General features: G+C 58.9%; 46 protein-coding genes, 1 tRNA gene and 1 pseudogene (1 of these 48 running past the window's edge). 10 read left to right on the forward strand and 38 right to left on the reverse strand.

Going from position 1 to position 57,671, the window contains the following annotated elements; translation table 11 throughout:
- Positions 1-525: 525 nt before the first annotated feature.
- The 9 genes from I1969_RS02140 to I1969_RS02180 all read right to left on the reverse strand — a co-directional run bounded on the left by I1969_RS02140 (position 526) and on the right by I1969_RS02180 (position 16,614).
- Positions 526-6,771 (reverse strand): Spy0128 family protein, encoded by a 6,246-nt coding sequence (locus I1969_RS02140; protein ID WP_195232481.1) that lies wholly within the window; start codon positions 6,769-6,771, stop codon positions 526-528.
- Between the two features lie 467 nt (positions 6,772-7,238).
- On the reverse strand, positions 7,239-7,580 hold the full coding sequence (locus I1969_RS02145; RefSeq protein ID WP_195232483.1) for a 4Fe-4S dicluster domain-containing protein: 342 nt from the start codon (positions 7,578-7,580) through the stop codon (positions 7,239-7,241).
- A 7-nt stretch (positions 7,581-7,587) separates the two neighbouring features.
- Positions 7,588-8,676, reverse strand: coding sequence for a hydrogenase large subunit (locus tag I1969_RS02150; RefSeq protein ID WP_195232485.1), 1,089 nt, complete (start codon positions 8,674-8,676; stop codon positions 7,588-7,590).
- Positions 8,677-8,681: 5 nt separating this feature from the next.
- A complete protein-coding gene (locus I1969_RS02155; protein WP_195232487.1) occupies positions 8,682-9,395 on the reverse strand; it encodes an NADH-quinone oxidoreductase subunit C in 714 nt (237 codons plus the stop codon).
- The gene (locus tag I1969_RS02160) at positions 9,395-9,949 is read right to left on the reverse strand and encodes an NADH-quinone oxidoreductase subunit B family protein (RefSeq protein ID WP_195232489.1); all 555 of its coding nucleotides are present in this window, start codon (positions 9,947-9,949) and stop codon (positions 9,395-9,397) included. Before I1969_RS02160 ends, I1969_RS02155 begins: the two co-directional genes overlap by 1 nt.
- Positions 9,950-9,961: 12 nt before the next feature.
- Positions 9,962-12,844 (reverse strand): proton-conducting transporter transmembrane domain-containing protein, encoded by a 2,883-nt coding sequence (locus I1969_RS02165; RefSeq protein WP_195232491.1) that lies wholly within the window; start codon positions 12,842-12,844, stop codon positions 9,962-9,964.
- Between the two features lie 284 nt (positions 12,845-13,128).
- The gene (locus I1969_RS02170) at positions 13,129-13,524 is read right to left on the reverse strand and encodes a helix-turn-helix domain-containing protein (RefSeq protein WP_055310268.1); all 396 of its coding nucleotides are present in this window, start codon (positions 13,522-13,524) and stop codon (positions 13,129-13,131) included.
- Between the two features lie 449 nt (positions 13,525-13,973).
- Entirely contained in the window at positions 13,974-16,004 is a 2,031-nt protein-coding gene (gene bilR / locus I1969_RS02175) for a bilirubin reductase, long form (RefSeq protein WP_229028205.1), read from the reverse strand.
- 533 nt (positions 16,005-16,537) lie between these two features.
- A tRNA-Met gene (locus tag I1969_RS02180) sits at positions 16,538-16,614 on the reverse strand.
- A 197-nt stretch (positions 16,615-16,811) separates the two neighbouring features.
- On the opposite strand from I1969_RS02180, the gene I1969_RS02185 reads away from it, so the two are divergent.
- Positions 16,812-17,585, forward strand: a complete 774-nt coding sequence (locus I1969_RS02185; protein ID WP_158554584.1) for a type III pantothenate kinase — start codon at positions 16,812-16,814, stop codon at positions 17,583-17,585.
- A gap of 106 nt (positions 17,586-17,691) precedes the next feature.
- Here the strand turns inward: I1969_RS02185 and I1969_RS02190 are convergent, their stop codons facing one another.
- From I1969_RS02190 to I1969_RS02205, 4 genes are all read right to left on the reverse strand, one after another.
- Positions 17,692-18,888, reverse strand: a complete 1,197-nt coding sequence (locus I1969_RS02190) for an ATP-binding protein (protein WP_195232494.1) — start codon at positions 18,886-18,888, stop codon at positions 17,692-17,694.
- 251 nt (positions 18,889-19,139) lie between these two features.
- Positions 19,140-19,841 carry a hypothetical protein gene (locus I1969_RS02195; protein ID WP_195232496.1) on the reverse strand — a complete coding sequence of 234 codons (702 nt, stop codon included), beginning with the start codon at positions 19,839-19,841 and terminating at the stop codon, positions 19,140-19,142.
- Positions 19,842-21,569: a dihydropteroate synthase gene (folP, locus tag I1969_RS02200; protein WP_195232498.1), complete on the reverse strand. Its 1,728-nt coding sequence runs from the start codon at positions 21,567-21,569 to the stop codon at positions 19,842-19,844. It lies immediately after the preceding gene.
- 94 nt (positions 21,570-21,663) lie between these two features.
- Entirely contained in the window at positions 21,664-22,416 is a 753-nt protein-coding gene (locus I1969_RS02205) for an NAD-dependent protein deacylase (protein WP_195232500.1), read from the reverse strand.
- 135 nt (positions 22,417-22,551) lie between these two features.
- Here I1969_RS02205 and I1969_RS02210 point away from each other — a divergent pair, with 135 nt between their 5' ends.
- Complete coding sequence (locus I1969_RS02210; protein WP_195232502.1) at positions 22,552-23,370, forward strand: exodeoxyribonuclease III; 819 nt, start codon at positions 22,552-22,554, stop codon at positions 23,368-23,370.
- Between the two features lie 148 nt (positions 23,371-23,518).
- Here I1969_RS02210 and I1969_RS02215 read toward each other — a convergent pair whose 3' ends face one another.
- The 3 genes from I1969_RS02215 to I1969_RS02225 form a co-directional block, all read right to left on the reverse strand.
- Positions 23,519-24,160: a DUF6580 family putative transport protein gene (locus I1969_RS02215; RefSeq protein ID WP_229028206.1), complete on the reverse strand. Its 642-nt coding sequence runs from the start codon at positions 24,158-24,160 to the stop codon at positions 23,519-23,521.
- Positions 24,161-24,236: 76 nt separating this feature from the next.
- Positions 24,237-25,880, reverse strand: coding sequence for an ABC transporter ATP-binding protein (locus I1969_RS02220; RefSeq protein ID WP_195232513.1), 1,644 nt, complete (start codon positions 25,878-25,880; stop codon positions 24,237-24,239).
- On the reverse strand, positions 25,880-26,767 hold the full coding sequence (locus I1969_RS02225) for an energy-coupling factor transporter transmembrane component T (RefSeq protein ID WP_271747959.1): 888 nt from the start codon (positions 26,765-26,767) through the stop codon (positions 25,880-25,882). The genes I1969_RS02220 and I1969_RS02225 overlap by 1 nt, the downstream gene beginning before the upstream one ends.
- A 196-nt stretch (positions 26,768-26,963) precedes the next feature.
- Here I1969_RS02225 and glmU point away from each other — a divergent pair, with 196 nt between their 5' ends.
- The 6 genes from glmU to gltA all read left to right on the forward strand — a co-directional run bounded on the left by glmU (position 26,964) and on the right by gltA (position 34,729).
- Positions 26,964-28,376 (forward strand): bifunctional UDP-N-acetylglucosamine diphosphorylase/glucosamine-1-phosphate N-acetyltransferase GlmU, encoded by a 1,413-nt coding sequence (glmU, locus tag I1969_RS02230; RefSeq protein WP_195232517.1) that lies wholly within the window; start codon positions 26,964-26,966, stop codon positions 28,374-28,376.
- A gap of 193 nt (positions 28,377-28,569) precedes the next feature.
- Complete coding sequence (locus tag I1969_RS02235; protein ID WP_022094252.1) at positions 28,570-29,556, forward strand: ribose-phosphate diphosphokinase; 987 nt, start codon at positions 28,570-28,572, stop codon at positions 29,554-29,556.
- Positions 29,557-30,007: 451 nt separating this feature from the next.
- On the forward strand, positions 30,008-31,135 hold the full coding sequence (locus I1969_RS02240) for an endonuclease domain-containing protein (RefSeq protein WP_229028207.1): 1,128 nt from the start codon (positions 30,008-30,010) through the stop codon (positions 31,133-31,135).
- A gap of 350 nt (positions 31,136-31,485) precedes the next feature.
- Positions 31,486-32,115 (forward strand): aminoacyl-tRNA hydrolase, encoded by a 630-nt coding sequence (gene pth, locus I1969_RS02245; RefSeq protein WP_006235792.1) that lies wholly within the window; start codon positions 31,486-31,488, stop codon positions 32,113-32,115.
- A gap of 374 nt (positions 32,116-32,489) precedes the next feature.
- Positions 32,490-33,329, forward strand: a complete 840-nt coding sequence (locus tag I1969_RS02250) for a sulfide/dihydroorotate dehydrogenase-like FAD/NAD-binding protein (RefSeq protein ID WP_006235793.1) — start codon at positions 32,490-32,492, stop codon at positions 33,327-33,329.
- Positions 33,320-34,729 carry an NADPH-dependent glutamate synthase gene (gene gltA / locus I1969_RS02255; protein WP_195232519.1) on the forward strand — a complete coding sequence of 470 codons (1,410 nt, stop codon included), beginning with the start codon at positions 33,320-33,322 and terminating at the stop codon, positions 34,727-34,729. The genes I1969_RS02250 and gltA overlap by 10 nt, the downstream gene beginning before the upstream one ends.
- A 126-nt stretch (positions 34,730-34,855) precedes the next feature.
- On the opposite strand, the gene I1969_RS02260 is transcribed toward gltA, so the two are convergent.
- The 17 genes from I1969_RS02260 to I1969_RS02340 all read right to left on the reverse strand — a co-directional run bounded on the left by I1969_RS02260 (position 34,856) and on the right by I1969_RS02340 (position 49,895).
- Positions 34,856-35,479 (reverse strand): cytidylate kinase-like family protein, encoded by a 624-nt coding sequence (locus I1969_RS02260; RefSeq protein WP_055251542.1) that lies wholly within the window; start codon positions 35,477-35,479, stop codon positions 34,856-34,858.
- A 48-nt stretch (positions 35,480-35,527) separates the two neighbouring features.
- Positions 35,528-36,166 carry an amino acid ABC transporter permease gene (locus tag I1969_RS02265; RefSeq protein WP_055310278.1) on the reverse strand — a complete coding sequence of 213 codons (639 nt, stop codon included), beginning with the start codon at positions 36,164-36,166 and terminating at the stop codon, positions 35,528-35,530.
- A 3-nt stretch (positions 36,167-36,169) separates the two neighbouring features.
- On the reverse strand, positions 36,170-36,916 hold the full coding sequence (locus tag I1969_RS02270; protein ID WP_035136546.1) for an amino acid ABC transporter permease: 747 nt from the start codon (positions 36,914-36,916) through the stop codon (positions 36,170-36,172).
- Between the two features lie 25 nt (positions 36,917-36,941).
- Entirely contained in the window at positions 36,942-37,817 is an 876-nt protein-coding gene (locus I1969_RS02275; protein WP_195232521.1) for a transporter substrate-binding domain-containing protein, read from the reverse strand.
- Between the two features lie 8 nt (positions 37,818-37,825).
- Complete coding sequence (locus tag I1969_RS02280) at positions 37,826-38,557, reverse strand: amino acid ABC transporter ATP-binding protein (protein ID WP_022094215.1); 732 nt, start codon at positions 38,555-38,557, stop codon at positions 37,826-37,828.
- A 243-nt stretch (positions 38,558-38,800) separates the two neighbouring features.
- On the reverse strand, positions 38,801-39,244 hold the full coding sequence (locus I1969_RS02285) for a GatB/YqeY domain-containing protein (RefSeq protein ID WP_195232525.1): 444 nt from the start codon (positions 39,242-39,244) through the stop codon (positions 38,801-38,803).
- 54 nt (positions 39,245-39,298) lie between these two features.
- Positions 39,299-40,522: a peptidylprolyl isomerase gene (locus I1969_RS02290; RefSeq protein WP_195232527.1), complete on the reverse strand. Its 1,224-nt coding sequence runs from the start codon at positions 40,520-40,522 to the stop codon at positions 39,299-39,301.
- Between the two features lie 186 nt (positions 40,523-40,708).
- The gene (locus I1969_RS02295; RefSeq protein WP_195232528.1) at positions 40,709-41,176 is read right to left on the reverse strand and encodes a PTS sugar transporter subunit IIA; all 468 of its coding nucleotides are present in this window, start codon (positions 41,174-41,176) and stop codon (positions 40,709-40,711) included.
- 65 nt (positions 41,177-41,241) lie between these two features.
- Entirely contained in the window at positions 41,242-41,709 is a 468-nt protein-coding gene (locus tag I1969_RS02300; protein ID WP_229028208.1) for a PIN domain-containing protein, read from the reverse strand.
- Positions 41,706-42,050 carry a type II toxin-antitoxin system RelB/DinJ family antitoxin gene (locus I1969_RS02305; protein WP_195232533.1) on the reverse strand — a complete coding sequence of 115 codons (345 nt, stop codon included), beginning with the start codon at positions 42,048-42,050 and terminating at the stop codon, positions 41,706-41,708. Before I1969_RS02305 ends, I1969_RS02300 begins: the two co-directional genes overlap by 4 nt.
- A gap of 284 nt (positions 42,051-42,334) precedes the next feature.
- On the reverse strand, positions 42,335-42,526 hold the full coding sequence (locus I1969_RS02310; RefSeq protein ID WP_156599436.1) for a hypothetical protein: 192 nt from the start codon (positions 42,524-42,526) through the stop codon (positions 42,335-42,337).
- Between the two features lie 43 nt (positions 42,527-42,569).
- On the reverse strand, positions 42,570-44,225 hold the full coding sequence (locus tag I1969_RS02315) for a hypothetical protein (protein ID WP_195232535.1): 1,656 nt from the start codon (positions 44,223-44,225) through the stop codon (positions 42,570-42,572).
- A 72-nt stretch (positions 44,226-44,297) separates the two neighbouring features.
- Positions 44,298-45,104, reverse strand: a complete 807-nt coding sequence (locus I1969_RS02320) for a hypothetical protein (protein ID WP_195232536.1) — start codon at positions 45,102-45,104, stop codon at positions 44,298-44,300.
- Positions 45,105-45,158: 54 nt separating this feature from the next.
- Positions 45,159-45,860: a hypothetical protein gene (locus I1969_RS02325; RefSeq protein WP_156599427.1), complete on the reverse strand. Its 702-nt coding sequence runs from the start codon at positions 45,858-45,860 to the stop codon at positions 45,159-45,161.
- A gap of 12 nt (positions 45,861-45,872) precedes the next feature.
- Complete coding sequence (locus I1969_RS02330) at positions 45,873-47,249, reverse strand: SPFH domain-containing protein (RefSeq protein ID WP_195232538.1); 1,377 nt, start codon at positions 47,247-47,249, stop codon at positions 45,873-45,875.
- A 388-nt stretch (positions 47,250-47,637) separates the two neighbouring features.
- The gene (locus I1969_RS02335; protein WP_195232540.1) at positions 47,638-49,128 is read right to left on the reverse strand and encodes a zinc ribbon domain-containing protein; all 1,491 of its coding nucleotides are present in this window, start codon (positions 49,126-49,128) and stop codon (positions 47,638-47,640) included.
- A 149-nt stretch (positions 49,129-49,277) separates the two neighbouring features.
- Positions 49,278-49,895, reverse strand: a complete 618-nt coding sequence (locus tag I1969_RS02340; protein ID WP_195232542.1) for a zinc ribbon domain-containing protein — start codon at positions 49,893-49,895, stop codon at positions 49,278-49,280.
- Between the two features lie 139 nt (positions 49,896-50,034).
- Between I1969_RS02340 and I1969_RS02345 the strand changes: the two genes are divergently transcribed.
- Entirely contained in the window at positions 50,035-51,393 is a 1,359-nt protein-coding gene (locus I1969_RS02345) for a hypothetical protein (protein WP_195232544.1), read from the forward strand.
- Between the two features lie 102 nt (positions 51,394-51,495).
- Positions 51,496-52,878 (forward strand): ATP-binding protein, encoded by a 1,383-nt coding sequence (locus I1969_RS02350; RefSeq protein WP_195232547.1) that lies wholly within the window; start codon positions 51,496-51,498, stop codon positions 52,876-52,878.
- 41 nt (positions 52,879-52,919) lie between these two features.
- Here I1969_RS02350 and I1969_RS02355 read toward each other — a convergent pair whose 3' ends face one another.
- The 5 genes and pseudogenes from I1969_RS02355 to purM form a co-directional block, all read right to left on the reverse strand.
- The gene (locus I1969_RS02355) at positions 52,920-54,536 is read right to left on the reverse strand and encodes a zinc ribbon domain-containing protein (protein ID WP_195232549.1); all 1,617 of its coding nucleotides are present in this window, start codon (positions 54,534-54,536) and stop codon (positions 52,920-52,922) included.
- A 1-nt stretch (position 54,537) separates the two neighbouring features.
- Complete coding sequence (locus I1969_RS02360) at positions 54,538-55,485, reverse strand: DUF4163 domain-containing protein (RefSeq protein WP_229028209.1); 948 nt, start codon at positions 55,483-55,485, stop codon at positions 54,538-54,540.
- 204 nt (positions 55,486-55,689) lie between these two features.
- Positions 55,690-55,755 (reverse strand): annotated as a pseudogene (locus I1969_RS11285) (zinc-ribbon domain-containing protein); the annotation flags it as partial.
- Between the two features lie 451 nt (positions 55,756-56,206).
- Positions 56,207-56,905 carry a phosphoribosylglycinamide formyltransferase gene (purN, locus tag I1969_RS02365; protein WP_195232553.1) on the reverse strand — a complete coding sequence of 233 codons (699 nt, stop codon included), beginning with the start codon at positions 56,903-56,905 and terminating at the stop codon, positions 56,207-56,209.
- Positions 56,895-57,671 carry the 3' portion of a phosphoribosylformylglycinamidine cyclo-ligase gene (gene purM, locus I1969_RS02370; protein WP_195232555.1) on the reverse strand. Its footprint extends 327 nt past the window's final position, so only the last 777 of its 1,104 coding nucleotides appear in the window; its start codon lies off the right edge, out of view; it ends in the stop codon at positions 56,895-56,897. The genes purN and purM overlap by 11 nt, the downstream gene beginning before the upstream one ends.

Genomic DNA, 57,671 nt, shown 5'->3' on the forward strand with positions numbered 1-57,671 from the left:
GTATTACGAGCTCCTGTGCGAATTGGAGAGAGCGCTCCCGCAAACTGCCTCTTGACAACTTATAGGAGCGTCGGTTTTATTTTCACGAATATCGGCATGGTTGGAGACTCGTAACTCAGCCCCGTAAACCGGCATAGTTTTGTTCGGGCGGCCCTGGACGAGTGCCTCCGCCAGCCTCGCGGGACCAAAATGATCCGTTTTCCTCCGTCCCCAAGGGATCAGCCGGAACCGCTCGCCACGAAATCGGCCCATCTACTACGTTTGACGCGATACCCATGACCATACCTTCGTTTTGAACAAAACCACAGGCGTTCTACCTGCGGTTTTGTTTTCGCGTTTTTTGGCATGGTTGGGGGTAAGGGGCTAAACGTAGTAGATGGGCCGGTTTCGTGGCGCGCCCCCGGCGCATAAAAGCGCCGCCACGGAGGAGGGAGATGCCTCCGTGGCGGCTGGGGGTAGGAGTAGGTCGGAATTTAGCCCTGCCGGCCGCCCGGGGCCTTTTGGCCCCGGGCGCTGCCAGCGTGCCTAGCGCTTACGGATACCCCAGACCAGGGCTCCGACGCCGGCCGTGGCGATGACAAATGCCATAAGCAGAGCGGCAGCCTGCTGGTCGCCTGTGGCGGGCAGGAAACCCTTGACCGTCTTAACGATGTTCGTCACGGTCTTGGGCGTGCCGGGATCGGGCGTCGGCACGGGCGTCTCGGGCTTCTTGTACGTGTTGTTGAACACGATACCCTCGACGCTCTTGTCGCCCTTGGTAAAGGCAACGTTCGCCTTGAGGTTGCCCTCGCCGTCGTCGACCACGTTGACGGTCGCGGTAAAGACGGACTTGTCGTAGGTCATACCGGCCTCGTCGCCCTTGACCTCGCTGATGGTGTAGACGTACGTACCGGGCTCGTCGTACTCGAACTTGTCGAAGTTGATCTTGCCGTCGGCATCGTTGGTAACCGTAGACTCGATGTCCTCGCCAACGAGCTTAAAGCTAAACTCGTCCTTCTTGAGCTCGCGTCCCTCGAGCACCTTGATGGCGCCGATGGAAACCTGCGTGGGCATGGCGTGATACTTGTTGGTAAAGCCAGCCGACTCGGTGGTTCCCTCGAGCTTGTGCGTCGCGGTCAGCGTGCCGTCGCCGTTGTCGGAGACGGTGGTCACGACGGTGTAGGTCGTGCCGTCATAGGTGACGCCCTTGTACAGGCCGAGCGCGTTGGGGCAAGCCTCGCGCAGCGTGTACGTGTGCGTACCGGGCGCCTCGTAGCGGATCGGGCTCAGCGTAACGTTACCGTTGGCGTCGTTGGTGCCACTAGCGACAGTCACGCCGTCCTCGAGCAGCTCAAACGTGAACTCGCCAGCTGCAAGGTCGCGGCCGGTCAGACGCTTAACCGTCTTGACCTGATCGGTCACGGAAGAATCGGTAGGTGCCACGCCGTACGTGTTGGTGAACGTAAAGGCCGCACCGTCGCCGCCGTCGCGCTTGACGATCAGATGTCCGGCACCGTCATCGGTCACGGTGTAGGAAACCTTGCGCGTGGCGTTGGTGTCGTTGGTCACGCCAGGGGCGCTACCGGACTCGGCCACCGTGTAGGTAAAGGTGTGCGAGCGCGGGGCAGCGGGATCTGCGGGCTCGGACTCGTCGCTGGGCTCGTCGGCGTTGGCATCAGCGTCGGCGTCGGCCTCTTCAGCCTCTGCCTCGTCGGCCTCAGCCTCGTCAGCTTCGTCTGCCTCGGCCTTATCGGTCGCATCGTCCGTCACGCCCAGGGCGCGGTTGAGGTCCTCGAGCGTAAAGTGGATCTTGCCAAAGTCCACGTTGCCGGCCGCGTCGTTGGTTGCGGTCGTGCGCTCGGGCATCGGGGCACCCGCCTCGTCAGCGGTCACGGTAAAGGTAAACTTACCCGCGATGTCGGCCGGGGCCAGGCCCTCGGCTGCCTGGAGCTTCTTGGTGCCGATGAGTGCGGCATCCACGGCCTCGGCGCCGTAGACGTTTTCGAACAAGGGCTCGACGCCACCGTAGTCGACCGTTGCCGTCAGGGTACCGTCACCGTTGTCGACAACGATAACCTTAAAGCCAAAGCTCCACGTTGTAGCGGAAACGCCATTCGGCAGCCCGAATAAATCTTCGTAGGCCGTGTAGTTAATGGTCCAAGCGAGCTTACCGTCCTTGTCGGTACGATGGGCAAGCCCAGCCGCCTCAAGATTGGCAAGCATCTCGGTGTCGTAGTGCAGCGCATCAAAGCTCACATGCCCGCCGATATTAGGCTTGAGGTTTTCGTAGCCCACAAGCTCGCCCTGATAGGCAATGCCGAACCAGAACTCGCCGTCGGCCATCGGACGACCGGTCAGGGTCTTGGTGGCGACAACCTGAGCAGCGGTACCACCAGGCGTATTGGTCGTAGCGCTGTAGCTGTTGTGGAACGGAACCAGGGCACTCTCGACCTTGTTCTCACCGCTCTTGTGGACCGTCGTATGCGTACCCTCGGGACCGCCGGAGACGGTCGTCGTGGCGGTAAGCGTACCGGCACCGTCATCGGCGACGGCGATCGTCACGGTACGCGCGGCGTCGTCGTAGGTGTAACCGGGCTTGCCGTCATTCTTCTCGGCTACGGTGTACGTGAAGGTCTTGCCGGCGTCAGCCTGCGTAAACTTGACCTCATGGCCAGCCAGGATGTCGATCAGGCCGACCGTTGCCTCTGCCGTCGCAGGGGACTTGAAGTTGTTGGCTCCGGGCAGCAGGCCAAGCGCGTTGGCCGAGGCCTCGTCGGCAGGCGTCACGGTAAACGTGAACTGACCCTCGGTCATAGGACGTCCGGAGAGGCTCTTGCTGAGCTTGAGGCCGCCGGCCGCGGTGTAGTTAAGCTCAGTGCGGTACGTGTTGGTGAAGCGTCCGTTTTCCTTCTTGGTGACATTGGCGGTCAGCTTGCCCTCGCCGTCCTCAGTCACGGTCACTTCGGCGGTCGCGACATGCCCGTCATACGCCATGCCGGCCGCGTTACCCGCGTTCTCGCGGATCTCGTACGTGTAGGTTCCGGCAGCCGTGTAGCGGATCTTGCCGAACTTGACGGCAGCGATGCCATCCTTCGCATCGTGCTTGTTCACGGTCACGGTTGCAGGATCGGGCAGCGGGGTGCCCTCGGCGGCGGTGATGGTAAAGCTGAACTCGTCGGAGTCCGTCCAGTCGCGACCGTCGATAGCCTTACTCAGATCAAAGTCGAGCTCTGCGTCGAGCGGGGTCACGCTGTAGGTGTTCTTGAAGGTCGCAGCCGTGGCGTCCTTCAGGACATGCTCAGCCTTGAGCGTGCCATCGCCCTTGTCGGTAATGGTGGTCTCGATGGTGTACTTGGCGTCGCCGTACGTGATGCCCTTGCTGGTGGTTCCGCCGTTGACCTCGCGCAGCGTGTAGGTATGCTTGCCGGCCTCGGTGTACTTCACGGCGTTCATCGTGATGTTGCCTTCGGCATTGTTGGTGCCGGTGGCGACGACCTTGGCGTCCTCGCCCTCGCCCTCGACGAGCTCGAAGGAGAACTCGCCGTCCTTGAGGTCGCGCCCGGTCAGGAACTTGGTCGCGGTGACCTGGTCGGTGACACTGAACTCGCCAGGATTCGGCTTGTAGCTGTTGTTGAACTTCGCCTCGTCGGCTCCATTCAGCTCATGCTTTACCACGAGCTCACCCTTGCCGTTGTCGGTGACGGTCGTCTCGATGGTGTAGGTCTTGCCGTCGTAGGTGATGCCGTTGCCGGCGTCGCCCGGGACCTCGCGCAGCGTGTAGGTGTGCTTGCCGGCAGCGGTGTACTCGATGGGGCTCATCGTGATCTTGCCGCGGGCGTCGTTCTTGCCGGTGGCGACGACATCGTTACCCTCGACGAGCTCGAAGGAGAACTCGCCTTCCTTGAGGTCGCGCCCGGTCAGGAACTTGGTCGCGGTGATCTGGTCGGTGACGCTGGAGCTCTTGGGCGTCACGGTGTAGGAGTTCTTGAACTCAATCTTCTTGACGTCCTCGGCGCCCTTCAGCTTATGCGTGGCCACAAGCTGGCCCTTGCCATTGTCGGCGATGGTCGTCACGACGGTATAGACGGTTTTGTCATAGGCGATGCCGCCGGCATTGCCCTTGACCTCGCGCAGCGTATAGATGTGCTGACCGATCTCGGTGTACTTGATGGCGCTGAACGCAACGTTGCCGTTGGCATCATTCTTAACGGTTTCGACAACCGACGCGTCCTCGCCCTCACCCTCAACGAGCTCAAAGGAGAACTCATTGTCCTGGAGCTTATGGCCGGTCAGGACCTTGGTAACTGTAATCTGATCGGTGACGCTCGACTCAGCGGGATTGGCGGTATAGGTGTTCTTGAACTCGACCTCGCCCGAGGTCTTCTTCACAGAAGCCTCGAGCTTTCCCTTTGCGTTGGGTGTCACCGTTACGGTGAACTCTGCAACGTTCTTGCTGTAGGCGATGCCGTCGACCGTGGTCCCGGCATGCTTCTCGCTAACCTTGTAGACATACGTGCCCGGCTTGTCATAGGCAATCTCGCCAAAGCTAATGTCCGCATGGCCCTTGGTTGCAAACGCAGTCGTGGACCTGGGCATCGGGGCGTTGTCCTCGGACGTCAGGCCAAACTCAAACTTGTCCTCATCCGTCCAGTCGCGGCCCTCGAGCACCTTGGTCAGGCCAAAGTCGGCAGTTGTCAACGTTGTCGGCGTGGTATTGAGCGTAAAGCTAATCTTGCCGTTATTGCCCAGGTAGACATTGACCTTCGTCGCACCAGAAACAACCTTCGTGTTGTTCCACTGGGGATTGATCACGTCGCGTGCGGTGTCCGTCGGGTTTCCGCCCACACGCTCCTTGGTGGTGTGAAGCTGGTTGATAAAGGCGAGGCGCGCGGTGCCAGCCTTAATCGACCAGTGATCGCCATCCTTTACCAAAGCACCTTCAAAGTTTTCGAGCTCGCTTCCCTTAACCGGGATCGAAACGGAATCATCGTACGGCGCGCCCGACGAGTTCTGCGCCATAAACTCATCTTTGTACCAATAGGTCTTAGAGCCCGAAGGCTTTTCCGTTGCGAGCTTGGTGCAAGCCGCGTCTGTGTAGACGGGCGTTAGCTTTTGGAAGTAGTAGTAGCTGTTCGTAGCAGCAGGCTCAAAGCTTGCGACCGTATCGCCCGCATCGTCGCCGGTCCACTTGTTGTCGCAGAAGCTAACGGTATTGGAATCGGCGTCCTTGTGCTCATTGATGTAATCCTGCAGTCCCGGTACGTTATTGGGAGTAAACAGGTTTTTGCGTGCAATAGCCTTTACGCTCGATGCATACGCAACGCGGATAGGCGAGATGGCATCCGTGGAGTCAACCACAAACGTGCCCGCAGACTCGTCAACGGTAAAACGGCGCAGCGGAATGAGCGATGCGGGGACCTTGACCGTCACGATGTCGCCGCGCTGCGGATTGTTCTCGTCCGCGCAATCAACCGTAATTACGAGATGGGCGAGCTCGCCATCAAACGTATAGGTATCGATATTGCCATCGGTCGACTTGGTGGCGGCCCCATAGGTCTTGCCGTTGTACTCGGCACCGGTAAAGCTATCGACCTGCATAAAGGCGCCCAGCTCGTCCTCGAATGTGATGTAGCCGGAACCGTTGGGATTGTTGCCCTCGACCTTGGTCGGGAAACCCTTGCCCGACGTAATGGCACTCGAGATGTCCTTAAAGACCTGATCAAGCTCGGCGGCGTTGGTCGCCGACTTGTAGTAGCTAGCACCGGCAACGGGGTTGCCGAAATTGACATTCCACTTCTCAGTTCCAAAAAAGCCATGGCTTACGGACGATGTGGCATCCGGATAGTTACTCGACACGGCATGCATGAATTTATTCTCGTTGCTCGTGCGGCTGCTTGTTGGATCGTCGCCCGGCTTCGCACCGTTGAAGATACCGATGGTATAAATGGTCGCCCCGCCACTCTTTATGGTCTTGGCGATATTGATGGCATCCTTAGCAACCTCGGCCTCAAAACCATTAGAACTCGTAGGAGAGCCATCGGTGAAGAACACAACGATCTTCTGGGCGTCTTCACGACCAGCAATGCCCTTGGCCAGGTCCATGCCATAGTCGGCACGAGTAGAGCCAGCAGGCTCGATTAAATTAACCGTGTTCTTGAGGCTCTTTGCGCCCCCATCCTTGCAGACCGTGAGGCCCAACATGGTCTGGGAGTAGTTGTAGGTGTTGCCGTCGTCGCGATAGGTATCATTACCAACCTTATCGCTCTTCTTGCCCGCAAACTTTACGATGGCAACCTGGTGCTGCTTGCTCGCGTCCTTAACGTTCTTGTTTTGCTCGGCAATGGTGTCGATAAAGTGGTTGGCAGCATTCTTGAGCGCAACGACACGCTTAGGGGACCCTTTACCACCCATAGGATCATCCATTGAGCCAGAGGCATCGAGCACCATCACGATGTCGAGCGGCTTGGAAACCAGCGACGTCGTATCGGATGTCGAAGACATCGCCGAAAGCGTAGTCAAAAAGTCCGATTTCCCGTCATCGATTGCTTGGACCGTCTTATCCGTCCAAATTCGGCCGACGTTTTGCGTCGTGACCTTGCCGCCGTCATAGCCGCCCGCCCAGAACTTCCAATGGTTGCTGGTGTCGTGGTCGACTATCTTTGTCGCTTCCGGTCCGTCCATTCCTGTGCTGGACCTGGCGTTGGCCTCGGGCAGCATGGCAAATGCTGCAGCCGGCAATACCAGCACTACGGCCAGTATCACCGCCAAGAGACCCCTCGTGTACTTACTCATCGCGTCTCCCTTCTCGCAGGCTCAGACCTTGCATCAGCCTAAAGTTACGGAATGAGACACAATTTGAGCAGGTGACACACGTTCCAGATTCGGTTTTGGGCGTGAGACAAATGTCTCACCAAAGTTGAGACACGGCGTTTTCGCAGGAAAATAGGTGCGACTCAGAGCCATCGGGCCAAAATGATCCGTTTTCCTCCGTCCCCGGGGGCTCAAGGGCTGTCACCGATATGGCGCCATTTCAAAACTATGCCGGATTACGGGGCTAAGCTCGGAGACCTCATCCATACCCTCTATTTTTGAAAAACAGCAAGCGATCTACCTACGGTTTTGTTTTTGCGATTTTCGGTATGATCGGAGGTTCGCTATCCAGCCCCGTAAACCGACATAGTTTTGTTCGCGACGGCACAACCGCGCGTTTAAGCGCGGGGCCGGTGGGGCAATTTTGCCCCACCGGCCCCATCCCAGCGCTATTCCGGCTTGTTTTTTACCGTGGGAGCCTTGTCCTCCGCAACCGGAGTACGGGCGGTGTCCATGCTCAGGCAGTGCTTGGGGCAGCTCTCGATGCACTCGCCGCACACCACGCAGGCGTACGGGTCAATCGACCAGGTGCCGCCCTTGCGATCGACCGCGAGCGCGCCCGCCGGGCAACGCCGCGCGCACATGCCGCAGCAGATGCACACATCCATGTCATTGACGATGTGCCCGCGCAAGCGCTCGGGCGCCGTCAGCTTCTCCTGCGGATAGCAGACCGTTACCGGCTGTCTAACCATAGAACCCAAGGCCGTCTTGGCAAATGTCAGCAAACTCATGCCGCGCCTACCTTTCCGTGCAGCTAATGCAGGGGTCGATGGTCAGGATAATCATAGGCACGTTGGCAAGGAGCACGCCTTGCAGCGCATGCGTCAGACCAGCCAGGTTCTGCGACGTCGGCGTGCGCACGCGGAAGCGGTCCAGGTTCTTGGTGCCGTTGCCGCGCACATAGTAATACGCCTCGCCGCGCGGTTGCTCAATCACAACCTCGCCGCGCGCGCCGTCGGCCGGCGTGAGCTTGGTGCGCCCGCCGATACCGTCGTGCGGAATCTTGCCCGCAAGCTCCTTAATGATGTCCATGGCCTGCGTGACCTCGGCACAACGCACCTGGCAGCGGGCATAGCAGTCGCCGTCGGTCGCCACGATGGGCTCAAACGCAGCCAGATCCGCATAGGCGCCGTCGCCAAACATGCGCACGTCGTAGACCACGCTCGAGGCGCGCCCAAACGGGCCGACCATCGAAAATTCCAGCGCATCCTTCTTGCTGATCACGCCCACGCCATGCAAGCGCTCGCCGCAGCTGTCGTCGTTCAAAAACGTATGCACCAGGGCCTCGTAGTCGGGACGCATGGCATCGAGCGTCTGGACAATGCCCGCCAGCTCGGAGTCCTCGATGTCGTGCTTAAGGCCGCCGATCTCGTTGATCGACAGAATCACGCGGCCGCCGCACGTACTCTCGAAGATCTTGAGAATCTGCTCGCGCAGCGTCCACGACCGATAGAACAGCGCCTCGAAGCCAAAGGCATCGGCGAGCAGGCCCAGCCACAGCAAATGCGAGTGAATACGCGAGAGCTCGTGCAGAATGGTGCGGATATACTGCACACGGCCGGGCACCTCGATGTCGAGCATGCGCTCGCAGGCGCTGGCATAGCCGTAGCTGTGACCCACGGCGCAAATGCCGCAGATGCGCTCGGCGATGTAGCCAAACTGATGCATGTCGCGCTTTTCGGTGAGCTTCTCGAGTCCGCGGTGCACAAAGCCGATCTGCGGAATTGCCTCGATGACGCGGTCGTCCTCGAGCACCAGGTCCAGGTGAAGCGGCTCGGGCAGCACTGGGTGCTGCGGGCCAAACGGAATAACGGAGCGATGCGCCATGGACCTTACGCCTCCTTTTTCTGCTTGTCGCGGGCGGCCTTGACGGCAAGCGCCGCGCGGACCTTGGCCGCTTTCTCGGGGTCCATGGCGGCGAGCTTTGCCTCCATCTCGGCAGCCTTGAGCGCGGCCTTCGCAGCAGCCTCATCGTGCTGAGCATCGGAGCCGGCAGCCGAGGCGGGCTGAGCAGCGGCACCCGCAGTATCGCCGACGCCCGCAGCCCCCTCCCCTGCACCAGCCGTCGCGGCGGCCTTCTCGGCGGCGGCCTTGCGCGCCTTGGCCTCGGCGGCGGCGCGGACCTTCATGGCCTTCTCGCGCGCAGCTTTCACCTCGGGTGTGATCACACTCATGGGCTCGGCAGTCGAGACCTGGTAGAAAAAGCCCTTAAAGTCAATCTGCATGTCGGTAATGGCAAGACCAAACAGGTCATGCACCTCGTTCTCAAACGGGAACACCGCCGGATAATACGAGCTGATGGACGGAATCTCCTGATACTGATCAATTCCCTCAACCACCAGGTTCCCGATCGCATAGCTGCCGTCCTGCGCAATATTCTCCTGAGCAGCACGAACGTTGATAAACGTATAGACCAGACGATACGAGCCGTCGTCGACGTTGCGCTCAGCGTGCATTTGCACAAAGCGCGCGCCGACGCCCTTAAGCGCCTGGACATGCGGCAGGAGCCCGTCGATCCCGACGGTGGTATAGATAGCCTTTTGCATTACTCGGCCTCCTTTGCAGCGGCGGTCGCGTCGCCGGCCTCCGCAGCAGCCACAAACCCATCCTCGCCCAGCTCAACGCCACCGTCCCAGGTTGCGGCACCGTCCACGCTGAGCGGATTGCCGCCGGCGCGCATCACGGCCTCCTTCTGGTCCAGGATGCCGCACGCCTCCACAATGGCATCGATCACGGTCTCGGGGCGAATGGCGCACCCGGGCGCGTACACGTCCACGGGAATTGCGCGGTCCACGCCGCCGATCACGTTATAGGCATCGCGGAACACGCCGCCCGAACACGCGCAGATGCCGCAGGCCACCACGCACTTGGGCTCGAGCATCTGGTTGTAGATCTGGCGCACGACGGGCAGGTTCTGGGCATTGACCGACCCCGTCACCAAAAAGATATCCGCATGCTTAGGGTTGCCGGTGTTGACCACGCCAAAGCGCTCCGCATCGAACAGTGGCGTGAGCGAGGCCAGCACCTCGATATCGCATCCGTTGCAGCTCGAGCCGTCGTAATGAATAACCCACGGCGAGCGCGACATTTTATGATCCATGGATGCCGCCTCCTAAATAAACACGTCGACGAGGATGGGCATAAGGTTGAGCAGGCCAAACACCAGCGCCACGCCCCAGCCGAGCTTAAAGCAGCTGCGCCAGGTGCTGCGTGCGAAGGTGTTGTCGATCAGCACCTCGACAAAATACGTCGCAGCCATCACGACCAGGGCGACCAGCCAGCTCACCGGGTTGTCCCAAACAAAGAACATGCCCACCCACATCAAAAACAGCACGGTCTCGCACCAGTGCATAAGGGTCATCTTGACCAGCGTGCCGCCGCTCATCTCGGTGGCGACGCCCTGGACAATCTCCTGATGCGCGTGATGCGAGTACGAAAGGTCAAACGGCGACTTGCGCAGCTTGATGGTAAGCACCGCGAGCAGCGCGAGGAAAATGGGTGCGCTGTACACGATGATGGGGGCCGACTGCCCCGTCACGGCAATGGAATCGAAGCTGTCAGTGGCAAGATACAGGCCCACGCTCATCAGCAGAACGGCGGGCTCGTAGCTCATAACCTGCAGCAACTCACGATCGGCGCCAACCTGGGCAAACGGGCTTTGCGTCGAGGCGGACGCCAGCACCACAAAGATCGCGGCGAGCGTCACCATAAAAGCGCACAGCAGCGTGTTGGAGCCCGACACAAAGATGCCACCGCCCACCACGGTAAAGATGAGCGCGCACGCCATATAGGTATCGTCCATGGTGTTTACGCTGGCAGGGGCTTTGCGCAGCAGCTTGGCAACGTCGTAGAATGGCTGGAGCAGGCGCGGGCCCACGCGGCCCTGCATGCGGGCCGAAAGTTTGCGGTCGAGGCCGTCGATCAGGCCGCCCACAAGCGGCGCCAGCAGGGCAAACGCCACGGTGCCAATAAAAATGCCCACGACACCCGAACCTTCAAAATACTTGCCGCGCAGCACCGAGGGCGCACTCATGGCAAGTCTCTCGGGCCCAATCCATGCGCAACACAGCAGCGCAAACAAGATAATGCTGCAGCACACGACGCTACCCGCGGGGCCAATACGCTTCTCGCCAAGGGCGTCCTCCGAGTACCAATTGCGCTTTTCGGCCTTTACCTCGTGTCCCATCGAGCCGCGGAAATGGCGATATTTGTCGGTTCCCACACCCGAAAGATATACGTTTACATGCGGTTTGTTGCTCACGCGGAATGAAGTCAGCAACACCACGGCAATAAAAGCCACGATAACCACCATCAGATACATGGCGTCCTTGCCAATAACGTACGGCACGCGGCCAAACACCATGGCCAAGTAAGGCGACACCAGACCGCTCGAGATAACCGGGAACGCCACGCAACACAGAATCAGCAGCGCGGCGATGGTGTTGAGGGCCATCCATTCGGTCTTATGGACATTGACCTCAACGTTTTGAGCCGTGGGGTCGACGCCCGAAAGCTTGGCAAGCCACTTGCCCCAGAAGAAGAACGTCGCGGCCGAGCCAAAGGCAAGCACCATGATCATGAGCACGTTGCCGGTCTGCGCGAACGCCACCAGGGCGCCCCACTTGGACACGAGCATGCCAAACGGCGCCACAAACATGCCCATGATGCCCAGCATCATCAGGCGCGTCAGGTGCGGCATGCGGCTGAACATGCCGTCCATGTCCTCGATATCGCGGCTGCCGATATGATGCTCGGCCGTGCCCACGCACGGGAACAGCAGCGACTTTGCCACCGTGTGGAACAGGATCAGGAAGATGGCCGCCCATACGGCCTCGGGCGCGCCGACACCCAAGCAGGCACTGATGAGGCCCAAGTTGGAAATGGTGGAGTACGCGAGCACGCGTTTGGCGTTGCTCTGCGAGATGGCCATGAGGGCAGCGAGCAAAAACGTGATGGCACCCACACTCGTGACCATAAAGCCGGTCACAGGATAGATGGCATAGAGCGGGCTCAGCTTGACCATCAGGAACACGCCGGCTTTGACCATGGTTGACGAGTGCAGCAGGGCGCTCGTGGGCGTGGGGGCAACCATGGCACCCAACAGCCAAGTGTGGAACGGCATCTGTGCGGCCTTGGTGAGTGCGGCGAGCGACAGCAGGATGACCGGCATCACCAGCAGCGCGGATTGCGCGGTTCCGGCGCCGGAAAGCTCGATCATGCCCGAGATGGTCAGCGGCATGCCGTTAACGTGCAGATACATGAGTCCGATCAAAAACGCGATACCGCCCAGCATGTTGAGAATGATCTGGGTGAAGGCGTTTTTGATGGCCTCGGGCGTGCGCGTGTAGCCAATCATAAGGAACGAGCACACGGTGGTGATTTCCCAGCCGCAGAACAGCCACTCAAGGTTGTCGCTCGTCACGATGACGAACATGGCCGAGAGGAACAGGAACATAAGCGCCAGGAACTGCGGGCGACGGTCGGGCGCGGTCTGCCCGCGCAGCGCGGCCTCGTGCTCGTCGTGGGCCTGGAAGTCCTTCATGTAGCCCAGGGCATACACGCAGATTAGGCTGCCGACGATGCCGACGGCGAGGACCATGATCACGCTCATGTAGTCCAGGTAGAGCGGCGTCGCCGTGACGGCTTCGGCCGCAGGCAGCGTCATGGCCGCAAAGACGAGCGAGCCCACCAGCTGGACTATGCCGAGCACCGTGGTAAGCACGCTCTTATATTTGTACGCGTTGTACAGGATGACGGCGCACAGGATGACATCGATGACGGAGCTGATGATCGAGAGCACGTGCGAGGTGCCGGGGGCGACCTCAAAGCTCTGCGGACCCGTGCCAAAAAACATGACGGCGACTACAACTGTCACCGCCATAATAATGCCGGAACCTATGAGCCCCACCGCATCGCGGGCGCGGTCACCGCGCACGAGCAGCATGCCCAGCGCCGGTACCAGCGGAAACAGGGTAAGGAAATACAGTAGCGTCATACCATCACTCCCCCATGCAAAAACGCTGCAATTGTTTAACGTTATAGCTCAATTGAGGAGTAGCGGCGGCAGGTTTTCGGTCAATTGGGGAGTTTTAGGCGTACGGGGTAAGGAGTCTGTCCTCATTGGAGTAGAGGGGCAACGTTTCCTTACCGCGGCGACAGGCGCGCGGGCCGCTGCGCGGTTTATTGGCCACGTTGGAGAATGTCCCGATAGGCTCGCACCGGTCCAAAAAGTTGGCGCGGCAAGAAAAATGCGCCCCTGTGGGCGCACCATCCCGTTTGCTATTTCGCCTTTTTAACGCGCGGCTTGCGACCGCGCGGCTTATCGACCAGTGCGGACTCACCGCTCTCGCGGTACTGACGGCACCAAGCCTTGACCGAAGACTCGCTGGGAATCTTGTGCTTGATCATGGCCTCGCGAACCGTTAAGCCGTTTTCCAAGCGGTCCTTGACCACGGCGAGCTTAACTTCGTACGAATAGGTGTGATGATGCGAACCGGCGTTGAGAACGGCGTCGGCACCGCCCACAGCATACGCGCGGGCCCACTGACGAGCTGTGGCCTGGGGAATGCCAAGCTCCGCGGCGAGGGCGCGATGGCCGACCCCCTCTTGGAGGATCTCGACGGCGCGCTGCCTAACCTCGGGCGCATGCGTGCGAGTCCTAGTTGCTTCCGACATACCTGCCACTTCTTAGCCTTAACCGTTAATCTGCTTTCTTACGTGCAAGTTAGATAGTAGCATTTTACTGTTTGCTCAAAGCAGTTAATTAAAATAGACGCGGCGTTATCTGGGCATTTGGCACCAAATTACGACATTTCTTTATCGATTATTTACGCTGGCAGCTGACTCGCAGCTAATCGTCATTCGCTTGTCAACAAAATTGACATCTCTTTATGTCCTTTGGTATAGAGGATATAGTTATTAACCCCTCCCACAATAATTTTGAGTGATCTGCAATGCAGTAGACGTCCTCACTCCTCATGATTACCGCGCATTGCCATCCACTGGAGCAAAACAAAAAGGGCGGGACCTGCTGCGCTTGCAGGCCCCGCACCGGTTGACACCCGACGGGACACAGCCGGGCGAGACGGATCCGTGCTACCGCCCCGCCTGGCCGCGATGTCCAACTACAGCTCGTTGGCCGCGTGATACGCCGTGCGAATGGCGCTCGCAATGTCGGCGGTGCGCTCGCCCGAGCAGTCGCCCACGCAGGTCACGGGCACCGTCACGCCATCCAGGTCAAACGCGTTGGCCTTGGAGCCCACGGCCATCACCACGTAATCGCAGGCGATCTTCACCGGCTCCTCGGCGCCGTCCTCGGCGGTGCGAACGGCCTCCACGCCCTCGTCAGTAATGGCGGTCAGGCGGGTCTTCACGTGCTGCTCCACGTTGTGCTCGGCAAAGTCGCTCATAATCAGCGGCAGAATGGTCTCAGACTCGCCCGCGGCAATCTTGTCGAGCATCTCCACGATCGCCACCTCGCAGCCGTGCTGCAGCAGATACTCGGCAGTCTCGGTGCCCACCAGGCCACCGCCAATGACGGCGACGCGGCCGCTGAGCTCCACCTTGCCGGCCAGCACGTCCCAGCTCGAGACGACCTTGTCCGAGTCGGCACCCGGAACGGGGATGACCACGTCGTGCGCGCCCACGGCCACAATCGCAGCGTCGGCGGCGTTGAGGTCCTCAGCGGTAGCGGCATGGTTGAGCTCGACCTTCACGCCCAGGCCGGGCAGAATCTTCTCGTAGTACTCGACCGAGCGCATGATCTCGTCCTTGCGCGGAGGCGCGGCCGCCAGCACAATCTGGCCGCCCAGATGATCGCTCGCCTCGTAGACGGTCACGTCGTAGCCGCGCTTGGCCGCCACGCGCGCGGCCTCCAGACCGGCGATGCCGCCGCCCACCACGGCGATCTTCTTGTCGCCCTCGCCCGGCTTAATGGCGATGGTTGCCTCATCGCCGTTCTCGGCATTGAGCACGCACGAGATGTACTTGCGGTTTTGAATCGCATCGACGCAGCCCTTGTTGCAGTTGAGGCACTCGCGGATGGGCTCACCCGTGGCGGCCTTCAGCGCAATGTCGGGGTCGCACATGAGCGAGCGGCCATAGGCGATGATGTCGGCGGCGCCGTCTTCCAGAATCTTCTCGCCGGCCTCAACCGAGACAACGCGGCCGACGGTTGCCACCGGCACGGAGACCAGGGCCTTGACGCGCTCGGCCACGGGCAGCGTCCAGTTGTAGGGCATGGCGCCCATGGGCGGAATGGTGTCGCCCATGTTGCCGGTGTGGTTGGCCTGTGCGACCTGAATCATATCGATGCCCGTACCCTCGAGCAGCTTGGCGAACTCGCAGGCCTCGTCGGGCTGCAGGCCACCCTTGCCGCGCGGCGTGCCGTCGGGGTTCTCCATGATCACGGGGAGCTTGTACTCCACCATCAGCTGCGGCGCGGCCTCCTTAATGGCGGCGACGACCTCCAGCGCGTAGCGAACGCGGTTCTCGAACGAACCACCGTACTCGTCGGTGCGCTGGTTGAGGATGGCCGAGCACAGCGAACCCACCAGGCGGTCGCCGTGGACCTCGATAGCGTCGATCCCGGCCTGCTGTGCGCGAGCGGCCGAGGCAGCGATGGCCTCCTTGATCTGGGTGAGCTGCTCTACGCTCGCCTCGTTCACAAAGTGCTGCATGTCGTGATGCAGCTTGGCGTAGGCCTGGTTGCGGATCTCGTTGGACTCGGCCATCTTGGCGGCAAAGGTCTCCTCGTCGCCGGCGGCCTTGGCCTCCTGCGCGGCCTTGGCGGCGGCCATGGATCCCATGACCATGCGGCCGACACCGGGCACATCGTACTCGGGGTGGAACAGCTGCAGCGCGACCTTGGCGCCGTGCTTGTGGACGGCGTCGGCCAGCGCCTTAAACGTGGGGATCTGGGCGTCGGTTGCCAGCTTGGGCGTGGGGCTTGCGGTCATGACGGGAGCGACGTCGCCGATGACGATGTAGCTCACGCCGCCACGGGCCAAGCGCTCGTAAAAAGCCAGGCTGCGCTCGCCGATGGAACCGTCACGCTCCTCGTAGCCGGTGGTCAGCGGCGGAAACATAATGCGGTTCTTGAGCTCAAGGGGGCCAACCGTAATGGGCTGGAGCAGCTTGGATGCAGGTGTGGTCATGGACATTCCTCTCTTGTAGGCGCGGCGGCGATGATGCCGCGTAGTTATCTAGAGGATATGGCATGGGAATACAGCAGCGCAACGGAAATCGGCGGACAGCAGGTAGCGGCAGGTGGATGGGGATGGGCGGGGCGGCCCGTCGGTTTATCTCAATCTGTAACAGTTACGCGACAAAACCGGGTCTTACTGTTACAGATCGAGACATTCCTCTCGGCCCATCCTCAACAATCTAGATCTGTAACAGCTAGGCCCACTTTTGACCCCTACCTGTTACAGATCGAGACAAACCAAACCCGCCTGCTAGAAAATCTCAATCTGTAACGGTTACTCGGCAAAAACCGTCCCTCGTGTTACAGATTTAGACAAACACGACCAAGCCCACCGGTATATCTCGATCTGTAACACCTAGCCGCCCAAATCGGGTCTAGATGTTACAGATCGAGATTTTGTTTGAGAGGCCGAGAATTGGATCGAAAACACGGTCCCGAAATAACAAAAAAGCTCGCCGGCTAGGCCGACGAGCTGCAAGTTCTTGGTCGCGGGGGCAGGATTTGAACCTACGACCTCCGGGTTATGAGCCCGGCGAGCTACCAGACTGCTCCACCCCGCAATGTCTGGGCGCTTCATGTGCGCAAGAAAGAATATTACGCGGGAGTTCGGTAAGCGGCAAGGAAAATCTCGTAGAGCATAATTCCTTCATATTTAAAACCCCTCAGCCCCTATCACCGTAAACGAATCGCAGCCGAGCGCCGTCGGCGGCGCGTATACAATGGTGCGCGTCCTTTTATGCCAACACTGGGAGTAGACATGCTGCTCGCTATCGATATGGGAAACACGCAGACGGCCATGGGCCTGTTTGACGGAGACGAGCTGGTGCAGTCGTGGCGTATGCCCACCGACCGCTCCTATACCGCCGACGAGATCCACGTGCGCCTGATGGGTTTCTTTAAGATGTACGGCCTTTCGCTCGATGCGGTCGACGCAATCGCCTTTGCGGGCGTGGTGCCGCAGCTCTCGCGCGAGTGGCACGCCGTGGCCGACCGCATTGCCGCGGACGCCATCGTCATCGGGCCGCAGACGGCCGCGGTGACCAAGCTGCGCGCGGCGCGCCCCCAGGCCGTAGGTGCCGATCGCGTCGCCAACGCCGTTGCGGCCGAGACTTTCTACGGCGCGCCGGCAATCGTGGTGGACTTTGGCACCGCGACCAATATCGACGTCATCGATGAGGACGGTTATTACATTGGCGGAGCGATCGCGCCAGGCATTCGCATCTCCATGGACGCGCTTGCCGCCCGTGCCGCCAAGCTCGCCAGCGTGCCGCTCGAGGCGCCCGAGCACGCCATCGGCCGCGATACCGAGGAGTGCATCAAGGTCGGCGCCGTAACGGGCGCCGCCGCCATGGCTGAGGGCCTGGTCGCGCGCATGAAGCGCGAGCTGGGCCGCGAGGATGCCACCGTTATCGCCACGGGCGGTCTCGCCAGCATCGTCGCCGATTCGACCGATGCCTTCGACGTGGTCGACGGACAGCTCACCATCAAGGGTATCTGCGAAATCTACCGCCGCATGCAGGAGCTGGGATAGGACAGGGGCTTAAGTCGAGCACGAGCGCGAGCGGCGAACTAGGCAACGCATCGGCCCTATTCCTCAAAATCGAAAGATTTTCAGTTTTGAGGAATAGGGCTTTCTGCTAGGCCTCGTCGCACAGCCACCTCGCCAGGTCCACGATCTGCACCCCATTGCGGTCCGTGGCCTCGTGATGCGTGCGGGCGAGAATCATCTTGGGGTACGCGTCGCCAATGCTCAGCAGTGGTGAAATCTCGCGTTCAAATGTCTTATCCGAGCTGATGTCGTCGCTCACCTGAATGTAGAGCTTCTCGCTTCGCTTGATTGCTACAAAGTCTATTTCCTTTTTATAGAGCACGCCGACGTATACCTCGTATCCGCGGCGCAGCAGCTCGATTGCCACCATGTTCTCGTATACGCGTCCCCAATCCATATCACGTGTACCGAGCAGCGCGTATTTGAACGCGTGGTCTGCCAGGTAATACTTCTCGCCGCTCTTAAGGTATTTTTTGCCGTGGATGTCGTACCGACGAACTTTATAGAAGGCAAACGCATCGCACAGGTACCCCATGTACGTGCCGACCGTCTTGTTCGTTATCTTTAGCCCATCCGCGTTCAAAATATCCGTAATGTTACGTGCCGACGTTATGTTGGATACGTTGTCCATCATGTAATCGGCAATGCGCAGCAGCGCCGATTCGTTTCTCACGTTATGCCGCTGCACGATATCTCTCACGATGAGCGTTTTGAAGACATTGGAGAGATATTGATAACGCTGCTCCTGCAGTGGATAAGGGTAAGAGCCAGACATACCGCCGGTTCTCGCGTACTCATCGAAGTCGCGATCGACCTCGCCCTCGTCACTATAGAAGCGATACTCCTCAAACGAGAATGGGAAAACCTCGATCTCGAACGTGCGCCCCGTAAAGAGCGTCGACAGATCACTCGACAGCAAAAAGGCGTTCGATCCGGTAATGAAAATATCGTACTGCTCGGATGCATGGAGGCTGTTGATCGCGCGTTCAAAGCCGTCGCACATCTGAACCTCGTCGATAAGCAGGAAGTTTTGCTTGTCGGACACTCGATGCTCTTTCACATAGGCGAGCAGGGCATGATATTCGAGCAGGCCCTCGAACTCGTCGAGGTTGTAATTGATATGGATGACATTCGAATTGGACAGATTTGCCTCCACGTAATCGCGGAGGGCCTCGAGCAATTTTGACTTACCGCTACGGCGAATGCCCGTTATGACCTTGATGTCCGGTACGCCAATAAGGCTCGTCAACGTGTCCATATATGACGTTCTATTGATGAGTTTCATTGGTGCCTCCCTGCGGTCTTCTATCGCTATTCCTCAAAAACGAAAATTTTTCAGTTTTGAGGAATAGGCTCTGCAACGAATATACCTCGTTAAAGGCCGAGCTGGCTTAATTCTATTCCTCAAAATCGAAAGATTTTCAGTTTTGAGGAATAGGGTGCTGACAACCCATTCCCCAGACAAGCAAGACCCTCCCCGGCACAGCCGAGGAGGGTCTTGTTATCATCGCTATCTTTGAGTGCGGGCGCCTCGCGTTACAGTCCGCGAATCCGTACGGCCTCGGGCGGAAACTCCTGCTCGCCGGCATCAGTCTTGATGGTCGCGCGACCCCAGATGTCCAGGCCCGCAAACACACCGACCGCAAGCGGCAAACCGTCGGGCGACACCGCCGCGACCTGACGACCCAGCAGTGGCACCATGTCAAAGTACTCGCCCAGCACCGGAGCCAGCGGGCCGGCAGCGCCCTGTGGTGTGTTGGCGGCAACCGCCCAGGTGTCCACGCGGACCAGCAAGGCGGCGGCCAATGCCTCGACCAGCGCCTCATCTGCCATATCCACGCCAAGCTCACCCAGCGCCGCACGCTCAATATCAACCGTCACCGCGGCAAACATGCCCGCAGCACCGGCACCGCCGTTCACGGCAACACGCGCGAGCGACGTCTCAAACGCAGGCGCACCGCACACGATATCGCTCGGCCACTGGATACCCACCTTACCGGCAAGGCCCAGGCCCGGCGCCGAAGCCGTGCCCACGAGCGCGTCCATCATGCCCATCGCCGCCACAAACGGCAGGCCGTGGAAGGCATGCATATTCACATCGGGGCGCACAACCAGCGAAAACGTCAGCGAAGCCTCGCCCACGCTCCAAGCGCACCAACCCGCGGACGCACCCTCGCGACCCGCGTCGCGCGCGGCGTCAAGCTCGGTGCCAGCGGCAACAGCATTCATCTCGATCATCTACATGCGCCCCAATTCGCCCACAATATGGCCCACGCGGTCCTCGGGCTCCTTGACCTCGACGCCGTTGTAGCGGAAGAACCGCGCCGGATCGTGCATCAGATCCTCGAGCGGCACCAGCACAAAGTCGCGCTCGCCGATCAGCGGATGCGGCAGGCGCAGCTTTTTGCCGCCGTGGGTCTCGCCGTCCATCCACAGCAGATCCAGGTCGATGGTGCGCGGGCCGTTGGCCTTGGCCTTTTTGGAGCGGTCGCGGCCCAGCTCGGCCTCGATCTTCATGAGCTCGTCGAGCAGCACCAGCGGCGCCAGCTCGGTCTTGATCTCGATGACGGCGTTGGCAAACGCGTCCTGGCGTGTCTCGTAGGCCGGCTCGCTCTCGTAGATCTTGGAGGAGTTGGACACGCAGGTGAGTGGAATCTCGGCGATCATGTCGCGTGCGGCGCGGATGTTGTCACAGCGATGCCCCAGGTTGGAGCCCACGGCCACAAACGCGCGGCGCGGCTGCGGCTTGGCAACCGCCCAGTAGCCGTTCAGGAACTGCGCAAAACCCGCGGCGTCGTGCACGCGCACGATGTTGGCACCGGCCTGGATGGCGCCCAGGCACACGCCAAACGTAGCGGCATCGCGCTCGGCGGCCTCGGTCACGCCCGAGACGGCGCCCACAAAGCGCTTGCGTGATACGGCGCACATGAGCGGATAGCCCAGTGACGCCATCTTGGCAGTCTCGCGCTGGATGACGATGTCCTCGTTGGCCGTCTTGCCAAAGCCCGGACCGGGATCGATGCAGATGCGGTCGCGCGACACGCCGGCGTGGATGAGCGCGCGGGCCTGGTCGGACAGAAAGCCCATGACGCGGCGCATGATGGGCGCCGAATCGGGCAGGGTGAAGCGGCGGAGCTGCGAGGTGGGCGCGTAGGCTTCCTCGCGGCGGGCGCTGCGGCGCATCATGGCGACCAGGTGGTCGCTGGGCTCCGGCTCCGTCTCGGCGGCAGCGGGCGTGACCTCGGGCGCGACGGTCTCGGCGGCGGGGGCAGCCTGCTCGGCGGCCGGCGTCTCCTGTTCGGCTGCGGGCTCCGGGTCGCCAAACGGCAGCGAGGGCTGCACCACGCCGCCCGGAAGCTTGGCCTCCGACTTAGGCTCGCCCAGCAGCTTGCCACGACGGCGGCGGCCCGGCTTTTCGGCCTCGCGCGCGGCCTCGGCAGCCGCTTCGCGCGCCTTCTCGGCAACAAACGCCGCGGCCGAGGTATCGAGCTGCACCGTCGCGTGCGTGCGCGCGGGAGCAGCGACCTCGCCGGCGTGCATCACGATGACGCCGCAAGCGCTCGTCTTAACAAACTCGACCATCTTGGGGTCGGTGAAGCCGGTCACATCGTTGACGATCGAGGCTCCGCAGCGCACGGCCGCCTTGGCAACCGCCACATGACGCGTGTCAATCGAGACGATGGCGCCCTCCTTGGCCAGTGCGCGCACCACGGGCAGCACACGGCGGGCCTCCTCGTCGGGGTTGACCGGGGTAAAGCCGGGGCGCGTGGACTCGCCGCCCACGTCGATGATGTCGGCACCGGCGTCGAGCATCGCCAAGCCGTACTCAATCGCGGCATCCGGATCGAAGTGCTCGCCGCCATCGCTAAACGAATCGGGCGTCACGTTGAGGACGCCCATGATGCGCGGACGGTCAAAGCTGAGCTCGTACTTTCCGCACCGCCATGTCTTGCTATCGTTCGCCATGAACATCCTCCTAAAATGCCCCCGCCGCCGCGCTCGGGCGCTGGCGGCGGGGTCGCTTTGCAATCAGTCTTTCTATTGTATCCGCGCACGCGGGCTAGAACGCAAACGCGGCCGCGATGTCGCAAGAAATCAGCAGGTCGGCATTTGCATCCTGATCGGTGGGCGCCAAATTGCAAATGGCCAGCGTATCGCCGATAAAGTAGCGCGTGAGGCCCGCCGCCGGGTACACCACGAGCGAGGTTCCGCCCACGATGAGGGCATCGGCCGCGGCAATGGCGGCAACGGCGCCGGTGAGCACGCGCTCGTCGAGCGGCTCTTCGTAGAGCACCACGTCGGGCTTGATGCGGCCGCCGCACACGGGACACACGGGCACGCCCGCGGCATCCTCGTGCTCGCGCGCGCAAATCCAATCGGCACCATAGACCGCGCCGCACGCCTGGCAGATATTGCGGTGGACCGAGCCATGCAGCTCGAACACGCGCTGCGAGCCGGCCGCCTGGTGCAGGCCGTCGATGTTTTGCGTCACCACGGCACTGAGCTTGCCCGCGCGTTCCAGCTCGGCCAGCTTGGTGTGGCAGCGATTAGGCTTGGCGCCAGGCGCGATCATCTTGGTGCGGTAAAAGTCGAAGAACTCGGCCGGGTGTGCCTTGTAAAAGCTGTGCGAGAGCATGGTCTCGGGCGGATAGGAAAACTGCTGGTGATACAGGCCGTCCACGCTGCGGAAATCGGGAATGCCGCTTGCCGTGGAAACGCCCGCGCCGCCAAAGAACACCACGCGCTCGTGGGTATTGAACAGCTCCGCCAGCGCGGCGGAGGCCTGCTTGGGATCTGTTATCGCTTGCGTCATGTTTGTCCTCCGTCCATGTTGGTCGGGCAGCGTTGAGCGACGTCCCAGCATGCGTCCTTTAAGTCAGCATGCGCGGAGCCCACCCCGCCCCTGTTGCGCTAATCTTAAGCCTGCCAACCCCGTCGAAAGGACACCATGCCTCAGACTTACACTTTCGCCTCGTGGAACGTCAACGGCCTGCGCGCCGTGCTCAAAAAGGACCCGAGCTTTATCCAGATCGCGCAAGAACTCGACGTCGATATCCTGGCGCTGCAAGAGACCAAGCTGCAAGAAGGCCAGGTTGATATTGACCTGCCCGGCTATCACCAAACCTGGAGCTACGCCGAGCGTAAAGGCTATTCGGGCACTGCGGTCTTTAGCCGCCAGGAACCGCTGCGCGTGCTGCACGCCGACGCGCTGCTACCCTACGCCGGCGAGGGCGAGGCGACCGTACTCGTCGCCCAAGCCGCAACCGAGGGCCGCGTCTGTGCGCTCGAGTTCGACAAGTTTTGGTTTGTGGATGTCTACACGCCCAACGCGCAAAACGAACTCGCGCGCATCGATGTGCGCATGGCCTGGGACGATGCCTACCGCGGCTTTTTGAGCGCGCTTGAGCGCGAGACCGGCAAGCCCGTCGTAACTTGCGGCGACTTTAACGTGGCACACGAGGAGATCGACCTTAAGAACCCCAAGTCCAACCGCGGCAACGCCGGCTTTTCGGACGAAGAACGCGGCAAGTTTACCGAGCTGCTCAACGCCGGGTTTACCGATACCTGGCGCGCGGCAAACCCCGACGTCGAGGGCGTCTACAGCTGGTGGAGCTACCGCTTTAATGCCCGCAAGAACAACGCAGGCTGGCGCATCGACTACTTCCTGGTAAGCGACGCAATCGCCGACAACGTACGCGACACCGGTATCCGCGGCGACATCTTTGGCAGTGACCACTGCCCCGTCACCCTCACGCTAGAGCTCTAGCCCCAAGTAATTCCTGGGGGACGGAGGAAAACAGATCATGTGACCCCTCTCCCCCTATAAGCTGCGGTGGAATAGTTCCTGTTTGGGCAGCAAATAGCCAAAAACGAGAACTATTCCACCGCAAGTTCGCGAGGAAACGCGAAATGCCTTACAGCCCGTATTTCACGACGACACGGTTAATGCGACGGCACCAAGGCTTGTACAGGGCGGCCAAAAACACGCAGGTCGCAAGGCCGTGCGTAATATCGAACGGCACTGCCGTGGCAAGACGCGCCACGGCACCCGCCCAAGTAAGCGGCTGTACAAATCCAATGATGTCATACGCGTTGATCACCACGCCGTACAGCAAACCCGAGGCAAAGCCATACGCCAACAGCGCCGGCATGCGCACGGTTCCATCCGCACGGTCAAACGCACCGGCATGCGCCAGCGCACCGCCAACATAGCCAACCAGGCCCCAGGCATACATCTGCCACGGCGTCCACATGCCCTGTCCAAAAAAGAAATTGCTGGTCAGCGCCGCCAGCGCGCCAACCATAAAACCATTGCGACGGCCAAGCGTCGCCCCCGCGATAATGGCGATAGCGCTCACCGGTTTAAAGTCGGGAATGGGCCCAAACAGGATGCGCCCCGCCGCCGCCAGCGCCGCCAGCACCAGCGTGGGCATAATCTGGCGCAAACCCGGACGAGATGCCTCGTAACCCGCAAAGAACAGTGCAAGCACCAGCGCCACCACAACCAGCATGGCCAACGCCGCCTGCTCAACGCCCGCCTGCAACGCCGCTGCCATCACCGCCGGCACCGCCAACAACAGCGGGATCTCCAGTTTTGTGAGTAAACGCGAGAAACGACAGTCCGTCATCCCATCACGCCCTATAGAACACGTTGTCGGCAAAGAAGTCGGCCGGGGGCTCCATGCAGGCAATCTCGCCGTCAAACATCATGGCGACGTCGTCGGCTACCTGCTCGGCAAAGTCCAAATCGTGCGTAGCCATGATGACGGTGCCGCCAGCCTTCGCATGGTCACGCAGGGGGCGGGCGATGATGCGGCGGCTGAACAGGTCTAGACCCTTGGTGGGCTCATCGAGCAATAGCAGTTCGGGGCCGATCAGCAGCAGCTTTGCCAGGGCAAGCAGCTGGCGCTGTCCGCCCGAGAGGTCGTAAGGGTGGCGCGTCTCCAGGCCGTCCAATCCCAGTTGCGCCGCACGCTCCCGCGCCAAGTTCTCGTCATATCCGCAGGTCGAGGCCCATTCCATCAGCTCGTCGCGCACCGTCTCGGCAACCAGCAGGGCCTTGGGGTTCTGCGGCAGCAGCGCAGCCGAGGCCGCCCCGCGCACCATACGACCACGCTGCAGCTTGGCAGTCTTGGCCAGCACCGAAAGCATCGTCGACTTGCCGCAGCCGTTACCGCCCACAACCGCATGCACCGCGCCAGTCGAAAACGACGCATCGAGCCCGCGCAGCACCCAGCCGGACGCTCGATCGTAGCGAAACCAGCCTTCCGACAGGATGGTAGCCGACCCGCCGTGCATTTTTTGGAGTATTCTGCTTCCATCCGTGCGCGGGAAGGCTTCCGAGCCGTTCTCGAGCGACGTTTGCGCCACAAATTCGGACGATTTGTCCAATTCTGAACTTTTTTTCGCGCTCGATACGTCCCCGGGCGGCTCCAGAGAGCCCAAATTGTCCTCGCGCCTGCTGAATACTCCTTTATTTGCACATCGGATGGCACCCCACCCCAACATGTCATCGGAAAACAGCGATTCTCGGCGTCCCAAAGAAGCCATATCCGCCACCTCGCGCACGCGACCGTTCTCAATCCGGTACGCACACGTCGCGTATTCGAGCATTGGGCGCGGCTGATGCGTCGCCACAACAACCGTGCAGCCCAGCTCGCGATTCACACGAAACAGCGCGTGCAGGAAATTCTTCTCCGCAACCGGATCAAGCTGAGACGTGGGCTCGTCGAGCAGCAGCACGCGCGGGCGCAGCGTCAGAACGGCAGCCAACGACAGCAACTGTTTGCGACCGCCCGAAAGCGTGTCAGTATCGCGGTGAAGCCAATCTTCCAGCCCAAAGAAATAGCTGGTCTCAGCTACGCGACGGCGCATCTCATCACGCGCTAGCCCCAAGTTTTCCAGGCCAAACGCCATCTCGTGCCACACGGTTTCGCACACGATCTGGTTCTCGGGATCCTGGAACACATAGCCCACGCGCTCCGCCGATGCCCGCACATCCATGTCGGCGACGTTCTCGCCCAGCACGCGCAGTTCGCCAGTGCGCTCGCCCGCCGGAGCGATCTCGGGTTTGAGCAGCGACAGCAGCGTCGACTTGCCCGAACCGGTACCGCCAACAAGCAGTGCAAACGCACCTTGGGAAACACGCCAATCAAGCCCCTCGAGCACCGGTGCCTCGGCCCCGGGATAGGCAAAACTAAGGCCTCGCACCTCAATCGCCGGCGCGGCCGAGCCATATACCACACCCGCCGCCGAGCTCCTATCCAACCGAGCCATCAGCCAAACCTCTTCTCATCAATCGCGTGCGACGCGCAAGGCAGCATCATCCAGGCAGCGTACACGACATAGCCCAGCCACGGCGCCGGCACCGATAGTTGCGGGTAAAACGAATACTGCATCGTCGCAGTCCACGCCACTGCCGTCGTGGCCATGCCAAACAGCGCAAGTCCAACCAGCGCGGCAACATCGCCGCGCCCCAGCCGATACCGCGCATACGTCGTTCGACGCGTCGCGGCGCCCCACCCACGGGAGCGCATGGCGTCCGCGCGCTCCAGCGAATCTTCCATGCCCCAGCCCATCAACACGCTCGACGCCCGCAGGCGCGATCGCACGGGATCGGTGGGCGCGCGACCCGGCACATCAATCGCATCCTGCACCGCCAGCACCGTACGGCCGCGGCGCAAAAACTGCGGGATAAGCCTCATGCACATCGAGATCATGAGCGCGATCACCGGTGCGGCGTTACCCAAAAGCGCGAGCACCTTGTCGTATTCGAGCATCGACGCCGCGGCCTCAAACCACAGCACGCTCGCCACAAACAGCCCGCCCATGCACAGGCCGTATACCATGCTCTCCAGATACACCGCGCGCATGCCAATACGGAACAGCTCCGTCGAGCCCGAGGCACTAAACAGTGGATTGACCAGCGCGATAATCAAAATCACCGGCAGCTGCCAGCGAAGTGCGCCCAGCGTGCGGGCAGCCCCACGCGTCGCAAATCCATACGCCAACCCGCCCGCAAGTGACAGCGCAATCAGCACCGGCTGCATCGAGAACATGGTGAGCCCCAGCGTCAGCACTATATAGAGCGCCGGCACAGCTGGATGCGACATCGAGAATGCCGCGACGGGCTCGCCGCCAAACTCCTCTCGTATGTTGTCCACGGGCACCCCCGTCCCCTCGCTCAAACGACAGCTCCGCAGCACCGCCGCCATGCACGGCCAGCGCAAACGCCACGCCGGCGGCGCAAGCCTCAACCGCCGCAATCCAATCGTTACGCGCTCAACATATGCCTGCGGTATCATATTGCGCCGTGTATCGTTTCCAAGCACACGTCTCTATAACGTAACAGGAGATCACATGGACGCAACCGCAATTATCCTCGCTGCCGGCGAGGGCACCCGCATGAAGTCGAACCACTGCAAGGTTTCGCACAAGATCCTGGGTAAGCCCATGGTCCAGTGGATCGTCGACGCTACCATCAAGGCCGGCTGCAGCCGCGTCGTGGTCGTCATCGGCAGCCACGCCGACGAGATGCGCGCCCTTATCGACGGCACCTACGCCAACAGCGCCACCAAGGTCGAGTGCGTCGAGCAGACCGAGCGCCTGGGCACCGGCCACGCCGTGAAGGTCGCGCTCGAGGCCTGCGGCATCACGCAAGGCCCCGTCGTCGTGCTCAACGGCGACTTGCCGCTCATCACCGCCGACACCGTCGCCAAGTTCGCGCAGACCGTCGCCACCGGCGAACTCGCCTGCACCGTCATGACCATGACCCCGCCTGATCCCTTCGGCTACGGCCGCATCAAGCTGGGCGCCGATGGTCAGATCGAGCGCATCATCGAGCAGAAGGACTGCACGCCCGAGCAGGCCGCCACGCTGCTCGAGTGCAACGCCGGCTGCTACGCCTTCGACGGCGCGCAGCTCGCCGCCCACATCAACGAGATCGGCAACGACAACGCGCAGTCCGAGTACTACCTGCCCGACATGCTCGAGATCCTCAAAGGCCACGCCCAAGCCGTCTCCATCTTCCACTGCGACGACTACCGCGACGGCCTGGGCGTCAACAGCCGCATTCAGCTCGCGCAGCTCACCGCCATCGCGCGCGACCGCATCAACGAGCACTGGATGGCCGAGGGCGTCACGTTCATCGACCCCACGCAGGCCTGGATCGGCCCCGACGCCACCATCGGCCGCGACACCGTCGTGTGGCCGCAGACGCACCTGATCGGCCACGTCACCGTGGGCGAGGAGTGCCAGCTCGGCCCCAACAGCCGCCTCACCGACACCACCGTCGGCAGCGGCTGCACCATCGATGAAACCATCGCCGTCGAGGCCGTCATCGAGAACGGCGTCGACTGCGGCCCGCGCGCCTACCTGCGCCCGGGCACCCATATGCTCGATGGCTCCAAGGCCGGCACGCACGTGGAGATCAAGAAGTCCACGATCGGCGAGGGCTCCAAGGTGCCGCACCTGTCCTACATCGGCGATACCACCATGGGCTCCGGCGTCAACGTGGGCGCGGGCTCCATCACCTGCAACTACGATGGCGTACACAAGCACAAGACCGTCATCGGCAAGGATGCCTTCATCGGCTCCGACACCATGATGGTCGCGCCCGCCCAGATTGGCGACGGCGCGCTTGTGGCCGCCGGCTCCGTCATCACCGAGCCGGTCCCGGCTGACGCACTCGGCCTGGGCCGTGCCCGCCAGATAAATATTGAGGGCTGGGCCGCCGATTATCGCCGCCGTCTGCACGAGGACGACGAGGTATAACGTTTTACCAAGCATCTAAGGAGCTGTTCCCATGGGGGGCGGCTCCTTTTTTCTATCGTGACCTGCGCGACAGGATGAGTGGTCGGTTCGTGTCCGTTGACGGTAAAGACGTTATCAAGACCCGATTAACCCCGTCGCGCGGTTACAATGCAACAAGGCATCTATATGGCATTCGATATAAAGGAGAAGGGTAATGCCGATTAATGATCCCGAGAAGTCGGAGAATATGCGCAAGTCCATCCGCGTGTATTCCGGTTCCTCCAACCGTCCCCTCGCTCAGAAGATCGCTGAGTACCTTGGGGTCGAGCTTTCGGGCCTTACGCTAAAGCAGTTCGCCAACGGTGAGATTTACGCCCGCTACGACGAGACCGTCCGCGGCGCCGACGTCTTCCTGATTCAGTCCGTGGCCGGCGGCAACGTCAATGACATGCTCATGGAGCTGCTCATCGCCACCGACGCTGCCAAGCGCGCATCCGCCCGCTCCATCACCGCCGTTATCACCCACTACGGCTATGCCCGCCAGGACCGCAAGGCCGGCCCGCGCGAGCCCATCACCGCCCGCCTCGTCGCCAACCTGCTCGAGCGCGCCGGCGTCAACCGCATCATCACCCTCGACCTGCACCAGGGCCAGATTCAGGGCTTCTTCGATATCCCGGTTAACCACCTGTCCGCGCTGCCGCTGTTTGGCCAGTACTACAACGACATGCACTTCGACACCGACAACCTGGTTGTCGTCTCCCCCGATGTGGGCCGCGCCAAGGCCGCCAAGAAGCTGTCCGACATGCTCGGCTGCGACCTGGCCATCGCCCACAAGGGCCGTCCGCGCCACAACGCCGCCGAGGTCATGGGCATCATCGGTGACATCAAGGGCAAGACCTGCATCATCAACGACGACATGATCGACACCGCTGGCACCCTGTGCGCCAACGTCAAGGAGCTCAAGGCTATGGGCGCCGGCGACATCTACGTATGCGCCACCCACGGCATCTTCTCCGGTCCGGCCATCGAGCGTCTGAACGACGCCCCGATCGTCGAGTGCCTCGTCACCGACGCCATTCCCGTCGAGGTCGGCGGCAAGATCAAGACCATCTCGGTCGCCGAGGAGTTCGCTCAGGCCATCTCCGCCGTTTACCACGAGGAGCCCGTCTCCACGCTCGTCGGCGGCGACTTCGCGCTGTAATCCAGCGTGCATCTCATCATCTTTGGTGTTTTTAAAGGGTCGGAAGCTCGCTTCCGACCCTTTTTCTACCCCTCGACAACCTTCCCTGGACAATTAGTTCAGATACGTATTTTTTTAAAGCTCCAAAGGCCGTTCTGAGCCTTCTGAGCTCCCCGGCGAACGCCATACTGCCCAAAGCTCATCGCTTTCGAGTACGACCGCCGCATATTTACCCTCAAATCGCCCTCGAAAGCCCTTAGAAACGCCTCGAACGCCCGCCGTCTTATACGTATCTGAACTAACTGTCCAGTAGCTATCGTCAACCTTCGCGGCAGAGCTCAATTTCCTGCAATCCCCTCAACCGATTCCACCGATTTCATAACACCCAGCCGTTCATGGCGCGCAGCGCCCCGCTGAGCGAAAAGAACGGTATGGCGGTCGCATTCTGCCGCCAACTTAGTACGTTATAGCTATGATGACCGTGATTTCACATTTCTCCGCCCTCCGCGCAATTCGTCGCGCACGACGGGCGTACTCTGCCCTACCCTGGGACTCCGTTGATAGCGAACAGCAAGCACAGGCCTTGGCTGGCTGCATTCCCAACAATGACGCGATAGACTTTGGCGCACTTTCGATACTCGACGCCTGGAATGAAGATGATTCCGAACTGCTCGATCTTCTCGTTTCAAACGAAGACAACAGGCGCCCCGACAAGCGACTTCTTCAGCATATTCTCTCCGCTCCGCTTCCTGAAGGTGCAATTATGCACGTCGAGGCCGACATCTACGCTACGTCTCCTGCCATGACAGCCATGCTTTGTTCCAAGAATGAATCAGTCGCCAAAACCTTGATGCTACTCATGGAACTGCTCGGAACCTACTCCCTTCCCCCCGGGGCAACATACCCCATTGCCTATGACGCCATCTGGCCCAAGGGCGATGACTGCGCAGCGACGAGCGATCTTGATTGCCTGGGCGACCAGTCGGCGACCGAACAACAGAACGAGACCCGCTACGAACAGGCACACTACAAATGCGAGCCCGCCACAACTATCGAAGAGCTCGAGGCGGTCGCACGCTTCGCCAAAAGTAGCTCATATACCTCGTTTCGCACGGCAGTCAATCTCGCCCGACCCGGATCTGCATCCCCAGCCGAATCCCTAATGTTTGCCGTTCTCGGAGCGCCCATGCGCTTTGGCGGATTCGGATGTTGCAGCCTGCCCATGGGAGGCCTGCTACTCAACTATCGAATCGACTTCGACACTCTTGCGGTCAACATGTCCTCCGGCATCCCTTACGCCATCTGCGACCTATATTGCCCGGCCGCCGGAGTCGACAACGAATACAACGGAATTGGGCATGAGCTTCAAAACGCTCGCATCCACGATGGCAATCGAAATAATGGCCTCAAGGCAATGGGCATCCACGTCCTGGTTATCAATCGCGACCAAATGAAAGACCTTGTTGCACTCGAAGCCTTCGCCCAAACGATGCATCGACTCGCGGGAGTCCGATTTCGATACCGTATCAAGGGCTATCGCAAGCGTCAGACCGCTTGGCTCAACGCCCTGCGGGCCGGAATCGGCCTTGCGCCGGTCTAAACGGCGAATCACCCGTGCACCGTCGAGCAGGGCTGGACAGTTAGTTCAAATACGTATAAATGGACACATTGAATTAGGCTGTTTTGCAGTTATCTCTATACCATTCGCCCGATTTGAAGGCAGGGTAGACTTCAAAACAGCGTCATATGGACTAACTAAAGCTCCAAAACAACGTATCGGCATTGAATCGAGCAATTCGAGTTCTCAGAACTTATACGTATCCGAACTAACTGTCCACCTCGATTTCGACGGCCGTCCAAACGCCCTCAAATAACCTCAATTGCCCTCCATTTGACAGCAGCAACAGGGTCGCTCACCATAGCAGGCGACAAATCAACGAAAGGATGAACATGGCAGCTGCACAGCCGCTTAAGATTCGCATGGTTGCCGGACTTGGCAACCCTGGCGAGGAGTATGCCGAGACCCGTCACAACGCTGGTTTCAAAGCAATCGACGAGCTGGCCCGTCAGGCCGGCGTCACGTACTGGAAAAACCAAGCAGGCGCCGAGGTCGCGCTCATCAACATCAACGATCCCGAGGAAGAGGGCGGCAAGCGCCAGATTGTACTGGTCAAGCCGCAGTCGTACATGAACACCTCGGGCGGGCCCATCTCCAAACTCTGCCGCGAGTACAAGATCAAGGCCGAGGAGCTGCTCGTCATCCACGACGAGCTCGATATTCCCGCCGGCGACGTGCGTGTTAAGGTGGGCGGCGGCCATGCCGGTCACAACGGCTTGCGTTCCATCATCGACAAGATGGGCAGCCGCGACTTCAGCCGCATCCGCACCGGCATCGGCAACCCTCCCGGCAAGATGGCCGTCGCCGACTACGTGCTCAAGCAGCTGCGCGCCCGCGAGGCCGAGGATTTCCAGGACACCTGCGCCCGCGCGGCCGACGCCGCCGGCCTGGCGATCGTGCACGGCGTGGTCTATGCCCGCGACCATGTCAACGGCGCCGCCTCCGCCAACGGCAAGCACTAAAACCTATCATTTAGGAACAGGTTTATTTTGGCAGGTTTTACCTGCGGAAACGCCCCAGTTGCGGCATCGCAATCAACCGCGCGCCGACATACATGCACAGCATCCCAAAGGGGGCCTGCCTCATCACAACCCGAGGCCGGCCCCATTTGCCGTTTTACCTGATAAAACCGACCAAAATAAACCTCTCCCCCTTTGGTAGGCCAAAGTGGATAAACCCTGCTCCCAACCGCCGAAGACACACGTAAGTGACATGTCCATGAGGGTATAATTTGCACCGTATGTCTGCACAACGCCTGTGCGCGTACGGTTTTATTCGGGCTACCGTCCATTTCCGTGGAGGCACGGTTCGGCGGCCCTAACAAGAGAGGGGTTCTATGTATAAGATCCTGGAGAAGACGCAGTTCTCGGAGAAGGTGTTCAAGTTCCGCATCGAGGCGCCTGCAATCGCCAAGCATGCGCACGCTGGACAGTTCCTCATGGTTCGCGCCAACGAGACGGGCGAGCGCGTCCCGTTTACCCTGGCCGGCTGGAACGGTGACGAGGGCTGGGTCGAGTTCATCTTCATGGTGATCGGCAAGACCACCGAGATGCTTTCCACCTACGAGGCCGGCGAGTCGCTGCGCGACGTCGTGGGCCCGCTGGGCGTTCCCACCGAGATGGCCGAGGGCCCCTGCGCCGTCATTGGCGGCGGCGTTGGCCTGGCAATTGCCTTCCCGGTCGCCAAGCACCTGGTCGAGACCGGCCACGAGGTGCACGCCATCATGGGCGCCCGCACCAAGGACCTCCTGCTCATGGAGGACCAGTTCCGCGAGCTCCTCGACGAGGACCACATCCACATCACTACCGACGACGGTTCCTACGGCGAGCAGGGCGTTGTAACCGCTCCGCTGGAGCGCCTGCTGCAGGACAAGGCCGTGAGCCAGGTCTTCTGCGTCGGCCCCGTTCCGATGATGAAGTTCTCGACCCTCACCGCCCAGAAGTACGACACCCCCATCACCGCGTCGCTCAACCCCATCATGGTTGACGGCACCGGTATGTGCGGCTGCTGCCGCGTCGAGGTGGGCGGCGTGACCAAGTTCGCTTGCGTCGACGGCCCCGACTTCGATGCCACCCTGGTCGACTGGGATGACCTTCGTGCCCGCCAGGCCGCTTACCGTTCCGAAGAGGGCGAGTCCCTCAAGGCCTATGAGGAAAAGAGCTGCGCATGCCACTAGTTAACGGTCGTTTCGTTGCCGATATGAAGTCGCCCCGTACCCCCGATAACGAGGAGCCGGCTGCCGAGCGCGCCTGCGACTTCCGCCCCGTCGACAAGGGCTTCACCGAGGAGATGGCGCTGGCCGAGGCCGAGCGCTGCCTCAACTGCAAGAAGCCGTTCTGTGTTGAGGGCTGCCCCGTCAACATCAACATCCCCCGCTTTATCGAGCAGATCCGCGAGAAGGACTTCGGCGGCGCTCTCGATACCATCCGCGAGGACTCCATGCTTCCCGCCATCTGCGGCCGTGTCTGCCCGCAGGAGAACCAGTGCGAGGGCAAGTGCATCCGTGGTAAGAAATCCGAGCCCGTGGCCATCGGCCAGCTCGAGCGCTTCCTGGGTGACCGCCCCGAGCTCGCCTCCACGCCCAAGATGGCCCCCAAGAACGGCAAGAAGGTCGCCGTCGTCGGCTCTGGCCCGTCCGGCATCACCTGCGCCGGCGAGCTCGCCCGCAACGGCTTTGACGTCACCGTCTTTGAGGCCTTCTTCACCGGCGGCGGCGTGCTGGTCTACGGCATCCCCGAGTTCCGTCTGCCCAAGGCAGTCGTCAAGCGCGAGATCGACGGCCTGAAGGACATGGGCGTCAAGTTTGAGTACAACTCCGTCGTGGGCAACATGGCCACGGCCGAGGAGCTGTTCGAGCAGGGCTTCGACGCCATCTACGTGGCGACCGGCGCTGGCCTGCCCAAGTTCCTCAACGTCCCCGGCGAGAACCTGCCCAACGTCTTCTTCGCAAACGAGTACCTCACCCGCGTGAACCTGATGAAGGCCAACAAGTTCCCCGAGTACGACACCCCCACCAAGCACGGCAAGAACGTCGTCGTCTTTGGTGGCGGCAACGTGGCTATGGACGCCGTCCGTACCGCCAAGCGCCTGGGCGCCGAGCACGCCATCATCGCCTATCGTCGTACCGAGGACGAGATGCCCTGCCGTCGCGCCGAGCTGCACCATGCCAAGGCCGAGGGCGTCGAGGTTCTGCCGCTCGTTTCCCCGCTCGAGTTTGTCGCTGGCGAGGACGGCTCCGTGTGCGCCGTCAAGGTCCAGAAGATGGAGCTCGGCGAGCCCGACGAGTCCGGCCGTCGTCGCCCGGTGCCCATCGAGGGCGCCATCGAGGAGATTCCCTGCGACGTCGCAATCTCGGCTATCGGTACCAACGCCAACCCCTTCGCAAAGAAGATCGGCGGCAAGATGGAGCTCAACAAGTGGGGCTACATCATCGCCGACGAGGAGACCGGCCAGACCACCGATCCCCGCATCTGGGCCGGCGGCGACATCGTCACCGGTGCCGCTACGGTCATTCTGGCGATGGGCGCCGGCAAGAAGGCCGCCGCTTCCATCACCAAGAGCCTGCTGGGCGAGTAATCACCCTCAACGCTAGCCATCAAACGGCAAAGTCCCCGTCGAGCACACGCCCGGCGGGGACTTTTTCTATGCCGATCGCCCTACCACCGCAAAGGTGCCTGTCCCCTTTGTGGTGGTTTCAACTGGTTAGCCTTCGAGTTGGGCCACCTTGTAGCGGTAGGCTGCGGCGATGACGTCCTTGCAGCCTTCGCGGCCCAGCTTGGCGCGGTTGACGACGATGTCTTTACCGCTCGTCATCTTCCACTTGCCGGCGCTATAGCGCTTATAGAACGCCTCGCGCGCCTTCTGCTGCTGTTTGACCAGCTTGGCGCCCTTCTTTTTGTTAAGGCCACGCTTCTTGCGCACAATCTCGACGCGGTCCTCAAAGGGTGCGGTCACCAACACGGCAATGTGGTTGGGATTGTTGCGCAGCAGGTAATCGGACAGACGGCCTTCGATAATGCAGCTCTCGGTCTCGCCCAGATCCAAAATCACCTGGCTCATCTTTTGGAACAACTTATCCGAGTACGAACGCGCATCGTAGCGGTCGGGCAGAAACGCCATGTTCTCCACGGCCAGACGCTCATCATAGGCGGCCATCTTATCGAGCGACTCGCCCGCGCGCAGCGACGCACGTACCAGCAGCTCGTTATCGTACAGCGGAATCCCCAACTCGTCGGCAAGCATGCGGCCAATCTCGTGGCCCTCGGCGCCAAAGTCGCGCGCGATGGTAATGACCACAGGATTCTTCTTATTCTCCAGATCGCTCATCGCGATTCCTTTCTCTATGTGACAAAGGGGCTGTCCCTTTGCCACATTCTACGCTGCCACCATTCGCCTCTGATATGCGCGGACCAGCAGCGAGATACCAAAGTTGAGCACAAAGTACATCGCAAACACCAGGCCGTAGAGCATAAGCACCTGCGACAGATCGATCGCGTGGGCCATCACGACGTTTGCCGCGTACATGAGCTCGGCCACGTTAATGCCCGAAAGATACGAGCTGTCCTTAATGACGGTCGTGCACTGGCTAAACAGCGCCGGAATGATCGTCTTAAACGTCTGAGGCAGAATGATGTAGCGCATGGTGGCAAAGAAACCGAAGCCCTGGCTCTGCGCTGCCTCAAACTGGCCGCGCGGAATCGAGTTGAGGCCGCCGCGCACAATCTCGGCCATAACAGCGCTAGTAAACAGCGTAAAGGCGATGGTCGAAATCACAATGTCCAAACCCTGCACCGTAAAGTAGATAAACAGAATCCACAGCAGGTTCGGCGTGCAACGGAACAACTCGATATAGGCGCTCACCAAAATACGGAATGGGCGGGGCGCATAGCTTTTAACGAGCGCCAGCACCGTGCCAAAGATGAGCGAGAAAAAGATCGACAGCGCCGAGATCTCGATGGTCTTAACAAAGCCGCCCCAAATGTAGAGCAGGTTGGTCGCGTTGAAGATTTCCATGCGCTAGGCCTCCTCTACGTTGTCGAGCCCCAGCTCGGCCAAGCTCACGCCGCGCGGACGCTCCTTGGAGCGACGCTCGAGCCACTGCACCAGCATGGCAAGCGGAAAGCAGATAATGAAGTACATAAGGCAGCAGACGATGTATCCCTGCAGGTAACCGTACAGACTCACAAAGTTGTCGGAACGGTACATAAGGTCGCCGCCGGCCACGAGCGCCAGCACCGACGTGTTCTTGACCAGGTTGAGCGCCTGGTTACACAGCGGCGGCAGAATGATCTTGAACGTCTGGGGTAGCACGATGTACCAGTACGCCTGCGCACGGGTGAAGCCCTGGCTCTGGGCCGCCTCCATCTGACCGCGCGGAACCGCCTCGATACCAGTGCGGATGACCTCCGAAATGTAGGCCGCGTGATACAGGCCCACACCCAAGAAGCCCAGCACGAACGGCGCGATGCGCACCGGCTGGTCGGCACCGGTTATGGCCTGCAAAAACTGCGGACCGGCCATGTACATAAAGAGCACCTGCACGGGCAACGGGGTGTTCTGGTAAAACTCCACGTACACGCGGCTTATGGCGCGCAGCACGCGCGAACGGGTGGTAGAGAACACGCCCAGCAGCGTGCCCAGCACCAGCGACAGCAGCAGACCGGCAACGACCACCTGCAGCGTCACGCCAAAGCCCTCCCAGAAGGGCCCCATGTTTTGAAATGTCGTCGACCAGCGGTCGGCGTCAAACAATCCTTCGAGCATTTGATTCCTTCCTTGGACGATGCGCCTATACAAGACCCCAGGTCTTGACCTCTTGGTCGAGCCAGCCATCGGCCAGGCGATCGCAAATCACCTGATCGACCACGGCCGAAAGGTCGCAGCCCTTCTTGGTCGCCACGCCGTAGCCCTGCTCGCCAAACTTGACCTCGGGCTGCAGCAGCTCAACGGTCTCGTTCATGTAACCGGCCAGCGTGGAGCGGTCCATGGCAAAGACGTCGATATTGCCAGCGTCGAGCGAACTCTTGATGATGGGGTAGCCACTAAAGGCCCTAAACTCGGGCTTGCAGCTAAAGCCGTTGTCCTTGATCATCTGCTCGATCAGGCTCTGCGTGGTGGCGCCCTGGCTCACGCCAATGACCTTACCGTCCAGGTCCTCAATCGAGGTAAAGCCCGAACGCTTCTTGACCATGAGTCCCACGTAGTCGGTGCGGTACGGCGTCGAGAAATCCCAGCTCTTCTTGCGCTCGTCGGTGATGGTGTAGGTCGCCGCGACCACGTCGAGTTGGCCGTTATCGATCAGCGGGCCGCGCGTCTTGGGCGTTACGTCGGTAAACTCGACTAGCTCCTGGGCGCGGGCCTCCTTGTAGCTCACGCCAAAGACGGCAGCGGCGATCTGGTAGCACAAATCGACTTCCATGCCCTCAAAGCGGCCCTTGGCGGTGTCGTAATAGCCATAGCCGGGAACGTCCTTCTTAACGCCGGCATTTAGATGGCCACGCGACTTGATGGCCGCAAGCTTGGACCCCTTGTCGGAGCCCTCGCCGCTGGTGGAGTTGCCGCAACCGGTAAGCGCGGTCCCCGTCAGCGCAAGCATGCCGGCGCCAGCCAGCTGCAAAAAGCGGCGGCGCGTCACGGTCGCCCTCGTCATATCCGTCATGTCCATCACCGCGCCTAGTGCAGAATCTTGGACAGGAACTCGCGGCAGCGCGGGTTCTCGGGGTTATCAAAGAAGTGCTCGGGCGTGCCCTCCTCCAGAATGCGGCCGTCCTCCATAAAGATGACGCGGTCGGCCACCTGGCGCGCAAAGCCCATCTCGTGCGTCACGCAGATCATGGTGATGTCCTCCTGCGCGAGCTCAATCATAACGTCCAGAACCTCCTGGACCATCTCGGGATCGAGCGCCGAGGTCGGCTCGTCAAACAGGATGATGGGCTGCTTGGTGCACAGGGCACGGGCGATGGCGATGCGCTGCTGCTGACCGCCCGAGAGATTCTGCGGATACTCGCCGGCCTTATGCGCCATGCCGACGCGTTTGAGCGCGGCGATGGCGATCTCGGTCGCCTCCTCCTTGCTCTTCTTTTGCAGCTTGATGGGCGCGAGCGTCAGATTACCCAGCACCGTCATGTTGGGATACAGGTTGAACTGCTGAAACACCATGGAGCTATACTTGCGAGCCATCTCCAGGTGATTCTTTTTGGTGAGCGGCGTGCCGTCGATGACGACCTCGCCCGACGTTGGCTCCTCCAGATAATCGACGCAACGGATGAGCGTCGACTTACCCGAGCCGGAAGGCCCGATCATTACGAGCTTCTCGCCGCGCTTGACGGTGAGGTTGATATCTTTGAGCACATGCAGGTCGCCAAAGTACTTGTTGAGATGCTTGATCTCGATCATGTCTGCCATGAATGTCCCTTCCCTGCGTTTACACGAGTTGAACTATTGTACGGAAAGAACCACGTTTCCGCAGCCCACACTACATTCCCGTAAAGAACCCGCAACCTTCCACCCACTCATTGGGGACAGACTTAAATGAGTACCCGCTCATTGGGCACTCATTTAAGTCTGTCCCCAATGAGTACCCAGCCAAAAAGGGGGCGCGACCGCAATGGTCACGCCCCTCAGCATCGGCTATGTGTCGGCCGGCGCTTACGCCAATTTTGCACCGACGATCTTTGCCGCGGCCGGCTTGTCGAAGTTACCGCCGGTGGCCTTGCCGAGTGCGCCCATGACCTGGCCCATCTGCTTCTTAGAGGTCGCGTCCAGCTCGGCGATGACCCGCTCGATCAGGGCCTCGAGCTCCTCGCCCGAAACCTGCGCGGGCAGCAGGCTCTCCAAGATCTTGACCTGCTCGGTCAGGTTGTCGGTACGCTCCTGGTCGGTACCGGCCTTAATGGACATCTCCAGCGTCTCGCTCGTCTGCTTAATCAGACGCTTGATCATGCTGTTGACGTCTTCCTCGGTCACATCGCGGCGCTCGTTGACCTCGATGTTCTTCACCTCGGCCTTAACCTGGCGAATGATAGACAGGCGAACCTTGTCCTTGGCCTTCATGGCCGCAATCATTTCCTTCTGCAGTTCTTCGTTGGTCATCTGCAAATCCTCCTCAATAGTGCGGGCGGCACTCGCACGGGCGCCGCCCCATGATTACTTAGTCGTCGACGAATCGTCGGTCGAACTCTTGGTGACGCCCTTCAGGCTGACGTTGTACGGCACGTCCTTGGGCATGGGGTTAACGGTGATGTCGGCGTCCTTCTTGTACTGCTCCAGCCACTCGCTGTACGCAGTGCTTGCCGCCTGCGTCTTCACCACGTTGGAGACGTACTTCTTGATGTCCTTGGGCACCTGCTTAATGTCATCGACCTGATTATCGACATGGAAGTAGTCGGTGCACTTGATGATGTGATAACCATAGGTCGACTCGACGACGTCGCTCACATCGTCCTTGTTGAGTCCCTCGAGCGCCGCCTGGTAGCTGTCGACGAAGGTGGTGAGCTTGTCCCAGCCCACATCGCCCTTCTTCTCCTTGGAGCCGGTGTCGTCGGAATACTGCTCCACGGCGTCCTCAAAGCTCAGCTCGCCGGAGTTGATCTTGTCCAGGCACTCCTGTGCCTTGGCCTTGGCGGCGGCCTTGTCCTCGTCGGAAGCGTCGGAATCGACCTTGATCAGGATATTCGACGAACGACGGGCATCGTTGTAGTTGGACAGGTTCTCATTGATGTAGTCGACAATCTCGCTGTCCTTGGGCTTGCTGGTGGGTGCCACGGCATCCTTGAGCTTCTGCTGCGCCAGGCTCTCCTTGAGCGAATCCTTGTAGGTGTCCTCGGTGTAGCCGTAGGTCTTAAGGGTCTTCTTGAAAGCCTTAGCGCCGCCGGCACTCTTGCAGGCGTCCTTCCAGGCCTTCTCTACCTCCTCGTCCGAGACGGTCACGCCGTTTTCCTTCTGCGCATGCTGAAGCAGAATCTGCTGCGTGTAGGAGTCGATGAGCTGCTTGCGATACTTCTTGGGCGTGAGGTCATTGTCGACCAGGTACTGCGCCCAGTCCTTGTCCTTGGTGTAGCCGTAGGACGTGCGCATGCTCATGATCTGCTTGGTCACGGTGTCCTCAGTGAGGTTGGTGCCGTTGATAGTGGCAGCCACACCACCAGTGAGCTTATAGCCCGAGCTGGCGCTTTCGGTCTGCGACATCAGGCCGGAGCACGCCATGGCCGAGACGGAGAGCAGCATCGCCAGCACGCCGATGACCACCAGGACAATCTTGACGGTCTTGGACACATAGGTCTTGCGCTGCTTCTTGCGAGAGCTGGAGGCGGCGCGGGACCGTTGCTCGGACGTCGGCGCGACCTCGGGGTTCTTTTTCTTATTTGCCATGTTTGGCCTTTCGCATCACGAATCGAACAAACGCCATTGTGTCACAACGCAGCCCCGCGGCACACCCGGCGCATGGGACACAGGTTAATCTGCACCATTTTGGTGCAAAGGGGACAGGTCTGGCAGCTGGCAGTTAGGGACGTTCCTTTTCTGCCGGCAGTTAGGGACAGTCCCCAGGTGCCGGCCTTAAAAGTGGCGACGGATGGCGTCGACCATGCCCTGCGGCGTGGTTTGGCCGAGTACATCGGCTGCGGCATCGGCATCCATAAAGATATTCATAAGCGCTTGCAGGGCCTCGACCTGGCCGCCCGGCTCGGCAATGCCCAGATTGATGATGATCTGCGCCGGTACCGGAGCGCCCATGCCTGCCATCGCGTTAAAGGTCAAGGGCGCGGCGGGCTTTATCACCGCGATATAGGGCTTGGACACAAAACCGGGATCGGTATGCGGGATGGCGATGTTTGCTGCCGGCATGGCAAGGCCCGTGGGATAGGCATCCTCGCGTGTGCGGACGGCGTCGAGCCAACCGGAGGCAATGTAGCCGCGCGGAGCAAGCTCGCCCTCAAGCTGCGCAAACACCTCATCCGGCGTCGCGCACTCCCAATCAAAAAACACCAGCTCAGGCGAGAATAGCATCTCGGCGTTATCTGCCATACCGTCCTCCAAAGTTGTATGAGGTTCACAATGCCCCATATGATATCGAAACGAGGCAGGCAAGGTTAGTCGAGGATTCCAATCATCTCGAGAGTGCGGGCAGGCGTCAGGCAAACTTCGGGCATCGCCTCCAGCATGCGCCGGTCGCCCGTGACCACATAGTCGACATCTGCCGTCTCGCCCGAAGCGATGATGAGGTTGTCTTCAAGATCCGGCATGCGCTTGCCAAGCATGCGCGCCATTTCGCACTCTGCCAACGAAAGCGGAGAGGCCGTCGCCACCTGCATCATATGCTCGATGCAGGCCCATGACGCCGAGGCAAACGATACGTTAATCCCATTCGCATTCCGCCGGGCTAGACGACGAGGCAAAATATAGAACACATCCTTTGCCGTCGTTGGCGCATACAGAAGGTCGATCTTTCCCGCCTCGGCCAGTTCAACCAATCTTTTCGCTTCGTCGAACGCCCCTTCTTGCAGGTAATAATCGAGCCAAACGTTCGTATCTACCAAGAGATGCTTTGCCTCAATCATCGACAATTCGCCTCAATGTCGGCAATCATCGCATCATACATATCATCTCGTACGGCATCCCAGTCGTCCGCCGAAGATTCGGCCGATGCGAAATCCGACGCACTCATCCCCAACGAGGAAAAAGCCAGGCCACACCCCTGTTCGGCGAGGCTCTCCACACGGGGCGCCTCCCGCTTATCCGCCACCATAAATCCCGGCAACGTTTGATGCTCGACGAGATAGACCCAAAGTGCACGAATGGCATCGCTCGGTCCCAACCCATTGCGAGTTAGCACCGCATCGCCACCAGCTTTGAGCATAGGATCGATTCGTGTGTTGAGCTGCACCGTTGCTGCACCCATAGCGGCTCCTCTCTACTTGCTAGCAGTATAGCAAACATGAAAGGCCGCGCAAAAGGGCCCCGCCCGAGAACGGACGAGGCCCTGTCAGATTGGTAGTGTCGAGAAAGGTGGTGTAGCGCCCGATCCGAAGCGAGTCGGCCTGGCGTCCAAGAACCTAGAATACGGTTGATGCCCTATGCCGCCGACCGGCATATGAAAGCCAGCGGGCCAAAAGCCCCATGGCTTCTAGCCCGCAGAAACATCGATGTTTCCAAATGATCGCAGCTTGTGCTTCAAGCGCTTTTCTACGCTACCGGCGGATGCAAATCCCAATCGGGAAAGCAGTTTGCAAAGCCCGTGAGATTTTGGGTCAAAACATTGTTCTCAGCTTGCTTCAGTCGCTCGTCCTCTTCAAACAGACTATCGAGCTCGCTCAATGCATCGAGGTCCTGCATTGCAGCATCGTTATGGTCGAAATCAGTCACTTCATCAGCCATCTTTTTCACTCCATTCATGGATTATCGAGACAAATCCTACCGGCTAGGCAACCTTCTCAAGCTTAAGCAGGTCGCTGCGCTCGGCCGCAGTTTCCTTCGCGCTCTTCCACTGATTAAGCGCCAGATCGATCTCGGAACAGCCTTCCTGGATGCGTTTGGAGTATTTGGCCTCAATCTCTTCTGCCTCCGCAGCGCGCTGCTTGCCCGAGAGGCTCGTCTTTACTAGACAATAGCCAGCCCCCGCAAGAAGCAAAATGCCAATAACCTGGTTTACAAATGCAAAGAAAGCTACTCCCAAAACAGCGAGGACAACGGCCGCTATCTTGTGGCTCTTGTTGCCCTTCGCAACCTTGACATCAAGCTCAGCGAGCTCCTTTTTCTTCTCTTCACCGACATAGCGAACATAATCGCCGCGCAGCGCATTACCCTCATCGCCGGTAACCGCCCTGCTTGTCCATCCGTCGAAGTCAAGGGTGATCGCCTGCGGAAATTCGGGGATGTCGCTCTTGCGATACCGGTTGAAACCACCGTTGATGTAGGAACCCAAAAACTGAATCGCGGTCTTCTTCTTATGCACATCCACAGACGCACTCTGGTCGCGCATCGAGCGTGTCATCTGGTCGATGATGTTCATCGTCTGCTGACGCTTCTCATCGCGGCGACGATTGACGAGCTCTCGGGCGCGCTCCACGTCTCCGCCAAATGCCTTGACCGCAAGAAGATACTCCTCCTGGCGGCGCAAATTTCGCTCCTTGGAGTCATCGGAGTTAACGAGCTCCATCAAATGCCTGTCAACCTGCTCGGCAAGCGTCCTCTCGTCAACATCAGAAGCCTTGAGGTCGGCGAAGTCATTGGATATGCTCTCGATTGCCTCGACTTTTCCGAGATACTTATTGATGTAGTCAAACTCCTTGACCACCACCTTGAGCGCCGGATATCTCGAGCTCATATCCTCCTCGTAGCCGGTAAAGTACTCCGCCCATGACTCTGACTGCTCATTCTCGAACTCAGGGCTCTGATTTCTGATCTGCTCGATCCAGCCCGCCATATAGTCGTCGCACAGGTGCTTTTCGTCGGTTCCGAAGATGCCGTTGATATAGGCATCGATGTAGACCATCGCATCGGCATCGATGCGGGTGGCGTTTTGCGTCGAGAAGTAGCGCGCTAGCCATTCGTAGCACGTAGCCGTGCGGTTATTACGTCTGCAGATCAGAGCCATCGCAAGCGACGTGTGCTCGTTGTCACGTTTGACAGCCTCGCGTATTGCGCGCTCTGCAAGATCTCGGTTGTTGTTGATCCATGCCGCAAGGGCAACCAGGACAGGTGCCAGCCAGTAGTCCGGGGTAGAGATCATTAACTCCTCGGAGACCGTCGAAATCGTCGCCTTGCGCACGAGCGCCGCATCGGTTGCCTGGAGAATACCGACCATGGTGTTTCGAACCACTGAGTAGTTGCCGAACTTTTTGTCCATCTCCTGCCGGACGCTCACGAGCTCCGTAGTCGCCTGCTCAAGTGCGGCGGTACGACGCTGCTCGAGCATCATCTCGAGAAAGTCCTTTCGGAGCTTTTTAAGGTCCTTCCGCACTTCCTCCATTTGCGATTCGACCTTATCGACCTTCGTGGTCATCTGGTCAACTTTTGTTCCAATAGCGGCGATCCTGCGCTCGATAAGGACAGTATCTACTCCCGAATCACTCATCTGTACCACCTTTCAGTTTGCACTGTTTAGATCATCCAATAGCTTTAAGCGAGTAAGCGCCCGCCATCTGCTTTATTGAGAGGCCATGCTTCGGTATTGCTCGGACACCTGCTGATAGGCCACAAGAAACTTCTGTTTGTATTGGCTTGCCTTCATCGAATTGACGATGCGCCCGACGGGCTCCACATAGTGTTCGAGAAAGTACGAGGTCCTTCTTCGTAACGCAAACGAACCAGTTTTATAGGGGGACCCGGGGTTCTCTCTAATGCCCTTGAGTAGTGCGAGACACGTTTTGGGTATGTTGCAGTTGGTGGCGATATCTTGATAGAAACTCTCCCGCTCTGCAGTCATAAAGTCTTCCGAAGCATACCGCGCTATGCAGAACGGGCACACAGCATCGATAAAGCTCTCAAGCCGAGGCCGATCCTCCATGCTCTGCATATTGGCGACCACGAGCGATACCATCTGAACCTCAAAGTCACGCATGTTGTAGAGCGTCGACTCAAACAAGTCGATCAAGTCACGCACTTCGTCATATTCAAGAGGGATATCTTCGGCCCTTTTAAAGAAAACCACCATCGAACCCGAAAGACCTTCACAAAACTCATCGCAGTAAGCAACCATAAACTGTGCCGCCGCGTTGTCTTGCATCATATTGAGCACGTCCGCGGCAAATTTGCGGGCCTCCGGAAAGTTACCACCCTTAAAAAACTTGATGGCATTGTCCTTGGCAAACGCGACTTTGCCCGTGGCCCCCAGACGCGCCCGCGAATAATACATCTCGCGGCCGCACTGGTTGCAATGAACCTTTCGCGTTGCGGGGTCAAACTCGACATCGGTGCTGCCGCAGCCCTCGCAAGTTATTCCGTTGATTTCCAATAGCTTCCCCCACTTCAACCATCAAAGTGCCCTGGCAAAAAGCAACACGAGTTCTTATTTGACAGCGGTCAGCGCCGCATTGCGCTTTTTCCAGATACGGCGCGCATCATGGACAAGGCCAACCGTAACATCTGCTGGCTCATCGGCACTCATGGAATTCGAGACGGCCTCGAGCGCAGCGGAGAACTGTCGCTCAATCTCTTGAGCATGGGGCTGCGACATGTTGGAACTAAAGGAGATGTCGTCTTTGAGCACTTTGAGTTCGGCTTTGACCTGAGCGTCTTGCGCTACGGCAAGGAGCTGTCCCACATACGATGCAAATTGCGCCGTTTGAACCGTCTTTGCCGCCACGGCGGCAACCTTTTGGTCCACCTGGCGGGCATTGAAGGCTAGACCCATCTGCACAAGGACAAGCACAGCAAGAAGGACAACGTTTACGACAACTGGAATCGTGCTGCCGCCCCACCCATATGCCGCAAACACAAAGTACGTGTTGGCCAGAAGGGCAACGACAAAGTAGGCACAGCTGGATGCGACCGGCAAATAATGGATTTCGGTCGTGCTTTTGACCGTGGACTGCCTATCGGACATGGTAGCCGAAATCGAAGCCACCGCAAAAGCCAAAACCCCAAAGCCAAGCGACATAGCAAAGACGATAGGATTCATCAGCGCGTTTTTGCAGACAAACATGATTACAAGCCACGCCACCAGGACGATTGCCTCGCCCAAAATGACACGTTTAACAGAACCGTTCATCTTTGTTTCTCCTTATTGGATCTTAGTTCCGCAATCGGGGCAAAATTTGGTCCCCTCGGGCAACTCAGCTCCGCAGCTCGGACACTTTGGCGAGGCCAACCGGTTCCCGCACTCAAGACAGAACTTGGCACCGGCCGGGTTAAGATGCCCGCACGCCAAACACGCAACGCCCTGCTCGAGCTTCTGTCCGCATTCCGGGCAGAACTTAGCACCCATCGGATTAACGTTTCCGCAACTGGGGCACACGGGACCGTTTTGCATACTTGCGGACGCGGGAGTCGTTCCGACCATGGGGGTAACAGTGCCCAGGGTCTGGTTGGCCAAGTTGGAAAAGCCAGCTCCAAATGCACCGCCCATGCCAACGCCCATGCCGAGTCCCATGCCGGCTCCCATGAGGCCCGATGCGGCACTTCCCTCATTGTCCGCAGCGCTCTGCATTACGTCCATACCGCGCTCCTGCTGATAGTCGTAGCCTTCGCGCGCACGTTTCCTGGCAAGCGCCTCGGACTCGATGTCCATCTGGGCGGCGTTACCCTGCGCCTCGAGAATGCTCCGCTTACGTTGGATCTTCATCTCGTTGATGGCGGCAAGATCATCTTCGAAGGGTTTGATGCTATTGAACGAGAAGTTATCGAGCGTGAGGCCAAACTCATCGAAATAGTTAACGAGCCTGCCCTGCATCTGAGACGAGAAGTCGCTCAGATGTGTCGCGATTTTTAGAACGGAAACCCCTTGGTCAACAATCGCCTTAGCAAGCAAGTCGGGAACATACTCAAGGATTTTTGCCCGCATAAAGGAGGTAAGTTCTTCTCGCGTATAGCGATCTCGCGTGCCCACGACCTTAACAAGGAACTTCCTCACCTGAATGGGAACCAGACTCGAGTCGTTCTGCTCGATATGCGCGCCAAACAAACCGAAGGCGCGAACGTGAACGTTGACGTCTTCCTCAGGGTCTTGAACGATGATGGGCTCGGTCGTGCCCCAGCGTAGCTCGTTCATGTAGTTGGTATTGATAAAGTACACAACGGAATGAAACGCCGAGCTACCGCCGGTAAGCGAATGAGCGGCATTGCGGAACGGGGCGAATCGGCTGTCTCCCGTGTCGAGCTTGATCTTGCACGGACCGACAAACACGCTTACCTGAGAATCGCCGGCACCCGTAGCGTCAGTAGAACTGCCCGCCCCCATATTGTTGGTAAAAACGGCAATCTGCGATTGCGCAACCTGAAGATAGGACCCGTTGGGGAAATCCTCGTAGGGATAGCGGAATGAGACAAGCGAGGCATCTTCGTTGTTGCCAGGCTCCCATTTGATATTGTCGACAGAAAAGGCACCGAGTATTCCGCTGTGCTTTTCTTCCTTTTCGTTATCGCTATGGAACAGAGACATGCTGATTCCTTTCGTTAATCCCAAACCACGCGCTCCGCGTGTCTAATGAATTGCGAAATGCCGAGCCGACAGGCGCATCGAAAGCCCGTGCGTCTCAATCTATCCCCCAACTTAGCTCGGTTAATTATAGCCCTCAAGTCATCGCATTTAGTCACCCACCGGCGAGCGGCAATAATGTCGCACCTTTGGTCAACTGACGAAGAACCGGGGGGGTTCGAACCCCAGATACCCTTTTGGGGCATACCCGCTTAGCGGGCGAGCGTCTTCGGACTCTCGGTCAGCTCTTCGTAACGGCCGTTTTAGCTGTAACTAAACTCGTCGGATGGAACAAGGGGAAAGGTATAGGAGCCGCGCACGCCGTAATGCCAAAATGCCTCGGCTAAAGTTACTAGCTCTCGTGATAGGCCATAATCGACCGGCACGGATACCCTTCAGAGCCGCATTCCGCGGACGCTACGACCTTTCCGTCTTTATAAAACTCGACGTACCAAACGTACGTTGCCGCCCCCTCCCAATAGCTTGGCCTATCAGCGACCTTGTACGTAATAGAGGCGTCATCTGGCACAATCAACTCGCGCTTGGCGTTTGCAATGAACGCATCCATGTCGGCGATCACGCCATCGTCGCCCGCAGCGGCCTCCCCATCGTCGCCGCTATCGGATGCCGCTTCAGATGGTGCTTGAGATGCGCCAGTTCGATCGTCTGCGGTGCCAGAGCCGTCCTTCAAAGAGTTCTCCGAAGGCTCCGCCCCTTTGAATGCCTTCCACATATCGCTGCTTGCAGACGGCTTTTCAATGTCGGCCTCCGGATGCTCCCCGGCAATCTCGTCAAGAATTTTGCACGCTTCTTCACGCCCCTGGACCATCGTCTCCTGTGGTTTGCCACCATCCTCGACGGTCCTCACCAAGTAGGTGCCATTCTGTCTATCGAATTCCTTATTTTGAATTTGCACCGCGTCTACGACCTCAGGACCCTTTGCAGTAAGCGAAATATAGAAATCTGCCTGGTTACAATCCTGACTACAAGTAAATTTAACGATGCCGTCCTTGCAGACAGTAATGACTTGGCTCTCACCCTGAGCAATAAAACCGTCATACCGATTCGTCATATTGTTGGAGCCTTCTACCATCTCTGACGAAGGCATAACCGAAACGGCCTTTCCATCAACAAAGCAGTAGGCACCTACAATCGCCGAAATATCGTTCTGCGCATCGACAGACCCAATAAGCAGCTCGTCAATTCCGTCACCGTTCAAATCATCGAAAGCATAGTAGTAGTTTAAAAAGCCGGGAGCATTCTGGCTGTCATAAACGAATATCTGCCCCAGCCCAGAATCATCGCCGCGCCCCAGAGCCCAGTCGTCGTAGTTGGCAGTACCAGCTCCCTTCTGTTCGCAATAGCTCACAAAGTCCTCGTAACGCGCAACCACGCCCTCGTAGGCCTCGTGCGCTTTCTTGTTAGCTGCCGCGACCTTCTTTTTAGACGACTTGTTCTCGACTGCAGCCGGCTGTTCCTGCTGCTGCAGCTGAGGCAGCACAAAGGCCTCGTAAGCTTTGACCAGTGCGTAGGCGACACCAGCGGTAAAGATGATTGCTGCAAGAATGGTGACAAACGTAGGCACGGCAAAACGGCCGATCTGCCGACGCTGCATCATAAAGGCCGCAAAGGACATATGATCAGAGTGCGCCGGAAAAGCGCTCTCTGCGCAAGATGCAGCAGGATCGCTCGTCGCTTTTCTATCAGCAGGCGCCTTTGCTGTACCTGAAGGAAGCGGCTGCTGAGCATTCGCCGGCGCATCATCCACATCCAACGGTTTTCCGCATGCGGAACAGTATCGCGCCCCGTCTTTGATCTTTGCCCCGCAGCTTGCGCAGTACATATATCCCCCCTAGAACTTCAGCGTATCGAAACGATAGCCCACAGCCTGCAAACAGAAAAGGCCCAGGACAATTTGCTCGACTGTAAACCTTTTCTTTCACCTTTCAAATTCGCCTGACCCCACGCGGAAGGCATGCGACGGGCTACTTGCTAGGCGCGAGCCATGTGCAGCTTGATTGCCTTGAAGATGATGTTGGCAACCGAGACGATAGGCCAAAGTGCCACCATCGTCATCGGGGCTAATTCGGGAACAACCGGAACCGCTCCGTGAATCACGCTGCCCAACCAGTAAAAAAGCATCAGAACAACGACAGGAAGGCCCACGAGAACCACAAGTTCGATTAGCATAATCGTGATACCGATAATGCCGCCACCATAGACAAAGGGAAGCCTTACACCGCTGCGGTACAGCGAGATAATCACCTTCCAGGGACCAATCAGAAGCAGCGCCAGCAGAATCATATAGTCGAGCCCCAGCGAGCCCCCTCCCAGCACGTAATTGAAAAAGAGCACATAGAGCAACGAAATCACCGACGCTCGCGTAAGGGACCCGATGGACTCGCGAAGTGAATCTCGCAGGCAAGCAGCGGTCTCTGCATCCTCCGCCGCTTGAAACTGAGCCTCGACAGACTGGCTCTCAATCGGCCGGGCCTCAACGTAAATCGCATCTCCCGCCGTGCTGGCCGCAGCCGCGACCGTAGGCGTTCCGCACACGCCGCAGAACTTGGCGCCGTCGTTAATCTCTGCTCCACACTGTTTGCAATGCATGATCGGGTCCTTTCTCGTTACCCCTTTTCTTGACGATCACAAGATACGATTTGTCGTTTATCCGATATAGAGATTTTGACCGGGTAATTTTCCTAAACGTGCTACGCTATTAAACCTGCAGCTAGAGACAGGGGTAACAATGTTTGAGTTCTCCCAAACACGCACCGTTGAAGGTTCGATTCCGTTTAAGAAAGTCAACCTCATAGAGAACGAACCCAATAGGCCCGTTGGCGAGGCCCAGCTTGTCTTTGAACTCTACATGCCCACCGAGCTGGCCGGCAGCAAAAGCAACGAAGGGCCCGCACACAGCGAGCGCCATGCCGATCTGATCAGGCTGGCATCATGCATCGAACCCACCGCCGTTAAAGAGCAGCCCTTCCGCGCAAGCCTCTTTAACGTACTTGATTACGCCGAACAGACCGGGCCGCTTTTTGGCAAGCACGCAATAGAATCCGTACGCGATTGGGCCAATGCCGCGATGGCAGCACTTATTGCCATGCGCATCCAGGAATACCTCAACGGGAGCTGCACCATCGCAAAGGTCTCCGCATTGGAAAGAATCGAGAAATCAGTGGTAACCTGCGCGGCAAACGGGTCATCCTTCAAGATCTACACCACTATCCTGAGGGCGGGCGGAGATTATACCGACTCATTCAAAAACCTGCCCATCGTGCGCAAAATCGAATCCGATGCGGGATATTTCTACGCCTTTATGTTTATGATCGACGAGGAAGAATCCCTCGTTGCACTCAACGTGCTCTCTTTTGAACACGAGCTCACCGCCAATGACTTCAGTGTTTTGCAGGCGATGTTCTACATGGACGAAGACTCCAGCTCGGAGATTTCAGCGCGACTCAAGGTCAGCAATAGCGAGGAGAGCTTCTATGTAATCGACCCTCAAGCAGATATCCAGGAGCGCCGCGAAGAACTCGACAACGATGACCGCGATGCACTCACCGCTTTGGTGCAGGCGCTCGTGATCTCGCATCTCTCGGGCGCGCACGTGGATGTGTTCCAGGGCAACGAATCCACAGGGTTCCTCTCGTTTGACAGCTATCTCTCGTGGCTCTGGTTTGATTTTTCGCGCAAGCTGAGCACCGTCAAGATCGGCTATTGTGAGCAGTGCGGACGCGCCTACTCACTTGCCGGGCATCGTGGCGTCAAACGGCACTACTGCAGCGATCGATGCAAGACCGATGCAAAAAACGAGCGCACGCGCAAGGAGACGGCAAAGATACGCGAGTTGTTTGGAACGGGCGCCAGCGTACGCGACATCGCCAACGAGATAGAACGTCCCGCGGCCTACGTGCGCTCGCAGCTCAATAAATGGACCAAGCTCAAGCACGATCTGGATGTAGACATTGAGTTAAACGGCTTTGACAGCTCCGAGCTACTCAAACGCTGCACCATTGAGAAGCTCGACCTCAACAACCTCCTCAACGCCAAGCGCAAAAAGCAGATTCAGGACTATGCCAAACTCAAGCGCCTCGTTAAGTAGAAACGCTGTCATTTCTTTGCCATCCGATTGACGGGTGGAAAGTTACTCATATACGTGTTAGTAATATATATGTTAGTAATACATATATGAACGAGGCGCATCATGTTTGTTGGACGTCGGGAAGAGCTTGAATCCCTGGAAACCGCCTATCAAAAAGGTTCCTTTCAGTTTGCCGTAGTCTATGGAAGGCGTCGCGTGGGTAAAACCAGCCTGCTTCGCGTCTTTACACAGGGCAAACCCCATGTGATCTTCTTTACCGGACAGCAAACCGTTGCAAGCGAAAACCTCGCGCTGCTCAGCCGCGAGATACTTGGCGATAGCGCCGCAGGAGCAGCGTTCCCCTCTATCCAGGTTGCACTCGAATCCGTCTTCGAACACGCCAAAACAGAGCGAATCGTTCTGATTATTGACGAGTATCCCTACCTCGCCGAGAGCGATCCGGGCGTCTCGTCGTGCCTGCAAACGCTTATCGATCGACATAAAGACACGAGCAAGCTGTTCCTCGTGCTCTGCGGATCGTCCATGAGCTTTATGGAACACCAGGTACTAGGACACCAAAGCCCTCTTTATGGACGCCGCACCATGCAGCTGCGCATTGACCCCTTCACCATCTTTGACGTGGCTCTCATGCTTCCCGATGCACCCATCGAAAGGGTCATCGAGCTGTATTCCGTTGTTGGCGGGATGCCGCTCTATCTATCGCAGCTCGATGGCACGCGTTCCACTCAATGGAACCTTGAGCATGCGCTGTTGCGTCAAGATGCGTTTTTGTATGCCGAACCCCAGAACTATCTGCTGCAAGAGGTCCGCAGCCCAGCTATCTACAATGCCGTCATAACCGCCATTGCCAACGGCTGTGTACGCTCCAAAGAAATTGCCGATGTTACCCACCTCGCAACTCCACAGGTCGCGCGACTGCTCGACGCATTGATCGAGCTGCGAATCGTTGAGCGCGTCACGCCTGTTGTAAAGGCAACAAAACGCAGGGTAGTCTATCGGATCTGCGATAACCTGTTTAGGTTTTGGTATCGGTTTGTTCCACAGTACGCAGGAACGATCGAAGAGGGACTCGGGGCCGCCGTTGCTGCACGTATCGTCAAACGTGACCTGCCTACCTTTGTGGGCCCTGCATTTGAAGAAGTGTGCCGCCAGTGGTTGATGCGGCAGGTTGTTGAGAGCGAGCTGGATGTGCTGCCCAAGGCAATCGGCTCTTGGTGGGGCACGAACCCGAACACGCGCCGGCAAGAAGAGATTGACGTTGTGCTTGAGGACGCCGATGGGGAGCTCATCGTTGGCGAGTGCAAATGGAGAAACGAGCCCGTAGATACCGACGTTCTTGAAACACTCGAGTGGCGCAGCGCGCTGCTGGGCCGGCCGATCAAACAGTACTACTTGTTTAGCAAGAGTGGATTTACCAAAGCGTGTCAAAATAGAGCGGCTCAAACAAGCAACGCGAGGCTTGTTGGGCTCGAGCAACTACTATAAGAAAGGGGCTTGGAAACAGTTTTCCAAGCCCCTTTCAGTTTTTATTCGATTCCCACCTTTTTGAGCGTATCTTTGGTGACTTCCGCAACTTGATTGGGATCGACGTGGGATTCCCCTGAAATAGAACCGTAACCTGAGGTTGAGAAATCAAGGAAGTAGTATGTCCGGTAATTGTGCCCATAGCCAAATTGCTGATATAGAGCATTATAGTCCGTCTCGGAAATTTCCTTGCCCTCCGACGCATAATATTCTACGTAGCCATTGCCCTCGCTCGGCTCAACTCCCCAGGACTCGTAGTTGCTTACAAGCGAAAAAACATCGCCTTTCTTGCCATATACCGAAGTATTGTCCCCGGCCAAAGCCTGCCTGCCAGCGAGCAATGCCGTAATCGCATTGCTCATCTCATATGTTCTTTGGCTTACGAGGATGCTGCCGCCATCCGCTTTAACCAGCGGAAGAAACATCGTTCCTCCATTGCTGTTATCAAGCCAATTTTGACTGTAAAGTCTCTTGACACCACCATCAGCTGCCGACCAAACCTCTACGGTGTAGGACTTCTGAAGTCCCTCTATATCTCCATTCCAAGCACTCTTTAATTCGTCATCGCTCATACCGTTCACAACGGTCAAGAACTCAGGCTGGCCATCCTGATCAAAATCAACGAGGTCGACAAGGCAAAGCCCTCGCATCGCATAGACAGAATCAGTCACCTCAACAATTTGTGGCTCTCCATAACACGCTAGGTATTCCTGGCACTTTTGCTTGTAAGCGGCATACGCAGCGGTATTGTCCGCCGCGGTGCCTCCATCCTTCTTGTCGCCTTTGTCTGTCTTTGTATCGGCCTCGTTGACCTTAGGCACCTCGAGGGAAACCTCTTTTACGGCATCAGCGGATTTAGAGTTATCAACGACTTCGACGGGGATAGCCCACTCGACTTTGGAATTAGAGTCCTTAACGGTAAGAGTATATTTTCCCGGTTTAACATCGGGAAACTGGCTTACCGTGAAGCCCTCGTCACCCTTAACCTCAGCGTTGGTGCTGTAGCCGTTGTCGCCGTTCAGGGTCACCGAGTACTTCTTGAGCTTCTCGCCCTTTGCGTCGGTCGGGGTGATCTTGGATTCTTGGACCACCACGATGGCTTTGTCCTGGCCGTAATGGGCAACGTCGCCGGACTTGCTAAAGAACAGCAGATAGCTAAAGATGGCAATGACTGCCACACCAACGACGATACCAACGATATAGAGCGCCTTGGGCTCCTTTTTCCGTGCGGATGCATTCACCGCAGAAACAGGGGCTGGCGCCGCGACGGGCTTGACGACCGGATTGCTCGGTTTTGGCCGGTCGGCGCGCACGGCAGGAATCGAAGGCGTTGCACCGGACGACACGTCGTCTTTGGGCTGGTCGTCTTCTTCGTCCGCTACGGGTTCGCTCTCCACGGGCGACTTTTCCTCCCCCGCCTCGGCACCGGCGGAAGACTCCTTCTCCGTTTCGCCACTAGCGAAAATCTCTTCCGCAGCTTCATTGATAACGGAAGGTTCTTCTGCCACTTCGTCGCTGGCAGAGCTCAGTACCGCCTTTGCATCCTCGAGCGCGTAGCCGCACTCAGTGCAGTAGCGCAAATCGTCATCAAGCTCAAACCCACAGTTGGGACAGAACATGTTAGTCCTCCTTATCGACTTTCACCGTTGTACCGTCCTTGACCTCATCAGGGGTTACTTCGGACCCCACTTGAGACTCATCATCCCAGGACGCAACCAAAATCTCGCAATTGCCGTCCGCAAAAGAACCGAGCTCATAGTCTTCGGTGCGATACACCAGTCCCTTGGATGTCACATACAAGCATGTTGAGCCCTTGATTGAATAGTCTGAAGAATCGCTCCGCATGAGCATAGAATTGTAATCAGACGGATGCTCTCTGCGCATTTCCGTAAGATACGGCCAAACTGCCGAACTCATAGAACTGGCAAGATCCTCGGTATCAATGCCAAACATGTCCTGAGGACTAACAGTATCACCCGTATGCAAATCAAAAATAACACCAGTCACAACCGTGTCGCCATGCGGACCCCATCCCGTCGAATAGCGCTCGTCACGGATACAAAAATAGTTCTCATCCATGTACGTAACCGTCACGTTTCTCGATATGCAGGGAAATTCGCCGTCGGGGTACAGCTCAGCATTTGATTGCTCATTATCTGATGCTCGATTCGTTCGCTCCGCATCAATTTGAAGTGGCTCGAGAATCGCCTTGTTAATTTTGTCTTTGATGTCGTCTTTGGCGGAGCTCTTAAGATGCGGATAGGACCATTCCATGTCAGTCCGCTCGCCCCGATTTAACATAGGGTCGACCGGAGCAGACACCGTCAATGATTTTGCCTCCAACGTATAGACAACTTCTTCGGCCGCTCTCTCGTCCTTCTTGGGCCTTTCGGTCGTTTGCTCCTGCTGCACGGATTGCTGCTGGAGATTGGGCTCGATGACGTTCTTGTAGAGCATGAAAGCAGCGTAAGCGATGCCTGCCGCGGCGATAAATGCGGCGATCATGATAGCGAACTGCGGCACTAGGCGGTTACCGACCTGACAGCGTTGCATAAAGAAGTTGTACATCTGGGAGTGACCGCTACTCGCAGTCTTCGAGACCGGTTCGGGGCTCGGTTCTGCTGTGGACTCGGCATTCGCGGATCCTATCGCAGAGTCCGTTTCGGTATCTGTGGGTTCCAATATGACTTCAGCGGACGATGATTCTCGCTCCGGCGGCCTGCCCTTGGGCCCCTCCTCGGCCGCAGTCTTGCCCGAGAGCCCGCCCAAGGGCAGGCCGCATTCGGTACAGAATCGCGCATCGTCGCTTATTTTGCTACCGCATTTGGGGCAAAACATGGGCCTTCTTCTCCGATTCCCTTTAGTTTCGCTGAGTCGTAAGTCACTCACACGCTGTACGCTACGTAGTTTAACTATTTCTTAAGCAAGCCAATAGGCCGCTTGAACAGACGCATACCCGCTCAAGTGACCCTATACCGGCTAGTTATCCTAGCTCATGGCATGAGTGTTAGTGCAAGAATTTTCGCTGAACAGAGCCGCATCTCGAAGTCCGAACCGATGCTCAACTTGAAGCCATCTTTATTTATCGAGATGGAGATATCGCCGCTGATATCCATATCATGCGCGCAGCCAACCGCCCTCATTTTTCGAGACCACCCGTCACGTTATCAGGAGCCCGAAATCAAAGAGATAGTAAAAGCCGATTGGGTCACACGTGATTCCATATGCCCCAATCGGCTATTCTGATTGTTTACACCTCAACGAAACCTAGGCGACCCATTTACACGCGCTAGCGCGCCGCATCAATTGCGACCTTGCCGCTCTCCAGCACGTGGACGCGACCGTCGGCGAGCATCTGCACGACCTCAGGGTACAGCACGTGCTCAATCGCGTGGATGTGCTCCTCGAGCGTGTCGACGTCCCAGCCCTCCTCAACAGCCAGCGCACGCTGGGCGATGATGGGGCCGTTGTCGTAGATCTCGTTGGCAAAGTGCACGGTCACGCCGGTCACCTTGACGCCGCGAGCAAACGCGTCGTCAATCGCGTGGGCACCGGTAAAGCTGGGCAGCAGCGCCGGATGCAGGTTGACCACGCGATTGGGGAACGCCGCCAGCAGCGGCGTGTGCACCATGCGCATATAGCCAGCCATCACCACGTACTCGCAGCCGCGTTCGAGCAGCTCATGCGCGATGATCTCGTCAGCTGCGATGGGGTCGGCATAGACATCCTTGGACAGTGTGAGCGTCTGGATACCCGCACGCTCGGCGCGCTGCAGGCCCTTGGCCGAAGGACGGCTCGACACCACAAGCTCAATCGAGGCGTTGAGCTTGCCGGCGGCGATCAGGTCGATCAGCGCCTGCAGGTTGGTACCCGAGCCGCTGATAAGCACGCCAATCTTGAGCGGTTCGGCCGTATCGGTGCCGGTCGGACGGGTGTAGGGCACAAAGCCCAGGCCCTCGGCAGCAGCCATCTGCTCGCTAGCGCTCATCGGAGTACACGACCTTACCGGAACCCTCGACGCACTCGCCCACGCGGAACGGCTTCTCGCCCAGCGCGACCAGCGCCTCGATCACGGCGGCCTCGTCCTCGGGGGCGACGATCAGGCACAGGCCGACGCCCATGTTGAAGGTCTTGCATGCCTCGTTGGGCGCAAGCTCGGCCTGACGCGACACGTAAGTAATGACGGGCGGAACATCCCAACCCATCTCGGCGCCGTTGCGGGTGACCACGGCATCGACGTCGTCGGCGAGCGCGCGGTTGAGGTTCTCGGTAATGCCGCCGCCGGTGATGTGGGCAATGGCGTGCACGTTGGCACCACCGCGGAGTAGCTCCAGAATCGGCTTGACGTAGATGCGCGTGGGAGCCAGCAGAGCGTCGGCCAGCGAAGCGCCGCCGAGCTCCTCGAGCGGACGGCTCAGTTCCTCGGCCTTAGCAGCAGCCTCGGGCGTACCCGGCTTGATACCGTCGACACCGATGACCTTGCGCACGAGCGAGTAGCCGTTGGAGTGCACGCCGGTGGAGGGCAGGCCCAGGATCACATCGCCGGGGCGAACGTTCGCAGGGTCGAGCATCTTGGGACGATCGACAACACCCACGGTAAAGCCGGCGAGGTCGTAATCGGCGGGAGCCATGACGCCCGGGTGCTCGGCCATCTCGCCGCCCACGAGCGCGCAGCCCGCGAGCTTGCAGCCGTCGGCCACGCCCTTGATGATCTTTGCCATGTGCTCGGCCTCGATGTGACCGATGGCAACGTA

Origin of the sequence: Collinsella aerofaciens (assembly GCF_015548375.1) — a bacterium.
In the GTDB taxonomy this organism is placed as follows: domain Bacteria; phylum Actinomycetota; class Coriobacteriia; order Coriobacteriales; family Coriobacteriaceae; genus Collinsella; species Collinsella aerofaciens_AB.

Bases quoted from the DNA above. Each gene is read 5' to 3' on its own strand.
- I1969_RS02140 (WP_195232481.1), bottom strand. From the start codon at position 6,771: ATGAGTAAGTACACGAGGGGTCTCTTGGCGGTGATACTGGCCGTAGTG.
- I1969_RS02145 (WP_195232483.1), bottom strand. From the start codon at position 7,580: ATGAGTTTGCTGACATTTGCCAAGACGGCCTTGGGTTCTATGGTTAGA.
- I1969_RS02150 (WP_195232485.1), bottom strand. From the start codon at position 8,676: ATGGCGCATCGCTCCGTTATTCCGTTTGGCCCGCAGCACCCAGTGCTG.
- I1969_RS02155 (WP_195232487.1), bottom strand. From the start codon at position 9,395: ATGCAAAAGGCTATCTATACCACCGTCGGGATCGACGGGCTCCTGCCG.
- I1969_RS02160 (WP_195232489.1), bottom strand. From the start codon at position 9,949: ATGGATCATAAAATGTCGCGCTCGCCGTGGGTTATTCATTACGACGGC.
- I1969_RS02165 (WP_195232491.1), bottom strand. From the start codon at position 12,844: ATGACGCTACTGTATTTCCTTACCCTGTTTCCGCTGGTACCGGCGCTG.
- I1969_RS02170 (WP_055310268.1), bottom strand. From the start codon at position 13,524: ATGTCGGAAGCAACTAGGACTCGCACGCATGCGCCCGAGGTTAGGCAG.
- bilR (WP_229028205.1), bottom strand. From the start codon at position 16,004: ATGACCACACCTGCATCCAAGCTGCTCCAGCCCATTACGGTTGGCCCC.
- I1969_RS02185 (WP_158554584.1), top strand. From the start codon at position 16,812: ATGCTGCTCGCTATCGATATGGGAAACACGCAGACGGCCATGGGCCTG.
- I1969_RS02190 (WP_195232494.1), bottom strand. From the start codon at position 18,888: ATGAAACTCATCAATAGAACGTCATATATGGACACGTTGACGAGCCTT.
- I1969_RS02195 (WP_195232496.1), bottom strand. From the start codon at position 19,841: ATGATCGAGATGAATGCTGTTGCCGCTGGCACCGAGCTTGACGCCGCG.
- folP (WP_195232498.1), bottom strand. From the start codon at position 21,569: ATGGCGAACGATAGCAAGACATGGCGGTGCGGAAAGTACGAGCTCAGC.
- I1969_RS02205 (WP_195232500.1), bottom strand. From the start codon at position 22,416: ATGACGCAAGCGATAACAGATCCCAAGCAGGCCTCCGCCGCGCTGGCG.
- I1969_RS02210 (WP_195232502.1), top strand. From the start codon at position 22,552: ATGCCTCAGACTTACACTTTCGCCTCGTGGAACGTCAACGGCCTGCGC.
- I1969_RS02215 (WP_229028206.1), bottom strand. From the start codon at position 24,160: ATGGCAGCGGCGTTGCAGGCGGGCGTTGAGCAGGCGGCGTTGGCCATG.
- I1969_RS02220 (WP_195232513.1), bottom strand. From the start codon at position 25,880: ATGGCTCGGTTGGATAGGAGCTCGGCGGCGGGTGTGGTATATGGCTCG.
- glmU (WP_195232517.1), top strand. From the start codon at position 26,964: ATGGACGCAACCGCAATTATCCTCGCTGCCGGCGAGGGCACCCGCATG.
- I1969_RS02235 (WP_022094252.1), top strand. From the start codon at position 28,570: ATGCCGATTAATGATCCCGAGAAGTCGGAGAATATGCGCAAGTCCATC.
- I1969_RS02240 (WP_229028207.1), top strand. From the start codon at position 30,008: ATGATGACCGTGATTTCACATTTCTCCGCCCTCCGCGCAATTCGTCGC.
- pth (WP_006235792.1), top strand. From the start codon at position 31,486: ATGGCAGCTGCACAGCCGCTTAAGATTCGCATGGTTGCCGGACTTGGC.
- I1969_RS02250 (WP_006235793.1), top strand. From the start codon at position 32,490: ATGTATAAGATCCTGGAGAAGACGCAGTTCTCGGAGAAGGTGTTCAAG.
- gltA (WP_195232519.1), top strand. From the start codon at position 33,320: ATGCCACTAGTTAACGGTCGTTTCGTTGCCGATATGAAGTCGCCCCGT.
- I1969_RS02260 (WP_055251542.1), bottom strand. From the start codon at position 35,479: ATGAGCGATCTGGAGAATAAGAAGAATCCTGTGGTCATTACCATCGCG.
- I1969_RS02265 (WP_055310278.1), bottom strand. From the start codon at position 36,166: ATGGAAATCTTCAACGCGACCAACCTGCTCTACATTTGGGGCGGCTTT.
- I1969_RS02270 (WP_035136546.1), bottom strand. From the start codon at position 36,916: ATGCTCGAAGGATTGTTTGACGCCGACCGCTGGTCGACGACATTTCAA.
- I1969_RS02275 (WP_195232521.1), bottom strand. From the start codon at position 37,817: ATGGACATGACGGATATGACGAGGGCGACCGTGACGCGCCGCCGCTTT.
- I1969_RS02280 (WP_022094215.1), bottom strand. From the start codon at position 38,557: ATGGCAGACATGATCGAGATCAAGCATCTCAACAAGTACTTTGGCGAC.
- I1969_RS02285 (WP_195232525.1), bottom strand. From the start codon at position 39,244: ATGACCAACGAAGAACTGCAGAAGGAAATGATTGCGGCCATGAAGGCC.
- I1969_RS02290 (WP_195232527.1), bottom strand. From the start codon at position 40,522: ATGGCAAATAAGAAAAAGAACCCCGAGGTCGCGCCGACGTCCGAGCAA.
- I1969_RS02295 (WP_195232528.1), bottom strand. From the start codon at position 41,176: ATGGCAGATAACGCCGAGATGCTATTCTCGCCTGAGCTGGTGTTTTTT.
- I1969_RS02300 (WP_229028208.1), bottom strand. From the start codon at position 41,709: ATGATTGAGGCAAAGCATCTCTTGGTAGATACGAACGTTTGGCTCGAT.
- I1969_RS02305 (WP_195232533.1), bottom strand. From the start codon at position 42,050: ATGGGTGCAGCAACGGTGCAGCTCAACACACGAATCGATCCTATGCTC.
- I1969_RS02310 (WP_156599436.1), bottom strand. From the start codon at position 42,526: ATGGCTGATGAAGTGACTGATTTCGACCATAACGATGCTGCAATGCAG.
- I1969_RS02315 (WP_195232535.1), bottom strand. From the start codon at position 44,225: ATGAGTGATTCGGGAGTAGATACTGTCCTTATCGAGCGCAGGATCGCC.
- I1969_RS02325 (WP_156599427.1), bottom strand. From the start codon at position 45,860: ATGAACGGTTCTGTTAAACGTGTCATTTTGGGCGAGGCAATCGTCCTG.
- I1969_RS02330 (WP_195232538.1), bottom strand. From the start codon at position 47,249: ATGTCTCTGTTCCATAGCGATAACGAAAAGGAAGAAAAGCACAGCGGA.
- I1969_RS02335 (WP_195232540.1), bottom strand. From the start codon at position 49,128: ATGTACTGCGCAAGCTGCGGGGCAAAGATCAAAGACGGGGCGCGATAC.
- I1969_RS02340 (WP_195232542.1), bottom strand. From the start codon at position 49,895: ATGCATTGCAAACAGTGTGGAGCAGAGATTAACGACGGCGCCAAGTTC.
- I1969_RS02345 (WP_195232544.1), top strand. From the start codon at position 50,035: ATGTTTGAGTTCTCCCAAACACGCACCGTTGAAGGTTCGATTCCGTTT.
- I1969_RS02350 (WP_195232547.1), top strand. From the start codon at position 51,496: ATGTTTGTTGGACGTCGGGAAGAGCTTGAATCCCTGGAAACCGCCTAT.
- I1969_RS02355 (WP_195232549.1), bottom strand. From the start codon at position 54,536: ATGTTCTGTCCCAACTGTGGGTTTGAGCTTGATGACGATTTGCGCTAC.
- I1969_RS02360 (WP_229028209.1), bottom strand. From the start codon at position 55,485: ATGTACAACTTCTTTATGCAACGCTGTCAGGTCGGTAACCGCCTAGTG.
- purN (WP_195232553.1), bottom strand. From the start codon at position 56,905: ATGAGCGCTAGCGAGCAGATGGCTGCTGCCGAGGGCCTGGGCTTTGTG.